Below are 56604 nucleotides of genomic sequence, written 5' to 3'. Positions count from 1 at the left end.
GCTTCGTGGCCGGTTCGACATCCGCCCCGGCGATCGCGTCGTCTTGTGTGCGCGCAATCAACCCGACTACTTGGTTGCGATGCTCGCCGTGTGGTGGGCAGGTGCCGTGGTGGTGCCGGTCAACGTCAAGCTCCACCACCGTGAGATCGCCAGCGTTGCCGCGGACTTCGAGGCTGCGCTGCTACTGGTCGACGAGGACTTCCCGGCAGGGGAGGTCCGTAACCAGACGTCGGTCGAGCGACTGCGGAATCTCGCCACCGGCGGTGTCGAGACCGTCGACGATGGACCGCAATCACGTGCCGACACCGACCTTGCCTGGGTGTTCTGTACCTCCGGAACCACCGGGCCGCCCAAAGGCGCCATGCTCACCCATGGCAACCTGTGTGCGACATCGATGAGCTATCTTGCCGACGTTTCGAGCGTGGATCCCGACCGGCACTACCTCTACGCTGCGCCGATGTCCCACGGGGCTGGTCTGTACGCACCGGTCCACGTCCTCGCGGGTGCTCGGCATGTCTTCCCGCGCTCGCGCCGGTTCGACAGCGTCGAGGTGCTCAGCCTCGCCGCGAGGCTCGGCAGCATGTCGCTGTTCGCTGCGCCGACCATGGTGCGCCGAATGGTGCGGGCCGCACGCGAGCACCGCGGGCTCGGATCCGGCCTCCACACCGTCGTCTACGGTGGCGGACCGATGTACCTCAGCGATATCCACCAGGCGCTGCGGACCTTTGGACCCTGCCTCGTTCAGATATATGGCCAGGGTGAGAGCCCGATGACAATCTGTGCGCTACGCAAGGAGCAGCACGTCCACTCTGACCAGCAGACGCTGGATGTCCGGTTGTCCTCGGTCGGTACGCCACATGCCGTCGTGTCGGTGCGCGTCGTCGACGAGGCGGGTCGTCCATTGGCGACCGGACAGACTGGAGAGATCGAGGTTTGCGGCCCGACCGTGATGGCGGGCTACTGGAACGACCCTCAGTCCACCGAACGCGCGCTGCGCGACGGTTGGCTGCGCACGGGTGATCTCGGCTCCTTCGACGATGCTGGCTACCTGACTCTGCGAGGGCGATCGAAGGAGGTCATCATCACCGGCGGTTCCAACGTCTATCCCCGCGAGGTCGAGGATGTGCTGCTGCGGCACCCGGGGGTGGACGAGGCTGCTGTAGTGGGATTGCCCGACGACGAATGGGGTGAGGTTGTCGTCGCTGTCGTGACGGCGACCGAGGGATCGGGGGTCGAGCCTGCGGAGCTCGACGCCCACTGCCTCGGGGAGCTTGCGCGCTTCAAACGTCCACGGCGCTACGTGCTGCGGTCCGATCTCCCCAAGAACGCCTACGGGAAGGTCCTCAAGACGGCCTTGGTGGAAGAGCTGACCGCATCTCCAACTGACTGATCGGAGAAATCCCATGACCTACGAAGACATCTGTTACGACGTTGACCAACGCGTCGCAACTATCACTTTCAACCGGCCGCACCGGCTCAACGCATTCACGGCACAGACCTACCTCGAGGTGACCGACGCCGTAAACCGCGCGGCATGGGACCGCGAGATCGGAGTGATCGTCCTGACCGGGGCCGGTAACCGCGCGTTTGGCGTCGGCGGGGATTCCGCTGTCAGCAAGGGCGACCGCGTCGGCACCGGCGTCGGCATCGTCGGCAACGGCGTGGAGTTCCTGCAGACGGCCATCCGGGATGCCCCGAAGCCGGTCATCGCCAAGGTGCGGGGGTACGCGATCGGCAGCGCGAACGTGCTGGTGACCTTGTGCGACCTTGCTATCGCCAGCGAGACCGCCGTTTTCGGGCAGGCCGGGCCGAAAATGGGGTCGGTCGACCCGGGTTTCGGTACCGCACTCCTAGCACGAGTCGTCGGCGAGAAAAAGGCGCGCGAGATCTGGTACCTGTGCCGCAAGTACTCCGCTCGCGAGGCCCTCGAGATGGGCCTGGTCAACGCGGTCGTTTCCGACGACGAGCTGGACGAGGAGGTGCGCATCTGGTGCGCGGAGATCAACGCCAAAAGTCCTACCGCACTCGCGCTCGCTAAGCGTTCATTCAATGCCGACACCGAGCACATCCGTGGTATCGGGCAGCTCGCCTTCCAGGGGTTGGCGCTGTATTTGCGTACCGACGAGTCCCGGGAGGGCGGCAACGCGCTGCGTGAAAAGCGCACTCCGGATTTCCGGGCGGCCATGCCGTGAACCACACGTCGACCCGGGACGTAGTCAGTTTCATCGACAACGACCACGTGCTCAATCTCGCCATGGCCCTGCTCCAAGGCCGCGACGCCACAACCGTTAGGGCATTCGAGGACTTCCTTCGCCCCGAGCGGCTCGACGTTGACCTGGTCTTCGACACCCCGCCCCTTGACGGCGTCGACCTGGTGGGCCCACCGACGACCTACGGCGATGTCGGAAACCCGCCGCCGAATACCACAGTCCTGGTGGTACGGCGAACACCGGTGACGGCCGAGCTGATGGCGGGGCTACCGCTGCTGCGCCACGTGCAGAAGCTGGGCGATCAGGCCGACACAGTGGACCTGGCGTGGGCGGCGGCGAACGGCGTCACCGTCGAGTGCGTTCCGCGACCATCGTTGGAGGCGACCGCCGAGCATACGGTGCTACTGATGCTCGCGCTCGTGCATGGTCTGCGCGCCGCCGATCGGGCGGCGCGGACACCGAGCGATACAGGGGGTACCGAGCCAGGCTACAACTGGGCGGGGCTTGCGGATTTGGGCACGCTGCAGGGGCGGACGGTCGGCCTGATCGGGCTCGGCGAGGTCGGCGTTCGCGTCGCTCGCCGACTCTGCGCCCTCGGCGTGCACGTCCACTACTGGTCACGTGCCCGGCGCAGCCCGGAAGTGGAGAGGCAGCTCGGCGTCACCTGGCGCGACCGAAATCAGCTGTTGGCCGAATCGGACCTGATCTCGCTCCATGTACCGGGTACGCCGGCGAACAGGGCACTGGTCGACGGCGACTTCCTTCGTCGCATGCGCCCTGACGCGTTTCTTGTGAACGTAGCGCGCGGGTCGCTGATCGACGAGGCCGCCCTGATCCGCGCGCTCCGCGAACGTCACATACGGGGAGCGGCCCTCGACGTCCACGCGAAGGAACCGCGCCCACCGGCCGACCCGATGCTCGCGATGGAGGATGTCATCCTCACCCCCCACATTGCGGGCGGTCTGCGGTCCCACGCACTCGCCGAGGTCCGGACTGTCGCGCAGGGCGTTATACGGTCACTCAATAGCGTCCGAGAAGGCCGCCCATGAGCGTTGATGACCGTCTCCCATACGCCTCCGAGATCGACCTCACCAACTGGATCCGAAAAGGGGACCTCGTGGCTTGGAGCCAGGGTGCCGCCGAACCGGTCTCGCTCGTAGAGCGGCTTCTCGAGCAGCGTCACGCCATTGGTGAGTTTCGCGTGCTGCTCGGGACCAGCTACGCGGGCCTGGTGACTCCGGCCCACGCCGACGTCATCAGCTTCATAGGCTTCGGTGCCGTTGGTGGTAGCACCCAGCAGCTGGCTGCGCAGCGCCGGCTCGGAGTGATACCCGTGAATCTCTCGGAGGTACCGCGACTATTGCGCAACGGCAGAGTTCGCGTCGATGTCCTGGTGCTGCAGGTAAGCAACAACGGCGGCAAGGAGTACAGGCTCGGCGCCGTCAATGGCTATGTGCACGAAGCGATCGCGCAGGCACGAACAGTTATTGCGGAGGTCAACACCAACGCACCATGGCCCACCTCGTCCACCGTGCTGCCGGCCGACGCGTTCTCTCTCATGGTGCAGTCGAACCGGCCGCTCGTCGAGGTCCGTGAGCGGGAACCGACGCCGGAGGACCGCGAGATCGCCCGCCGTGTCGCGCAGCACATCGGTGACGGCGCCACCCTGCAACTCGGTATCGGCGGCGTACCGGCTGCAGTGGCGACGCTTCTCACAGACCGAAAGCACCTCGGCTTGCACTCCGGCGTGATAGGCGACAGTGTGCTGGCGCTGCTGCGTAGCGGTGCCATCGACAACAGTCGAAAGACCCGGGACCACGGCGTCAGCGTCACCGGTCTGCTTGCCGGAACCTCCGACCTGTACGATTTCGCCGACCACAATCCGGCGCTGCGGATCGAGCCCGTCACCTACACGCACGATCCCGCGGTGCTGGCATCGATGCCGTCGTTCACGGCGATCAACTCCGCCCTCGAGGTCGACCTCACCGGGCAGGTGGGCGCCGAAGTCGCCCACGGCAGCTACATTGGAACGATCGGCGGGCAGGCCGACTTCGCTCGCGGCGCGCTCGCCAGTCCCGGCGGCTGCTCGATTATCGGCCTACCGGCGAGGACGCGCCGTACCCAGGAGCCGAGGATCGTGCCATTGCTGCGCTCGGGGATTGTGTCCACACCACGGTCGGAGGCAGACGTGGTGGTGACCGAGTACGGGGCCGCTCATCTTCGGGGAGCAACCCTCGAACAACGGGTCGAGCGGATGATCGCAATCGCACATCCGGAGGACCGGTCGCGGCTACGCGAGGAGGCAACGCGGTTGGTCGGCACCCACTAACAGACGCTCAGGGCAGCATCCGGCCGATCGCCCGGACATTGCGCGCGAGTTTGGCCGCGATGTCGGAGTCCGGCGCGAGGATCGACTGGGGCTCCGGACACGAGATACCGATAGCGGCGACCGGTTTCCCGCCCGGAGCCACGATCGCCGCTGCGAGTCCCACCACGCCCGGAATCGCTTCACTGCGGCTGATGGCGACGCCGTCGTTGGCCTTGGTCTCGGCGAGGATCTCCTTGACGGACGCGTGGCGGTCGGTGCCGATCGCGGCGTCCACCTCACTCTCGTCGAGGACGGCCAGGATGCTGCGACCGGTGGCAGTGCGCTCGAGGGGGAACAAATCGCCGGAACTAATGACTAGGTCCAGTGGCGCCGTGGGCGTCCAGATCCGCTCGACCACGGCCGAGACGTCACCGACCGCAATCGAGAGGTTCACCGTGATCGGCGAGTCCACGAGCTCCCTCATCTGCAAGTCCAACATGTACGGTAGCGCCAGGCGGCGTACCAACAGCGACTCGGTGTAGCGGGTCGCCATCAACACCGTTTGCGGACCAAGTCGATAGCTTCCGTTGCTCTCCACCACCGCGTTGTGGCACTTGAGCGTTTTGAGGAGGCGGTGGGCGACAGTGCGATCGAGGCCGCCGCGCTTTGCCACTTCCTGCACGGTCAAAGGCTCCGACGAGTGGCCCAGGACATCGAGTACCGCGAAGGCCCGGTCGACCGACTGCACACCGGAGCGGCGGGTCTGCTGTCGGTTCTCGTCATTGTCGATGGTCGTCATGACCTACCTCCCAGATCGTAAGCACAATACGTGCGCAATACGCACATTATATCTATGCTCGCGCCATGATCCTTCACATTCTCGACGGTGGAACCATTGACATTCGAGACTGGTCGGCGTTCGACCCGTCGGCGCCGCCTGGTCGCTCACGCTCGCTCTCCGATCCCTGCTTCCTGATCGTGCATGAGAACGGCGTACTGCTGTGGGACACAGGCCTCCCGGACTCCGCGCGCAGCAGACCGGACGGCATGCCGGTCGGTGACCGTGCGGTCTTCCATGTCGAGCGTGCGCTAAGGGACGAGCTCGCCGATCTGGGATTCACACCTGACGATGTGGATTTGGTCGGGCTCTCGCACCTGCACCGCGACCACGTGGGCAATCTTGCGCTGTTCGGTAACGCCACGTTGCTGGTGCAAGACGACGAGCTGGAAGTGGCGACGGGCCCGCGCGCCAACGCGATGGGCTACGACCCGCAGGCATGCATCGCGGCCGTGGCGATGAAGAAGGTGCAGTTGCACGGAGACCATGACGTGTTCGGTGACGGCAGCGTGGTGGTGTTGCGGTTTCCGGGACACACGATAGGCAGCCAAGCCCTCCTGGTGCGTCTGTCGGAGACCGGGCCCGTCCTGCTCTCGGGCGACCTGGCGCACTCGCGGGCGAATTGGCGGTCACGGGCGGTTCCGGCGCTCAATATGGACGCTGAACGGACCGTGGCGAGCCTTGAGGCGGCCGATCGACTCGCGGTGTCCGAGGGTGCCCAGATCTGGGTCCAGCACGACCGCGCGCAGATGGAGGCGCTGCGCAGGACGGCCCCATTTCGTTGAACCACTTGACAGTGACATGCATCACGGATGACGATAGGCGGGTGAATAGAGCACAAAATGTGCGTAATGCGCACGATTGAAGGATGAAATGTGATTGAGTACGACAACGTCTCGAAGGTCTTCTTCAAGGGCGACACCAGAGTCCATGCGCTGCAGGACGTCACATTGTCGATTGGGGCCGGGGAGCTCATCGCGATCGTCGGCCCGAGCGGTTGCGGCAAGTCGACTCTGCTCAACCTGACCGCTGGTCTGATGGAACCTGGGCTGGGTGAGGTCCGCTACGAGGCAGAGACAGTGACCGGCGTGAATACCAAGGTCAGCTATGTCACCCAGAAGGACAATCTGCTGCCATGGAGGACCGTCGAAGGCAACATCCGGCTGCCGCTGGAGTTGCGCCGCGGCGCACCGCTCGGCAGGTCGGAGATCCGCGAACGCATCGCGGCCTCGCTGAAGCTGGTCGGACTCGAAGGGTTCGAGCGCCACTATCCCTCCGAACTATCCGGTGGGATGCGAAAGCGGGCGCAATTGGCTCAGGCGCTCGTCTGCGAGCCGGAGACACTGTTGATGGATGAACCGTTCGGCGCGCTCGATGCGCAACTGAAGTTGGTACTCCAAGCAGAGCTGCTCAAGGCGTGGGAGGGGTCGGGCAAGACCCTTGTATTCGTCACCCATGACCTGGCTGAAGCGATCTCCATCGCCGACCGGGTGGTGGTGATGTCAGCTCGGCCTGGCCGGATCAAGACGCTGCAGCAGATAGACATCCCCCGCCCGCGGGACGTCTTCTCGATCCGGTTCACCGCCGATTTCGGGCGGTATTTCGAGTCCCTGTGGGACGCACTCCGCGACGATGTCGTGCAACTGGAACGAGGCTGACTGAAATGACCACGACCGAGACTGCCGTCGAGGCGGCGAAATCTGCCTCCGACAACCTTTTTGTCGTCGATCCGAGCATCCGCCGTCGACGCCGCGAGAACCTTGTGGTCGCCGGATCGCGAGTGGTGATCATCATTCTGACTCTCGGGCTCTGGGAACTCTGCAGTGGCCGGATAATCGACAAGTTCTGGATTTCCAGCCCGTCCGCCATCGCCGCCGCCGTGCAGAAATTCTGGGACGACGGCCTGCTTTGGCCTGCCATTGTCGCGACTCTTTCCGAGACCGCACTCGGCTTCGGCCTAGGCGCCATCACCGGCATCCTGGTCGGCTTAGTGTTCGGTGTCAGCCCACTTATCGCGCGAATACTGGACCCGTTTCTTGTTGGTGTCAACTCGATCCCGCGGGTTGCGCTGATCCCGCTGTTCATCCTCTGGTTCGGGATCGGGTTCGAGACCAAAGTGCTCTTCGCTGCGGCTCTGGTGTTCTTCCCGGTCTTCATAAATACCTTCGCCGGCGCGCGCGACGTCGACAGGGACCTCATCGATGTCATCAGGGTGATGGGGGCATCGCACAGGGAAGCTGTACGCAAGGTGCTGGTGCCGTCGGCGCTCGTGTGGGTCTTCGCAGGGCTGAAGATGTCAATCCCGTTCGCATTGATCGGCGCTGTCATCGCCGAGATGTTCGCCGGGGACGACGGCTTGGGTTACCTCATCTCGGTCTCGGCCAACCAATACGACACCGCCGGTTCGTTCGGCGCGATCTTCGTGACGACGCTACTGGGTCTCGGGCTTACGTACTTGGTCTCGCTCATCGAAGCGAAAACATTGCGCTGGCGCCACGTCGACCACTGAATCATCCGTACTACCCCTCAACGCACTCAAGGAATCGCTGTGCAACCCACCGCTCAACCCACGACGTTCAATCCTACTAGACGGTCCTTCCTCGGCATGCTCGGCATTACCGGCATGGCCGTTGCCGCCTCACCACTCATCGCGGCGTGTAGCAACGATGGCGGAGGCTCGGGCAGCGGACGGTACCGGATCGTCCAGCCGTCCAAGGACCCGCTAGTTGTCTGGGCGGTCTCCTACTTTGCTGAGGACGAAGGGTACTACAAGGATGAGGGCCTCGAGGTAGAGCGAGTTCTGCTGCTCGGAGGACCTGCGGCCTTGACCGGCCTGCTCTCCGGCGCGGGGGACGCGCTGAGCGCGACTCCCGGCGAGACGATCTCGGCATTCGCCAAGGGGCGGGACCTCAAGATCGTGATGGGACACTCCAACAACATGCCGAGCTCACTGGTGATCTCCGCGTCCGCCGCGGACCGTGCCGGCGTTACCGAGTCGAGCCCGCTCGACCAGCGAAAAACTGCTCTGGCCAGGATCGGCAATCTCCGCCTCGGTATCACCGCACCTGGCAGTCAGACCGACGCCTACAGCCGAATGGCCCTTCGCCAGGCCGGTATCGACGGCGGCGCCAAGATCGTCCCGCTCCAAACCGCATCCAATTGCCTCGCGGCACTGGGGAATGGTGACATCGACGGCTACGTAGGTGTTCCACCAGCGGGAGAGACAGCCATGGTGGCAAGCGGCGCGGTGCTCCTACTCACTGCACAGGCCGGCGAGATCGCAAAAGCTGACGAACTGCAAGGAATGACGCTGGTCGTCAGAGGGGAGGACCTCGAGAAGAGGCGCGACACCTACGCCGCGGCTACACGAGCAGAGGTAAAGGCCATGCGGGCTCTTAACGACGACTTCGCCGCCGCGGGAAAGCTGTTGCGACGTACTCGATTCGGTTCGCTCGATGACGTTGTATGGGACCACGCCTGGAGTCGGCTCCGCCCATCGTTCCAATCTCCGATCGTCACCGAGCAGGCGCTCGGCGCCTGGGTCCGCAACGGCCTCGTCGATGGCGGCAAGGTCGGCGAAGGCGACGTCGCCTACGGCGCCCTGATCGACATGCAGCTCACGAACGACGCAATGAAAGACATGGGATTCGTCACCGCCCGCTGACTCCTCGTGCACCTACTGACACGCGGCAAGCCTGGCACGCACCGAACGAAGGACCACATGTCTTCAGATACCCAGATATACATCCTCGACGGCGGAACCATCGAGATACTCGACTGGTCGATCTACGACCCCGCCGCTTCACCGCACAGTCGCCGGACGCTGTCGGTTCCGGTCTATCTCGTCGTCCATGACGGTCGCACCCTCGTGTGGGACACCGGTCTTGGCGACAGATTGGCCGGCGCAGACCCGATTCTCGTCGCCAACCACGCCCTCTTCACTGTCGCGGAGCCTCTCGCGAAGCAGCTCCGGGCCGCCGGGCATCCAGCGGACGAGATCGAACTGCTAGCACTGTCCCACTTCCATCCCGACCACGTCGGCAACGTCGACCTTTTCACCCGATCGACGCTCGTGTCGCAGTGCGACGAGTACTATGCCGCGTTCGGCCCCAATGCGAGGGACCATGGCTATGTCCCCGACGACTACGCCGTAATCGGTGACCTGCCCACCAAGCTCCTGGACGGCGACGAAGACGTGTTCGGCGACGGCGCAGTCGTGATCAAGCGGCTACCCGGTCACACCGTCGGCAGCCAGTCGCTGCTGGTGCGGTTACCCGAGCGCGGATCCGTGTTGATCTCTGGCGACCTCGTGCACACGATGGAGAACTGGGAGAATCGGGTGGTACCGCCGGTGCTGAACCATCTCCCCGAAGAATCAGCACGCAGTCTGGAAGCGGCGGCGGCCCTGCTGCGTGAGGAGAGGGCCGAACTCTGGGTGCAGCACGACCACCCGCAATATCTGGCTCTGCGAGCCGAATCGAGGATCTTCCAATGAGTGCGGAACTCGGAGTAGCCGTCGTTGGCGTAGGCGCCGATCAGTGGAGCGGCGCGGCACACCTTCCTGCGCTGGCGGCGACAGAGGGCGTGCGCCTGGCCAGATTGGTCACCTCGTCGCCCGAGTCGGCGGCGCGCGCGGAGGAGGCATACGGTGTCCCTGCTTCAGCGTCACTCGACGACGCGCTTGCCGATCCGGCCGTGCAACTGGTGACGGTTACCGTCCGGGTCTCGAAGCACCGCGAGATCGCAGAGACCGCGATCCGTGCCGGAAAACATCTCTACTGCGAGTGGCCGCTTGGCGCCGACGTTGCGGAAACTCAGGCGCTTGCCGATCTCTCAGCTCAGCACCCGGAACAGATCCACGTGGTGGGACTGCAGGGCCGCTTGGCACCCGAAATCTGTGCGGCCTCCTCCGCTATCACCGCCGGCCGAATAGGGCAGCCGCTCCGGGCGAACTTGCAGGTCTTCCTGCCACAGGGCCTCGTGCCCCGGCCCAAGCACCGCGCGCACCTCCGGCACCGGTCCGCCGCGGCGAATGTTCTCAGCATTCAAGGCGGACACAGCCTCGACATGATGGTGGCGCTGCTCGGTGAGCCGGGACCAGTCCACCACGCCGTGCTGTGGTCCGCCGTCGACTACTTCACTGTGCTCGAGACGGGCGAGCGGCTGGCGCGCGACGCACCAGACAATCTTGTGGCGCAGCTCGAGATCGGTGGTATCCCAGTGACCGTACAGCTGTCGCAAACCTCGACCAGGCCGGGATCCAGCATCGAAATCCTCGGAACACAAGCGTCCCTGCTCGTGACCGCACGAGATCAACCGCAGTTCAGCGCTCTCCGCGCCGTTATCACCGACATCGACGGCAGTAGTCAGGAGCTACAGCCCCTCGACGCTGCCGCTGGCGTCGAATTGCCTCGCGATCATGCGGGCTTCAACGTCGCGATCGCCTACCGCAACATCCTCGGCGCCATTGCGGGCCGAATACCCCGTGATGCCGTACCCACACTCACCCGGGCCGTCACCATGCAGCAACTCCTCGACTCGATTGAAGAGCTTGCCGAACGTGCGGCGACGCCATCGGCACGATCGTCCGAACCGAATTCAGCCGCCCTCGCTCTGTGACGTGTAAGCGGCTGACTCGAATCGAGGCGGCAGGCGGAAAGACCGCCACACCTACAACGATTCAACGGCGGACCGCGTACCGCAGGCCCAAAGTTACGGATTACCGCTGAAGAACAACGGTTACCGTGATTCTTTGGCCGACTGGAATCCATGGCCTGCACATGGTTATCACGGTACACCGTCGCGTAGAGACCTGCCGGCGCGATCCGCGCCCGGCGTCGGGCGCACTCGGCACGCCCAACCTCCATGAGATAGCCGAGAGGAAAGAAAACAGAGATGAGGAAAATCGTAACGGTGGCGGCGGGCCTGGTCGTCGCACTCAGTATCGCGTCCGGCTCGGCCGGCGCGCAGGCCGATGGTAACGATGGCGCGGTCGGCTTCACGGCCAGCGCCACCGACAGCCAGTCTATCGTCCAAATCGATGCCGGTTCAATGGTCGTCGAAGACGGCATCTTCAAGATCAAGTCCGGCGATGGCACCACGCTCGCAGGTATGCCACTGACGTTTCGGGTCGACGACTTCGAATTCCCGATCGTCGCCGATATCGCCAGTCGCACGGCGACGCTGACCCCGCAGTTCGACATGGCGCACGCGGTCTACAAGCCGGTCGCGCTGCCGTTCGAGGACAAGGCGCCGTGGAAGACCGAGTACGACCGCGAGCAGGCCGCCTGGACCCGGATGACCAGCACCATTGCCATGGGTGCCACGCTTGGCACCCTGATCGGCGGCCTCGGCGGCGCCGCCGTCGGCTGTGTCCTGGGTGGCATCGCCGGCGCGACCGTCGCAGCGGCCGCGATCGTCGGCCTGTTCGGCGCCTTCATTCCGGCCGCGGCAATCGGCTGCTTGGGTGGCATTATTGCGGTCGGCGCGGTCGGGACCGTCGCGGGCCAGCTGCTGGTGGCCGCCCCGGTTGCGATCGGTGCGGTTATTCAGTATTTCGCCACCATCTCCGAACCGCCGATAGCACCGGCGAAGTAGGTAGTGGGGACGATCTCGGCGGAGTTCGTTGGGAGACACCCGACCCGTTCGGCCCTCGGGCCGGGCGGGGTCGGCCGGGTTCGGCGGTCGGAATCCTCGGCGCCGCCGCGAGGACCTGCTCGTTCGCCGACATGGTGACCATGTTCCGTGTCTGTGCGTAGCCTGTGCAACGCAGGACGGGCAGTTATATTCTGGTTGCTGTGCACTAACGGGTGTACCGCGAGTAGCTGATGGTCGAGAGCGATTCTTTCAAGACACAGCGCGATGTCGGCATTGATGCCGTCATGGAGTTGAGTGCGGCCGGGTTCGAGGACGCCGAGGAGATCGGGCGGGGTGGGTTCGGTGTTGTATATCGCTGTACCCAGCTCGGTTTGGATCGCACCGTGGCAGTGAAGGTGCTGACCGGTGAACTGGAGGAGAATCGGGAGCGGTTCTTTCGCGAGCAGCGGGCGATGGGTCGGTTGACGGGACACCCGAATATCGTTGGTGTCCTCGAGGTGGGCGAAACCGAGACCGGTCGGCTCTATCTGGTGATGCCCTACCACCGGCAGGGTTCCCTCGACGCCCGGATCCGCGGTGGCGGTCCGCTGTCGGTGGAGGAAGTACTGCGTCTGGGGGTGAAATTGACTGGGGCGCTGGAAGCAGCACATCGGGCCGGAGTTTTGCACCGGGACATCAAACCAGCGAATATCCTGCTCACCGACTACGACGAGCCGGCGCTGACCGACTTCGGTATCGCCCACATCGCCGATGCGTTCGAGACCGCGACCGGCGCGGTCACCGGTTCACCGGCGTTCACCGCCCCCGAGGTGCTCGGGGGGGATCGAGCGAGCCGTGCCGCGGACGTGTACGGACTCGGTGCCACGTTGTTTTGCGCGCTTACCGGGCATGCGGCGTTCGAACGCCGCAGTGGTGAGCAGGTGATAGCGCAGTTCTTGCGGATCACCACACAGCCGGTTCCGGACCTGCGCGAGAGCGGACTCCCCGAGGACTTGAGCGCGGTGATCGAGGCGGCGATGTCTCGCGACCCGCATGAGCGTCCCACGGCTGCGGTGTTGGGCGAGCAGTTGCAGCGAGTGCAGCTCGCTCACGGGTTCGGGGTCGAGCAGATGGCTCTGCCAAGGGAATTTGCTGCTGAACAGAAGGCGGATCGTGTGACCGTCCAGGTCGGACGCCGCGGTCGTAGTCGGCTCTCCGATTCAGTGAGTGGAAAGGCGGTGGGAAACCTGCCGCTCGAGTTGACCAGCTTCGTTGGGCGGCGCACCGAGGTGTTGGAGGTGAAAAATGTGCTGGCGGGGTCGCGTCTAATGACATTGACCGGAATTGGGGGGGTGGGTAAGACACGACTCGCACTGCAGGCCGCAGGCAAATTACAGCACGGTTTCCCTGACGGGGCATGGCTGGTCGATTTGGGTAAGTTGCGTGATGCAACCTTGCTGGCCGATGTTGTGGGCAACGCTCTTGGTCTGCGGAACCAGGCTGGCAGGCCGATGCTCGAGGTGCTGGCGGAGTTCTTGTCCGCACGCGATCTGTTGCTGGTGTTGGACAACTGTGAGCAGGTGGTGGATGCGGCAGCGAAGTTGGTCGAGGCCCTGTTGCAGGCATGCCCGGAGTTGCGGGTTCTGGCGACCAGCCGGGAGGCGTTGGGTATCGGCGGGGAGTCGGTATATCCGGTGTCGCCGCTGGAGGTTCCGGACCCCGAAAGCGATCCGTCGCTGCGGAGTTTGGCCCGTTACGACGCGGTGACGTTGTTCGCCGAGCGGGCCGCTGCCGCGGTGCCGGGCTTCGAGTTGACCGAGGGCAACCGGCTCGATGTTGCCAGGATCTGTGCTCGGCTGGATGGGTTGCCGTTAGCGATCGAGTTGGCGGCGGCGCGGCTGCGGGCGATGTCGGTGCAACAGATTCTTGCACGGCTCGACGATCGGTATGCGTTGTTGACCCGTGGCAGTCGGGGTGCACCGACACGCCAGCAGACGTTGCGGTGGTGCATCGGCTGGAGTTATGACCTGTGCACACCGGTCGAACAGCGGTTGTGGGAGCGGTTGTCGGTGTTCGCGAGCAGTTTCGAGTTCGACGCCGCCGAGAAGGTGTGCAGTAATGGCACGTCCGAGCCGGAGTTGCTCGATGCGTTGTCCGCCCTGGTGGACAAGTCGATCGTGATCCGGGAGGAAGCCGACGGAGCTGCCCGCTTCCGAATGCTCGATACCGTGCAGGAATACGGCAGAGATCGGCTCGAGGCGGCTGGCGAGTATCCGGAGCTGTGTCGTCGGCATCGGGACTGGTATGAGTGGTTGGCACTCGAGGCGGATGCGCAGTGGATCGGCCCACGCCAGCTCGAGTGGATCGCCCGGCTCGAGCAAGAGCTGCCTAATCTCCGGAAGGCGCTGGAATTCAGCCGGTCCCATGGCGACGAAAGTGGGTTGCGGATCGCCGCTGCTCTGTACTCGTTCTGGATCCTGCGTGGGCGGCTCGCCGAGGGCCGCCGCTGGTGCGACCGTGTGCTGGGCGATTCGTCCCGTGGGCCGAGTGCGGACAGAGCCAAGGCGCTCTATACGGCCAGCCTCCTGGCCGCGATACAAGGTGACCTTGCGGGCGCAACCGGCCGAGTTGCAGAGCTTCGAACCCTGGTTGAGCAGACGCCCGACCCTATGAGCATCGCCCTGCTAGCCAACGCCGACGGGTACCTCGCTCTCGTGAGCGGTGATCTGCCTCGCGCGAGCAACCGTATCGCCGAGGCCGTCGAAATATTCGATGCCTGGGGTCAGCTCTCGGTGCACAGACTCACGGTGCACATGCGAGCGCTGATCACCCTCGGATGGGCTCACGAGTTACAAGGGGATACAGCGCGGGGCCTCGCCTGCCTCGAGAAGGCCCTCACCGTCTCCGAGTCTCGGGGGGACACTGTGTTTCGGTCGTATGTATTGTGGGCTACAGGGCTCGGCGTTTGGCAGCACGGTGAATACGACCGCGCTGCGTACATGCTGGAAAAGGCTGTTCGGCTGTCCCGAATAGTGGCCGATCCGCTCGTCGCAGCGGGCTGTTCTGAGATGCTTGCCTGGGTCGCAGCCAAGGAGCGGGATGTGCGGCGCGCGGCCGTGTTATTGGGTACCGCCGAGGGGTTGGGCCGTATGGCTGGCGGCTCGAGCATCCTGTTTCGCAGTTTGCTTGTCTACCATGAGGATTGCGAGCAAGGCGTTCGCGAGGCACTCGGCGTGCAAGCATACCGGGCGGCCCGTCAAGAGGGCACCGCGATGAGTTTCGATGCTGCGGTCCGTTTCGCATTGGGCGAGCAACCTCGAGCCGACGCACCAGCTGATCGCTTGTCATCGAGCCTCACGAAGCGTGAGCGCGAAGTGGCCGACCTTGTCGCTGAAGGGCTGACCAACAAGGCGATCGCCGCCCGGTTGGTGATTTCTCCCCGCACGGTGGACGGACATGTGGAACACATCCTCGCCAAATTGGGATTTACCTCGCGAACACAGATCGCGGCCTGGGCGGTAGAGCAGAGACATGACGAGCGCGAATGACCGATGGTTCGGGCATCGCGGGAGTGCTGACAGCGCCCGCCGAAGAAGAAGCGTTGGACGCTCAGTGCGGTGTGCGGCAAGACCCGGCCGGCCACCCGCCTGTGGGAGGGAAAACCGTGCTGCTTCAGCTGCTATCAGCACGCCCGTGCTCAGCCGTGTGCGCGATGTGGCCACGTGCGCTCGATCGACGAAGAAAGCGCCCCCTTCGCCGCCGCCCGCCGCCTCCACGTCTCCCGCAACACCGTCGCCTACCGCGTCAAACGCGCCGGTGAACTCCTCGGCTACGATATCTCCACCCGCCGGTACCAACTCCACACCACCGACCCATCTCCAAAACATTGCGAAGTTGAACCCCAGGCGAATTCAGTCAGCTTTGCGAGACGCCAGGGGCAGTCTGCGGCCCCCGACTGGTACGGCCTAAAGACCCGGAGAGGCGGGCGAACCTACGGCGTGGTGAGCGACTTGACGACGGCGGAGCCGAAGCCGAGGTCGTTGGAGATGGCCAGGCGGGTGTAGCTGCCGCCGGTCTGCTGCGCGAGCGCCTGGAGGGTCTGGGTGCCGTTGCCGCCGAGCACGATCACGTCGATGCGGACCGGGTGGGCCGGGTCGATCGCGGCGGTGATGCTCGAGGCCAGCTGGGGGCCGGTGACGGTGGAGTCGTCGTCGGGTCCGTCGGTGATCAGCAGCACCGAATTGGTGCGGCCCGGCGCGTAACCGGAGACGGCGCTCTTGTACGCGGCGATCAGGGAGGGATAGGCCTCGTCGGAACGGGTTTCGCCGGGACGCAGAGTGCTCAGCGCGGTAGCGATCTTCGTGCGCTGGTCGTCGGTGAGCGCGGCGGTGGCCGCCGCCACCTGGTACGGATCGGTGCCGTCGAGGTTCTTGCCGAACGCCCAGACGCCGAGGCCGAAGTCGGGCGGCATGACCGTCATCGTGGAGTTGAGGGCGGCGACGACGTTCGCCAGTCGCGTCTTGGCCCCCTCGGTGGTGCCCATCGACGCCGACACGTCGACCAGGACCGTGGCCTGCACGCCCAGAACCGGGTTCGCGAGCGTGGCGCGCACTTTGTCGAGCGCCGCGCGTGATGGTGAACTGTTCGGCGCCTGCGGCGCGCTGGCGAAACCGGCCGCGACGAAGATCTGCGCTTGCTCCGGCTTGCGCAGATAGTCGGTGAACCGCCCGGCGATGAGATTCTGCGTCTTGTCCACCCAGGCTCCGGACATCAGCGCGGCTGGATAGTCTGCTGTCGGCGCCGACCCAGCGGGCCGGAACGCGGCGAGCCCCGGCTGCGCTTTCAGTTGCTGCTCAGTAGCCGCAACCGCGTGCACCGCCCCGTTCTGTGCCGCGACCGTCGCCACCGCGGACGTGGTGTCGGTGGCCTGCGGGGCGTCGACGGCGAGCCCGGAGATCGCGGCGACCACTTGACCGGACCGCGCGGCATCCTCGGTGAGCGGATCGGCGCCCGACACAGCGGAGCCGACCGCGGTGGCCACGGCCAGCGTCGCGTCACCGGACGGCACGGCCATGCGGAGGCCGCCCCAGCCGGACAGGCCGAGCTCACCCAGCGACCCCTGTTGCAGGCGCGGCAGGTCCGCCCAGGAAATCTCGGCCTGCTCCAGCGCGCCGCGCAGTTCCTCCGGCACCGCGAGGACGATCGGGCTGGCGGCCACCGGCACGGGCGTGCCCTCGATCAGACCGGGCACCCGCATGGACTCGATCGAGCGGGTCGAATCGGCGATCCACAGCGCGGGCTGCGGACCGAGCGCCTGATCCCACGGTTTACCGCTGGTGAACGCGGCGACGACGGCGGAGGATGGCTGCGCGGTCACCGCCACACGCGCGCAGTGGTCACGCACCTTCGGCTGGGTCGCGTTGTAGCTGTCCGCGACGGCCCGCACCTGTGCCGCGATGCTCGGATCGGCGGTCACGTGCAGCGTCGCCGGCCCCTCCACGCACTCGGCCGCCGCCGCAGTGTCCTGGTCGGCCGCGCGATCACGCAGCTGGAACCAGCCGACGACGATCGCGGCCAGCAACGCAACGGCAACCAACACGATAACCGGACCTTTGCTGACGCCTCGGGATCTGGTTCCGCTGCGATGAGTGCCCACGCGGTCAGTGTATGGTCACCCGCACCGAGCGGACTCGGTGAGGTTCTTTCGGCACCGCAAGTGCCCGGCGAGATCCTTGGGAGGAGCCGCCGCGCCCGACGGCGCGACGGCGGACCTCATCGGCGGATGACGCGGCCGCGGTCGAACTCGTGCCCGCCCCAGACACCGGACTGTCCAGTGCGGGCGGCGAAATCGGCGCACGCGTCCCGGATCGGGCAGCCCGCGCAGACTTCCCGCGCGTAGTCGAAGTCCTGTGACGGGTACGGGAACCATGCTTCGTGGTTCGGGTCGCCACGGCAGGCCGCCCGGTGCCACCCTCGGGAGTCCGAGAGCGGGAGCAGGTCGGCCAGGGTCAATTCCGTGACGACGGTGGTCGCGGTGCGCGTCATCGCGATCTTCTCCTTTCTCGGGTCGTGGTCAGGTGGTGGCGAGTTGCTTCCAGATCCGCCGCTGCTGCCTGACCCGGTGGGTGGGTGCCTTCGGTTCCCAGAGCAGACGCATGCCCGCCTCCTCCGGGGTGCGGTCGGCCTTGGCGGTATTGCATGGAGCGCAGCAGGCCACCAGGTTGCTCCAGGTGTTCGGGCCGCCCCGGGACCGCGGCCGGATGTGGTCCACGGTGCGCGCCCAGCCCGCGCAGTAGCCGCACCGGTGGTTGTCACGGCGCAGCACGCCCGCCAACGTGGCCTTGCTCTCGTCGTCGGCCAGCGTGCTGTGGGTCAGGTAGACGTAGCGCAGCAGCCGAATCGTCTGCGGCAGAGCTAGTTCCACGTGCCGCGACCGGATCGGGAAGTGCGGTTCGCGGTCGGCGATCGACTCCGCGGCACCCGCGACGAGCAGCACCACGGCCCGGTCGGCCTTGATCTCGTCCAGCGCCTCGTAGGAGGCGTTCAGGACGAGGACTCCGGTGTGTATCCAGTTGTCGGCGGTCATCACCGCCGGATCGACGGCACGGCGGAACGTCATGGGAATCACCATGTTTCGTGGGAATCGAGCGAAGGATGAGAGGGATGCGGCGGTCAGCCGATGGCCTGGAGGCGGCTGTCGTCCGGTTCGCCGTGCCGCGCACTGGGAGCTTCGCCGAACGCGTCGCCCGCGGTCGACAACCGCCTCATCTCGACATCCATTCGCTTGGCCGTCTCCGGAATCACTGCCGCCCCTCCTCTCACTGCTCAGTGACCACCCTCGATGCGGTGGTCATCGTCGAAACACATGGTGGCACAGCGCACCCGCCGTTGTCGGGTCATTTTCGGCGGTGCGGTGCCGCGAGCGCGTCATCGATCAGCGGTGCCCCGGATGGATGGGAGCTGCCTCGCTGACGTGCCGATGGCGTGCCGCACGGCCCTTCGGGTGGTGTGCGGGCGGGCACTGCCGATCGTGCGCCTGACCGCCAGGTCGATCAGGCTGGACGCAGCTCGGCCGCGCCGAAGGAGACGTTGAACCGGTCGCACCAGATGGCGACGCTGGTCAGCTGGGTGAGGTCCGCGTCGGCGGGGACGGTGTAGTTCTGACTGCCCTGGTTGCCCTTCAGCTTGCCCAAGTCGGTGTGCACGCCGTCGTCGAAGACGAACCATCCGTCGCGCCCCTCGCGTACCGGCGCGTCGGTGAGCCAGACGTGCAGGTCGGGCCCGTCGGAGGTGTCGAGGTCTTCCAACCGCAGCACCCTGCCGCCGTCGGGCAGTTGCAAGACCACGACCGTACCCGCCGTCGCGTGCTCATGCGAGACGAACGTGCCGTGGGCGATGGCGCGGGGCTGCGGTACCTCGGCACCGGGTGCCGGTACGGTGGAGACCGACGGCGCCGCCTCCTGGACGGTGGTGTCGGTGAACAACCGCCACGGCTGGAACAGGGCCAGGCCGACGCCGAGCCCGGCCACGACCAGCACGGCGACGATCCAGGTGATCGGCGAACGGGTGATCCTGCGTGCGGACACCATGGCATCTCCTCGGACGTGGCCTGACAGTTCATTCTGCCTGGAGGCCGGCGCCTCCACCGGACAATGGTGCGGGTAGCGGCATGTCCGTGGTCCGGTCCACGCGGGTCGGAGATTCCCGACGATGTGTTCGAGGCGCTGGGACACGAGTTCGCCCGCCTTCTCCCGCGTCCCGGGCCGGTATCCGCCACGGGTACACCGGGTCGCCGGGCGCGTAGTCCTTCAGGAACTTCTTCGCCAGCGTGATCTTGTGCACCTCGGTGGGTCCTCACAGCTGGCCATCACCTCCACGGCAAAATCAGCGTTTCGGATGTCGGGCGGCGTCGGTCACCACGCCGTCGAGCAGGGTGGTCGCGAGGATGTCGGCGATCTCGCCGGGGGAGCGGTCGCCGTGCGGGCGGTACCAGAACGTCACCATGTTCAGCATGCCGAGCACGCTGTTGGTGACCACGTGGTCGTCGGTGTGCACCAGCCCCTCGGCGTGGCCCGCGTCGATGACCCGCTGCCAGCAGCGCTGGACCCGGTCGCGCAGCTCCTGGAGTTCGGCGGCCCGCTCGCCGGTCAGCGCGCCGACATCGCGCAACTGGATCGCCACCTCACGCTGATGGCGAATGATCAACCGGACGTGACTGTGGATCAACTTGCGCAGCTTGGCGATCGGGTCGTCCGGGCCCGCGGCGATCTGTTCGGCGTCGACGAGCATCAGCTGGATGTAGTCGCGCAGGATCTGCCACAGCAGCTCTTCCTTCGAGCCGATGTGGTAGTACAGCGCGCCGCGCTGCACGTCGGCGCGCTCGCCGATCTCGGCCACGCCGGTGCCGTGGAATCCCTTCTCGGCGAACAGGTCGATCGCCGCGCGCATGATCCGGTCCCTGGTGTCGCTCGCCGTCGATTCGGTGGCGGGCGGGCGGCCGCGGCGGCGCGACGGCGCGGTCATCGGGCCGGGTCCAGCACGACCTTGCCCACACCGTCGGTGCGATCGGCGAACATGCGGTAGGCGGCGGGTCCGTCGGACATCGGAAGCTGGTGGGTGACCACGGCTTCGGGCCGAATCCTGCCGCCCGCGGTGAGTTTCAGCAGGGCGGGCAGTTCGTATTGGACCGAGCACAGTCCGATGTGGAACTCGAGCTCCTTCACCTGCGCCGCCATCATGTGGAACGGATAGGCGCGGTTCTGGCTCACGCCGACCACGCTGACCCGGCCGCGGTGCCCGACCGCGCTGATCGCGAGCTTGATGGTGGCGTCGGCGCCCACCGCCTCGATCGCCACGTCCGCGCCGCCGCCGAGCGTTTCCCGGATCGCCTGCTTCGGATCGTCCGACTCGACCGGCTCGGCGCCGAGGTCGGCGGCGCGCTTGCGGCGTTCGGCGAGCAGGTCGACGCCGAGCACCCGCGCCGCGCCCATCGCGAACGCGGACTGGACCGCCATGAGCCCGACCGGACCGAGCCCGATCACCACGACCGTGTCGCCCGGGGCGATCCGGGCGCGGCGGGCGCCGTACCAGGCGGTGGGCGCGTTGTCGGTGAGCACGACGGCGGCCGCGTCGCTCACCTCGTCGGGCAGCTTCGCCAGGTTTCCCGCGGGGTGCGGGACGGCGAGCAGCTGGGCCTGGCAGCCCGGCAGCGAGCCGCCGAGACCGTAGCAGGCCTCGACCGGCAGCGGGTGCCGAGCGCACGCGGCGACTATCCCGGCGCGGCACTGGGAGCAGCTGTCGCAGCCCACGGAAGCGGGCACCAGCACGCGGTCCCCGACCGAGAAACCGCGGATCTGCGGCCCGAGTTCGACGATCTCGCCGACCGCCTCGTGCCCGACGCAGTAGCCGGTGGTGGACACGAAACCGTGTCCGCCGTAGATGTGCAGGTCGCTGCCGCAGATCCCGGTGGCGGTTACGCGGACGATCGCGCCGTCGGGTCCGGGCAGCGCGGGGTCGGGACGATCGGAGTACGAAATCTGTTCGGGGCCTTCGTAAGTCAGTGCTTTCATCGCCGGCATCCGTCCACGGCGAGCGTCGCTCCGGTGCAGAACGTCGAAGCATCGGTTGCGAAGAACAATGCGGAGCCGACGACCTCGTCCGGCTCGCCGACCCTGCGCAGCGCGTTGTGCTCGGTGAGTTCGGTGCGCAGCTCGTCCGGCCACGCGGTGGCGATGTCGGCGACGGCGGCGCTTCCGTCCAGCTTGCGGCTGGCGATCACCACGTCCGCGCCCGCTTCGGCGAACGCGAGCACCATCTGCTTGCCCAAGCCCCGGCTCGCCCCGGTGAGGACGGCGACCCTGTCGGTGAGTGACACCTGAACTCCTGCTGTGTCGGTAAATGTTCCGATCAGTACATTAAATCGGCCCCACGATACGATCAAGGGGCTGTGCGGCCGACCGCCGACGGCCGCAAGACCCGCCGGGTGACGAACCTGTTCACCACGGCGTGGCGGAATGGATGGGGCAGAGGCCGGATGACCCGGCGCGCGGTGGTACCACTACCCGCGGGTAACATGACCCTGTTTCCCACTTGGCTTTCTCGGAAGTGAGGCAGTAGATGACAGAGCGGATTCAGGTCGGCGGGCTCCAGGTGGCCGGCGTTCTCCACGAATTCGTCGAGAACGAGGCGCTTCCCGGTACCGGCGTCGATTCCGCCGCGTTCTGGGCCGGCGCCGAACAGGTCATCAACGATCTCGCTCCGCGCAACCGCGCCCTGCTGGCCGAACGCGACGAGATCCAGGGCAAGGTCGACGCCTGGCACGCCGAGCACCCCGGCGCGAACTACGACAAGGCCGCCTACAAGAACTTCCTGACCGAGATCGGGTATCTGCGGCCCGAGCCCGCCGATTTCCAGATCGCCACCAAGAACGTCGACGACGAGATCGCCGTTACCGCGGGCCCGCAGCTGGTGGTGCCGGTGATGAACGCCCGCTTCGCGATCAACGCCGCGAACGCGCGCTGGGGCTCGCTGTACGACGCGCTCTACGGCACCGACGCCATCTCCGAGGCGGGCGGCGCGGAGAAGGGCACCGGCTACAACAAGGTGCGCGGCGACAAGGTCATCGAGTGGGCGCGCAACTTCCTCGACGACGCGGTCACCCTGATCACCGGTTCGCACATCGGTTCGGCCTATTACAAGATCGTCGACGGCGAGCTGGAGGTCGGCTTGGAGGACGGCACCAGCATCGGTCTGGCCGACGCCTCCCAGCTGGTCGGCTACCTGGGTGATCCCCAGGCGCCGAGCTCGGTGCTGCTGAAGCACAACGGCCTGCACATCGAGATCCAGATCGACCCGCAGTCGCCGATCGGCAGCACCGACACCGCGGGCGTCAAGGACGTCGTGCTGGAGTCCGCGGTCACCACCATCATGGACTTCGAGGACTCGGTCGCCGCCGTGGACGCCGAGGACAAGGTGCTGTGCTACCGCAACTGGCTCGGCCTGATGAAGGGCGACCTCGCCGAGAAGGTCACCAAGGGCGACAAGACCTTCACGCGCACCATGAACCCCGACCGCGTGTACACCGCGCTGGAGGGCGGTGAGCTGGTGCTGCACGGCCGTTCGCTGCTGTTCGTGCGCAACGTCGGTCACCTGATGACCTCCGACGCGATTCTCGACGCCGAGGGCAACGAGGTGCCCGAGGGCATCATGGACGGGCTGATCACCTCGCTGATCGCCAAGCACAGCCTGGCCGGTGACGCGAAGCTGACCAACAGCCGCACCGGCTCGGTCTACATCGTGAAGCCGAAGATGCACGGCCCCGACGAGGTCGCGTTCACCAACGAGCTGTTCGGCCGGGTCGAGGACGTCCTCGGCCTGGAGCGCAACACCCTCAAGGTCGGCATCATGGACGAGGAGCGCCGCACCACGGTGAACCTGAAGGCGTGCATCCAGGCCGCCGCCGAGCGCGTCGTGTTCATCAACACCGGATTCCTCGACCGCACTGGCGACGAGATCCACACCTCCATGGAGGCCGGGCCGATGGTCCGCAAGGCCGACATGAAGTCCCAGCAGTGGATCCTGTCCTACGAGGACTGGAACGTCGACACAGGTCTCAGCGCAGGTTTGCCGGGGCGTGCGCAGATCGGCAAGGGCATGTGGGCCATGCCGGACCTGATGGCCGACATGCTCACGCAGAAGATCGGTCACCCGCGCGCGGGCGCCAACACCGCGTGGGTGCCCTCGCCCACCGCCGCCACCCTGCACGCGACCCACTACCACCTGGTCGACGTGTTCAAGCGGCAGCAGGAGATCGCCAAGGGCGGCGGCCGCGCCACCGTCGACGAGATCCTCCAGATCCCGCTGGCCGCCGCGCCGAACTGGACCGACGAGGAGAAGCGCCAGGAGCTGGACAACAACTCGCAGTCCATCCTCGGCTACGTGGTGCGCTGGATCGACCAGGGCGTCGGCTGCTCCAAGGTGCCCGACATCAAGGACGTCGCGCTCATGGAAGACCGTGCGACCCTGCGTATTTCCAGCCAGCTGATGGCGAACTGGCTGCGCCACGGCGTGGTCACCGCCGACGAGGTGGTGGCCAGCCTGGAGCGGATGGCCCCCGTCGTGGACCGGCAGAACGCCGGTGACCCGAACTACCGGCCCATGGCGCCGGACTTCGCGGGCAGCATTGCCTTCCAGGCGGCGAAGGAACTGATCCTGGAGGGCACGAAGCAGCCCAACGGATACACCGAGCCGATCCTGCACCGCCGTCGTCGCGAGGCGAAGGCCCTGGCCTGCGTCTAATCTCTGCAGCGCGCGAATCCCTCGGCCGCGACTCGGTCGGGGGATTCGCGCTTTTCGGGAAGATCGCGACTTTCGATCCTGTTATCAGTCCGTTACCCTGGGTGCCGCCGCAGGACTTGCGGTGACAGCCTGTGGAGACCTCGGCGATGGCCGGTCTGTGAAGCAGGAACCTCTGGCTGTCGCGTAGAACAGCCAGAAATCCCCGGCCTCACTCAGGTCGGGGAGGACGTCAATTGTGAGGAAGATTCATGGGAAGCGTTGTGCTCGACATCGTGGCAATGGTCGTCAACCGCGCGGCGATGTTCTGGAATTGGATGGCCACCGGATCGGCGGGCTTCCCGCCGCTGTGAGCCTGCGGGTGCGCTAGTCGCCTCGAGCATCGGATCCCCTGGTCAGGGCGCTGGCCGGGGGATCTTCCTTTCTCTGCCGGATTCAAAAACCATCCGGAATGTTTGTTTGCACCCGCCGGTAGCGAGCCGACCGACCAGCTGGCGCGGGCGCGTGAACACAGTTCGGTGGGCAACACCCGTTCCCGAAGTCGCGCCCTTGGAGGCGATGATCAGAACAGCGGCAGGCCGAGCGCTTCGGGCAGGCTGAGCGGCTAGCCCATCGCGTCGGCGATGAAGTGCCTGCCCGGCGTAATTCATGCCTGGATCCATTGCGTCTCATGGCTCCCGAGGATGTCGACCCGGTATACGTCGGTCCGGCCGGTCAGTTTATTGGCGAGGTATAACGCGCGGTGCAGATTCCCCGCACGGATGCACTCGGACTGATACGCCTGCCCATCGGCAGTGCGGTAGTGCACCCGGAATCCGTATCTCTCGACTTCTTTCATCGTCCTCGAAATCCTGCTCCAGGAGACATCCCATCTGGATCGTGCTGGTCATCGTCGATCCCGGAACCACCGCCGTGGGGGGCGACTCGGGAACGAAATACACCTCGACGTGTCATGCCGGCAATTCCATGAGGTGCGCATTGCCGCGGGCTGCGAGGAAATCCAGCAGGCAAATTCGCGACATCGCCATCCCGGACAGATGGCCCGCGAGCGTGACGACCATATGGGCGCCCGAGCGACGGCACGCGTGCACGAGCTCGGCGAACGCCTGCGGAACCGACCAGCTCTGTGGTGGCGACTCGTGGAACACCGCCGCGAACTCGTAGCCGTGTTCCCTGGCGAACGTTTCCAGCTGGGCATGGCACTGGGAGAGTTCCGAACCGCTCAGCAAGTCCAAGCGAAGGTATCCGTACACCAGCGGCCGGAACCTCGCGTCGGGCGGGCACTTGACGTCCCCTGTGTTGCTGTTCCCTATACTCATGGTGCGTCTCGTATCGATGGTGGATGATGAAGAGCGAGTATCCTTTTCAGCCCCGGAAAAGTGCTTCGTTGCAGCTTCGCTGCTCGATGAGTGACGGCGTCATTGCCCCCTTCTCGGGATCGGGATAAAAATATTTCCGCGTGCGGGCCGTTTGGGCCGCATGCACATAAATTATTGCGGCAAGTATGACGTGGGTCACTTTTGGTGCATAACGTTCAGTGGAGGTCAGCTCGTGCGACGTCGTCGCTTCCCGGACGCCGCAGGGTCCAACCCGAGCGCTCGCGGCGAGAGGATGGCCGCGCGGCCCGCGGCTCTCCCTCGCTGGTCGTGTAACTCGTGGTGCTCGCGCTGATGATCGCCATCGGTGGCGGTCGCGGTGATCGACGCACGGCACACCAGCGACGTGACCACCGAACACGAGGTCACCGACGTGGCGGTGAGCCTGGCGCGGGCTCCGTCCACGCGCGCGGCGGTGCTCTCCGCCAACTCCACCGCGCAGCTGTAACCCGTGACTCCGATTCCACGCGGGAAACCGTTGCCGCTCGTATCTTGAACAGGTGAACTCCGCAGGTCCCGTGCGCAAGCGCACTCCCCGTTGGTTCGTGCTGTGGATGGGACTGCTGACCGCCTGTGTCGCGGTGTGCTGTGCAGCTCTGTTCTGGCAGCTGGCCGCCCAGGGAACTTTCCCGACACTTGTCGTGCTGTGGGTGGTGCTCGGCGTGCTCGGCGGGATCGCTACCCTGTTCGGACTGCTCGGGCTGCTTCGCTACCGCGCGTACTTCTACAGCCTCGCGTCACCCGTCCTCATCGCGGTCCTGGTCGGGCTGACGTTGTACGGCGTGCCGCAGAGCACCGGCTGGAAACTCACTCGCGCCATCCTCGAAGACCAAGCCGCCGATTGCGTCAACCCAGGTCACCGCACCCGCCTTGGCCTCTACACCATCACTTTCATCACACCCCGCGACGGTGGCTGCCTGTTCTATACCCAAGCGGGCGAATCGAACTCGGAAGGATTCGCCTACTTCCGCGACCCGGCGACCCCACCCCACCTCGGCCCGCCCGCCATCGACGGCATCGAGTACGCCGCGTTCGACCGGCAGTGGTACCGGTTCGTGGACGATCACTGAACCCGGTCGTCGAAGACCTCTTCGAGGGTGTCAGCCGTGACGGCGCGGGTGATCCAGGCGGTGAGACGAGCCGTATCGGTGCAGGCTGTGATCTGGGCGGCGAGCGTCGCCGGGACGTCGAATCCGCGAGTAGCGAGCACGGTCAGCAACGATTTGGCTTCGCCGATGGCTTCGCCTTCGGCGACGCCGTCGGCGTGCAGCTGATTGAAGAACTCGCTGTAGTAGGGGGACGTGTCGGTTTTCATCAGCATCTCCAGGAAGTGTCGGGCCGCTGCTTTCGGCAGTGCAGCCAGTACCAGGTCAATGTACCTTTTGCCGTCCGCGGAGTGGTGCGCAGTCGCAGCGAGGGCGGTGAGAATCGAGTCGCGTTCGGGGTCGTTGCGGTGGGCGATGGCCGAGAGGGCGGCCAGGTCGGGGCGATACTCGGTCGGTTCGATATCCGGTAGGTCGCCGGAGTCCACGCGCGCGTGATCGTACTCGGGAAGTGTCAGTCCGAGTGTGGAAGTCAGGAGCTCGGCAACCAAAGTTGGTCTGCGGCGGACCAATTCGATAAGTACTTCGTGAACTGACGACGGCATGGCGGGCACGGTACCGATAGCCACCGACAGGTAGGGTGGCGCGTATCACCACTCGATCGGCACTGCCTGGCGGGGTTCGATCCAGAGGGCTTCGGCGAGGGCGCAGAGGGTTCCGTCGGCGCGGGCCAGGGCCACGCCGACCGTGTATTTCCGGCCGTCTCGGGAGATCGGCCAGCCGTAGGAGATATAGGGCTCGCCGGCACGGACGGGCTCGAATTGGGTGGCGGTGAGGGCTGCGGTGACCGCGCCGGGGCGCAGGTCGCGCAGCGCCATCGCGGACCAGCCGCCTGGACAATCCACAGCGGCCCAGACATTTTCGGTGGAAAGCAGGCCATCGGGTCCACCGAGGGATGGGTCGGGTGTCCAAGCGGTGACGACCATGTCGTGTGCGGGAACGGCCCACGGCGACAGCCGCAGCCCGCGGCCGGGCGGGCAGGCGGCGCCGCATCCGTAGCAGTGGCTCATCTTGCGCAGCACCTGCGCGGTGGCGGTGGCTGCCTGGATCTGCGCCCAGGTGGGCACGGGTGGTGGGTTGACCGTGACCACTGACGCCGACGCTTCGGCCAGCACGGCGCCGTCCTGATCGGTCAGCGTCGCACCGCCGGAGCTGTCGGCGGACAGCACAATCGGGGTGTCAACGGTGACCGCGCGCCGGAAGTCCACGCGCACTTCCGCAGCGCTGCTCGCGGAGGCGAGCAGTCCCGCCACGTACCCGCCGAACGCCACGCCCGGATAGCCACGCACGTGTCCCGGCACAGTGAACGCATCGGTGCGAATCATCGGTACCCCAACCTCTCCCGGCCGACGGTCATGACCCGGCCACATCAGACGATACCGCCGCACCGTGTACGATCTCGCGCCGCGGTGCGGAACTTCGATCACGCAGCCAACCGACCGCCATCACAACGGGACACTCAGTCCCGACATCCGCGCGGAGCAGCAGAAACTGCTCTGGGCAGACACCGTTCTCCTGCATTTCCCGCTGTGGTGGTTCGGTCTGCCCGCCATCCTGAAAGACTGGGTGGATCGGGTCCTCACGTGCGGCTTCGCCTACAGGGCCGGAGGCAAGGCGGTGCCGAGGTACGGAGCGGGCGACGCGGTCAGGGCAGCGGGACGGCCCCACGCTGGGTCAGCAGCATTCCTATCACCCCGGCTTCCTGACCCTGCCCGTGGATCATCGCGCGGGCGAGCTCCTTGACCGGACCGGAGTGCAACAAGCTGTCGGCGGCTTCGGCCATCGCGATGCCGCCTTGATGGTGTCGAAACATCAACTGCAGGAACAAGATTTCGGCCTCGCGGCCGCGCGCCGCCGCCAAGGCGTCGAGCTCGGCGGTGGTCGCCATCCCCGGCATGGCTCCCGGGCTCACGGCTGACGCGGCGGGAAGGGTAGCCGGATGCCGATGCGCGTCAGGCATCCACGTCATCGGACGCGCGGCGGTCGGGGCCGCCTCTGCCAGGCGTAACCAGCCGAGCATGGTCCCGATCTCCAGGCGCTGCGTGCGGTCGAGTTGCTCGGCCAATCGGGCGACCGCCGGATCGGCGGCGCGGTCGAGCCGCTGCACCATGAGCAGTGCTTGCTGGTGGTGGGCGGTCATGTCCTGCGCGAAACCGATTTCCACCGCGGCGAGAACGTTTGTCGCCGAAGGTGTTTCCGGAAAGACCAGCGGTCGTAGCGCGGCGCCGAGCACGAGCAGCGCGAGGGCCGCGCAAGCCGCGGCCGCGGTCCGGGTCCACGATGACATCGTCACGACCCCACTATCGACTTCTGGTCCGGCGGCGGCGAATACACGTCGTCATCCAGCTGCAACACCATGAATCCGTTGTCCGAGCAGGAGACGTAGAGTTGCGAGCCGCGCCATTCCGGCGGCGAGAAACACCAGTCCGTGGACACGTCGCCGAAGGCGAGACGGCCGGTGCGGGGCGTGGTGGCGTCGTGCGGGTTGAACTGTCCTTCCAGCACGGCGCGCACCGCAGGCGGCGTGCTCATCAAGGGCACGCCGATGATCGAGGCCAGCGCGTGCGGCGAGTTCCACAGGCTCAGGTTCTGGCCGGTGCGGGCGGGCGGGTTGTAGTAGGCGATCTCGCGGATGGCGAACGGATCACGGATGTCGAAGACCCGGATGCCGGAGGAGATCCACCCGCAGGCCAGCGCGGTCGGATTGTCCTGGCGGTCGGCGGCGCAGTAGTGCGATTCGTACGCGAACGCGGATCCGCCCATGGACGAGCCGATATTGCTGTCGATGTGCTGCGGCAGGTTGATTTCCAGCTTGATCTTGCCGGCCACCCTGGGAGCGGTCTCGTCGGAGATGTCGATCAGTTTGACGCCGCCGGAACCACCCTCGTCGACGGTGTACAGGTAAGGCTTGCCGTCGTAGCTGACCGGGACGCTGTGCTGAGTGGCCCAGCCGTCCGTCCAGAACACCCGGCCGATATGGTGAACCTGCGGATTCGGATCGCGGCGCTGCACCGCGCTGACGTCCAGGACGGTGAATCCGCCGAGGGCGGAGATGTACATCCGGTTGCCGTCCGGGCTGATGCCGAACCCGTGCGCCTCGATGCCAGTCAACCCCTGCCAGATCACGCGCGGGTTGGCCGGATCGGCGAGGTCGATCGCGCTGACGAAGCCGGGCGCGACCCCCGACGCCCAATAGGTGTTGCCGTCCGGGGAGAAGCCGCCTTCGTGCGTGGTGATCGGCAGCGGCATCAGCATATTCGTGCCCGGACCCGGATTGAGCAGCCGCGGGTACGCGCAATCGGAGACGTCGTACACCGACAGGTAGCCGACACCTTCACCGACCGGTACGCCGGTGCCGACCAGCAGTTTGCGTTCGGCGTTGACCTTGAGGCTCTCCCAGGTGCCCGCGAGCATGGCGGGCTCGGTCAGCGTGACCGTCGGGCGCGGATTCGCGGGATCGGACACGTCCAATACCTGGACGCCGCGTGCCTCGCTGATCAGGTTGCCGGGGAAGAACGAGCCCAGATAGGCGCAGTGCTCGAAGCTGGTGGAGGTGATGCCCGCGCCGCGGCCCGCGTACCCCCCGACGAAGGACATATTGCACCGGTAGCCCTGGGTACTGCGCCCGCTGTCACGGTCGACCGCGGTGACGTCGCCCTGCAGACCGTTCTCCGGCGCGGAGCCGGGTCCGCAGTTCGCGCGGGGGACCGCGGTGCGCCCGACGTCGAAGAATTCGTGGATGGCGTTCTGGATGTCGGATTGCGGATCAGCCGACGCACTCGCGGGCAGCAGCATGGCCGTGACCATGCCGATGGTGAACAGAACCAGCGTTTTGGCGCGGCAGAGTCTGGCCATTGGGCGCATCGTCGCGTCCCCCCAACTTCGTCTTCGGAACTGGGCTGTCCGGGCTGACTGGGACAGTCACCGAACTGACTGAATGGTAGTAATACTCGTTAACTTGACGGAGGGTTTCGGCGAATTCCGGGCCCGATTCGCGAAGTTTTCCACCGAATCGGCGCCTGCGGCGACGTCAGTCCAGGTGGCCGCTGCCGATTCGTTCGTCCAAGGCCAGCAGTGCGTCGCAGACGCCGAGGAAGGTCCGGCGCAACTCGGCCGCTCGCTCGGCCAGCGCGGACTGCGCGCGGACGTACTCCGCACGGCCCGCGGGTGTCTCGATGCGAACCGGCTCGTAGCCGTACCGGGACAGATCGTAGGGGCTGGCGCGCATGTCGAGTTCCCGGGCGGCGCAGGCCATCTCGAAGCAGTCCAGCAGCAGCTCGGAGGAGATCAACGGGACCAGCTTGAACCCCCACTTGTACAAGTCCATGTTCGCGTGCAGGCAGCCCGGCTGTTCACGGCGGAGCTGGTCGGCGCGCGTCAGCGGCTCGGCATTGCGGCCGACGGCTTCCGGGGTGAAGAAGCGGTAGGCGTCGAAATGCGTACAGCGCAAGGACATCGATTCGACCACCGCGTCGGTGCCCGCCGGTCCCAGCCGCAACTGCACCTGCTGGTGGCGGATATCGTCGGTGCGGTACACCATCGCCCACTCGTGCAGGCCGAAACAGGACAGCTGGGCGGGCCGGGACGCGGTGGCGCGCAAGAGATTCGCGACGAACGCGAGGGTGTCGTAGCGCTTGGCCAGATACGCGCGGTCGGCGGTGAAGACGTTGCCGGGCGCGGCATCGCCCGCATCGATCGCCGGACTGTCCATGGTGACGCGGTGATATCCGCGGGCGCCGTCGTACTCGGCCGCGTCGGCGAGCGCGATACCGTACCCCGGATGCCAGCGGCGCAGCTGGGTGGGTTTGTGACCGTAATAGGTGAACAAGAAGTCGATCACCGGATGCGAGGACCCTTGCGCCCGCCGTTCGAGATACGGCCCGACCAGATCATCGAGCCGAGCCCGGTGCGCCGCGGCGGCCGTCCGCCACCGCGCACCAGGCAATACCCGCACGGTCACGCCGGCACCCAGGTGCATCCGCCGCCCGGACGCGCTGCCGGGGCCGTCATTCGATCACCCGGTGCGTGACGTCTCGGACGGTGCCGACGAACTCCTCCACCAAGTCCTCCAAGGCGACGATGCCGGTGGTATTGCCCCGCTCGTCCACCACCCGGCCGAGGTGGCTGTTGGTGCGGCGCAGGCGGGCCAGCGCCTCGTAGAGCGTCGTGCCCATGCCGACGGTCGGCAACGGGCGGATATCGGTGCGCGGGATCGGCGTCGCGGGACCGGCGCTTTCGTCGGCGACCTTGTCGAGCACGTCCTTGACATGCAGGTAGCCGACCAGCGAGCCATCGCTCGCCCGCACCGGGTAGCGGGAGAACCCGGTCTCCGCGACGGCGGACTCGATGTCGCCGAGCGTCGTCCCATTGCCGCGCAGCGGAACCGACCGTGTGGCCTGCAGCGGGACCACGACGTCGGCGACCACGCGTTCGCTGGTGCCGAGCGCCTGGGTGAGGCGCCGGTGCTCTTCCTCGTCGAGCAGGCCCTCCGAGCGTGACTCGCCGATCATCTCGGCGAGCTCGACCATGGACACGGTCGCCTCGAGTTCGTCCTTCGGCTCGATCCGCAGCAGTCGCAGCGACAGGTTGGCGGACAGGTTGTAGAGGGCGATGAGCGGCCGGGCCAGCCGCAGCCACACCAAGTGCACCGGAACCAGCAGCAGCGCACTGCGTTCCGGACCGGCCAGCGCGATGTTCTTCGGGATCATCTCGCCGAACAGGATGTGCAGGATGACCACGATGGTCAGCGCGATGGCGAACGCCACCGGGTGCAGCACCTGCTCGGGCAGGCCGATCAGCTCGAACGGGCCCTCCAGCAGATGCGCGACGGCGGGCTCGCCGACCCGCCCGAGCAGGATCGAGCAGATGGTGATGCCCAGCTGCGCGGCCGCGAGCATCATCGAGAGATTCTCGCCCGCCCTGATCACCGTGTTCGCGTTGCGTTTGCCCTGTGCCGCCAGCGCTTCCAACCGGTCGCGCCGGGCGGAGATGAGCGCGAACTCGGCGGCGACGAAGAAGGCGTTGCCGCCGAGCAGCACGATCGTGAGCAGCACGCCCAAGATGTCACCCATGGCTGTGCTCCCTCGTGGCGAGAGTGCCGGCGGTGACCGGGATCAGGCGCACCCGGTCGATGCGCCGTCCGTCCATCCGTTCCACCCGGGCGATCCAGCCGCCCGCCTCGGGATCCTCCACCGCGCTCCACTGCTGCGAGCGGGGATTCGGCAGCACGACTTCGTCGCCCGCCAGCGGGATGCGGCCAAGCCTGGTCAGAACCAGGCCGCCGAGGGTCTCGTACTCGCCTTCCGGGGCGTCGTATCCGGTCGCCCGGGACACCTCGTCGATGCGCAGCAGGCCCGAGCAGTCCCAGCCGTCCGAGACGCGCCGCACGTCGCGTTCCTCCTCGTCGTGCTCGTCGCGGACGTCGCCGAGGATCTCCTCGATGATGTCCTCCATGGTGACCAGGCCCGCGGTGCCGCCGTACTCGTCGACGACGAGGGCGACCTGCATGCCGTCGGCGCGGATGCGTTCGAGCACCTCGTCGCCGTCCAGGCTGGCGGGCACGATCGGGACCGGACGGGCGAGCATGTGCAGGGGGAGGGTCCTGCGCTCACCGGCCGGATGCGTGAACGCCTGCTTGATGTGCACGAAGCCGAGGGTGTTGTCGAGGTCGCCGTCGATCACCGGGAACCGGGAGTAGCCGGTGCGGCCGGCCGCGTCGATGAGATCGGCGATGGTGTCGTCCTTGTCCAGCGATTCGATCGTCACCCGTGGTGTCATCAGTTCCTCGGCGCTGCGTTCGCCGAACTGCAGCGAGCGATCCATCACCTGGGCGGTGCGTTGATCGAGGGCTCCGCGCAGGGCCGAGGTACGGACCAGGGAGCCCAGTTCCTGCGGCGAGCGAGCAGAGCGCAACTCCTCGGCGGGTTCCACGCCCAGCCTGCGGACCACCCAGTTGGCGGTGCCGTTGAGGAAATGGATCATCCACTTGAACACCACCGAGAACGTGACCATCGGACCGGCCGTGGCGCGGGCGGTGGCCAGCGGCTTGGCGATGGCGATGTTCTTGGGTACCAGCTCGCCGTAGATCATCGACAGCGAGGTGGCCAGGATCAGAGCCAGCGTGAGTGCGATGCCGTGCCCGGCCGCGTCGCCGAGTCCGATTCCGGTGAACACCGGCTTCAGCAGCTTGGCCAGCACCGGCTCGGCGATATAACCGGTGACCAGCGTGGTGATGGTGATGCCGAGCTGGGCGCCGGACAACTGGAACGACAGCGTGCGGTGCGCCTTGCGGACCATCCTGGCGCGGACGTCACCGGTGCGGGCATGCGCCTCGACGGTGCTGCGTTCCAGCGCGGTGAGGGAGAACTCGGCGGCGACGAACAGGGCGGTGCCGACCGTGAGAGCGATGAACCCGATCAGGCTGAGCGCGGTGAGCGCGACGGACATCGTCAGCACCACCTGAACGGTGCCGGGAAGCGGCCTGTACGGAATGGGACTACTGCGGGGTGGAGGACGCCGGGTTTGTCACCCGGCTCGATAGAGGAGCCCTCCTGTGCGGCGCCCTCGGACGCGGGTGACAACTGGATCCTTTCGCGAAGTCGTGGTGCCGGTATCCGGCAACCACTATGCTACCGGCCCACGCATCGGGTCGCGTGGGCCGGTGCCGCTCTCGTGCGCGTGTCGGGAAACCAGCACACCGCGGCGGTACCCCGAGTGGCTTTGCAGCCGTCGCCGGTGCGGTGGCTCTGCGCTCACCAACCGCTCGGCAGCGGGCGTCCTTCGGCGAATCCGGCGGCCGACTGCACGCCGAGCACGGCCCGGTCGTGGAACTCGGCGAGCGTGCGCGCGCCGGCGTAGGTGCAGGCACTGCGGACGCCGGAGCAGATGTGGTCGATGAGGTCCTCGACGCCGGGCCGCTCGGGATCCAGCCGCATCCGGGAACTGGAGATGCCCTCCTCGAACAAACCCTTACGCGCGCGGTCGAATTCGCTGTCGGAGGCGGTGCGCGCCGCGACGGCCCGCTTGGACGCCATGCCGAAGCTCTCCTTGTAGGCGTTGCCGTCGCGGTCGACGCGCAGGTCGCCCGGGGACTCGTAGGTGCCGGCGAACCAGGAGCCGATCATCACGTTGGACGCGCCCGCGGCCAGGGCGAGCGCGACGTCGCGGGGATGGCGGACGCCACCGTCGGCCCAGACGTGCACGCCGAGTTCCTTGGCCGCGGTGGCGCATTCGGCCACCGCGGAGAACTGCGGACGGCCGACGCCGGTCATCATCCGGGTGGTGCACATGGCACCGGGGCCGACACCGACCTTGACGATGTCCGCACCCGCCTCGGCGAGGTCCCTGGTGCCCTCGGCGGAGACCACGTTGCCCGCCACCAGCGGGACGCCGAGACCCAGATCGCGGACCGCGGCCAGGGTTTCGAGCATCTTGGCCTGATGGCCGTGCGCGGTGTCGATGACGAGCAAGTCGGCGCCGGAGTCGACCAGGGACTTGGCTTTGGCGGCCACGTCGCCGTTGATACCGATCGCGGCCGCGACGCGCAGCTTGCCCGCGGCGTCGACGGCGGGCTGGTAGATGCCGGCGCGCAGCGCGCCGGTGCGGGTCAGCACGCCGGCCAGGGTGCCGTCCTCGGCGGTGAGCACGGCGACGTCGGCGTGCTGGGCGTGCATCAGGTCGAACAGGTCACGCGGGGTGGTGCTGGCCGGTGCCCGCACGAAATCGCTGACCGCGACCTCGCGCAACCGGGCGAAACGATCGACATCGGCGCAAGCCGCTTCGGTGACCACGCCGACCGGACGCCCGCCGTCGACCACGACGACGGCGCCGTGCGCGCGCTTGTGCATGAGTGCGACGGCCTCGGAGACCGAGCGGTCCGGCTCGAGGGTGACCGGGGTGTCGGCGGTCAGCGAGCGGCTCTTGACGAACGCGATGGTGTCGGCGGCCGCGGTGATCGGCAGATCCTGCGGGAGCACGACGAGACCGCCGCGGCGGGCCACGGTCTCGGCCATTCTGCGTCCGGCGACGGCGGTCATATTCGCGACGACGATCGGGATGGTGGTGCCGGACCCGTCGGCGGTCGAGAGATCGACGTCGAAGCGCGACGCGACGTCCGTTCGGTTCGGGACGAGGAAGATGTCGTCGTAGGTCAGGTCGTACGGCGGCTGATGACCGGGGAGAAAGCGCACTTGACCGATCATAACCGGGAGCCGGAACGGCGGCGCCGGGTTCGCCGGACGAGTCAGGCGGCCGCTTGCGAGCGGGAGAGGGTGATCGTGGTGGCGCACATGACGATGACCGCGATACCGGTGACGACGAGACCCACGGTGGTCGTGCGCAACCTTTCCTCCAGCACGGTGATGCCGATGAAGGCGGCGGCCAGCGGCTCGGCGATGGTGACGGCGGGCAGCGAAGCGGCCAGCGGCCCGGCCTGGAAGGCGCGCTGCTGAAGGTAGACGCCGGTGCCGCCCGCCGCGATGAGCGCCCAGGTCTGCCAGCCGCCGAGCACCTGGCCGAGACCGTGCTCGAACAGGTCGGTGACGTAGGCGGTGAGGGCGGCGGCCAGACCGTACAGCGAGCCGCTCGCCGCGCCGAGCAGCAGCGCGCGCCACGCCGGGTCGGCCGCGCCGAGGCCGACCGCGGTCGCGGCGGCGATCAGGCCGAGCAGAACGCCCAGCGGTAGCAGCCAATCCCGCAGTGGCGCATCCGCATTGCCCGCGGCCGGATTACCGACGAGCAGGAAGCAGGCCAGCGCGGCGGTGAGCGCCAGCGCGGCCGCCCAGGTGCGGGATGTGACACGGCGGTCGCTGAGTCGTGCCGACAGCGGCAGCGCGAAGACCAGCGCGCTCACCAGGATCGGCTGCACCAGCAGCACGGCGCCCAGCGCGAGCGCCGCGACCTGCATGGCGTATCCGCCCGTGTCGCCGACGATGCCCGCCCACCAGCGCGGATTGCGCAGCAGGGAGCGGACCAGGGATTCCCCTTCCGGCACGGCGCCCGCCGCCCGCTGCTGCGCTACCGCGGCGACCGCGAACAGCAGCGCGGCGAGCAGTGCGCAGAGGACGGCCGCGGCCGGATGTTCCACGACCGATCAGTGTGCTCCGCGATTGCCACGTGGCGGCGGCTGCTGGGATCGCACGGCGCGTCGCCGTGTTCGCCCTGCCGTGTCCCCGGAGGCCGGACCTGCGGCGGGCCGGGAGAACTCGCCCGCGCCAGAGTTCCGGACGGGTACGGCATCCGCGGTGCGTGCCACGCTTTTGCCCGCCGCGGGCTTTCCGGCTTCGCCGCCGCGCCGAGCTGTCACCGGCCCGCTGACCCGGCCGGCCCCGTAGCGACCCCCGGACTGTGCCGCCGCCTTCGGGCCACGGCCGGTGACCACGGCCGGTTCTTCGCGCTGTCCCGGCTTCCGCCGTGCGGACTTGGGCGTGCCCGTCGCGGGCGTCTTCCTGGAGCGACCCGGCTGTGCCGCCGCACCGGTGCCATGGTTGCCCGCTGCGGCCGGTTCTCCGCGCCGCCCCGGCTTCCTGCGTGCGGGTTTCGGTGTGTCCGTGACAGCCGTCGACGTGGGCGCGGCCGACGGGGCGACCGGGACGCCGGACGGGCGGCGCGCGCCGGTGATCGCGATCAGCGTGCGGTCGCCGGGACGGACTTCGACGCCGTCGACCTCGACCCCGGCCTTGCGTGCCATCGCCTCGACCGCACGGCGCTCGTCGTCCATCACCAGCGTGACGACCACGCCGTCCTCGCCCGCGCGGGCGGTGCGCCCGGCCCGGTGCAGGTAGGCCTTCGGCTCGGCGGGCGGATCGACGTGCACGACGAGGGAGATCCCGTCGACGTGGATGCCGCGCGCGGCGACGTCGGTGGTGACCAGTACCGGCACCGAGCCGTCGGCGAACGCGGCGAGGGTGCGGGTCCGGTTATTCTGCGCCTTGCCGCCGTGCAGCGCGCCCGTGGCGATGCCCGCGCCGCGCAGTTGCTTGGCGAGCCGGTCGGCGCCGTGCTTGGTCCGGACGAACATGATGGTCAGCCCGTCACGCGCGGCGATCTCCGTGGCGACCGCCCGCTTGGCCACCTTGTCGCGGACGTACAGCAGGTGGTGCGACATCGTGGCGACCGACGCCGACGGCGGCGCGGTGGAGTGCGTGACCGGCGCGCGCAGGTAGCGCTTGACCAGCTTGTCCACCTCGCCGTCCAGCGTGGCGGAGAACAGCAGGCGCTGACCGTCGCGCGGCGTGCGGTCCAGCAGCTTGGTCACCTGCGGCAGAAAGCCCATGTCGGCCATGTGGTCGGCCTCGTCCAGCGCGGTGATCGCCACGTCGGACAGGTCGGCGGAGCCTTGCGCGAGCAGGTCGGCGAGCCGTCCCGGCGTGGCGATGAGCAGGTCGACGCCGCGGGCGAGCCGGTCGGCTTGGCGTTTGATCGGTGCGCCGCCGACCACCGAGGCCACGCGCAGGCCGAGCGCGAGCGCCGGTTCGTCGAGCGCCCGCTCGATCTGCGCGGCCAGTTCGCGGGTCGGCACCAGCACTAGTCCGCGCGGCCTGCCCGGCTTGGCCGGAGCGCCCGCCAGGCGGGTCAGCATCGGGAGGCCGAAGGCCAGGGTCTTGCCGGAGCCGGTCGGGCCGCGGCCGAGCACGTCCTTGGCGGCCAAGACGTCCGGCACCGTGGCGGCCTGGATGGGGAACGGCATTTCGATGCCGTCGCGTCGCAGTGCCTGCACGAGCACGGCGGGCAGGCCCAGCTCCGCGAAGGTCACGGTGGGCGCCGCGGCGACCGTGGTCGAGGGGGTCACGAGGTGGGTGTGCCTTTCGTTGCACAGCGAGTTCGAGGGAGAACGCGCTGTTCGATGGGATCGAGAGCGGTGCACGATGCGGTTCACCGCGTTGCGGCTCGAGCGATGACGCGCCAAGAGCCGGGAGAGGTGCGGCCGACCGGAAAGTCGGGCCGAGTGTCCAGGATACGTGGCCGGGCGTCAGCCGTGGAACAGGCGACTCAGCTCCACGAGCCAGGGGACGGCAACGGCCAGCGTCGGCACCACCAGGATAGCGGCGGAGCCTAGATAGGCGGCGGTGGCGATGCGCACGTCGCCGATCCGCTCGCTGAGCCGCTGGATACGGATCAGTGTGGTAGGTCCGCCCGCGGCGAGCGCGCCTTGCGGCGCGGTGGACTTCGCGCACGCGACGAGCGCGCGGGCCAGCGGCTTGGGGCCGGTGACCTTGACGGCGGAATCGTCGGCGAGCAGTTCGATGAGCAGTTTCACCGAGCCGAGCGCCGCCTTGCTGCGCACCACCCGGGGGAACGCCTCGTGCACCGCGGTGAACGCCTCCAGCACCAGATCGTGCCTGGCCCGCAAGTGCGAACGCTCATGGCTGACGATGGCGGTGATCTCGGCGTCGGGCAGCTTGGTCAGGGTGCCCTCGCTGAGCACGACGCGCTGGCGCAGACCGGGCAGGCAGTAGGCGATCGGCTCGGTGGCGGCCAGCACCCGGATGTCGGCCGCGCGCCGCTGCGGACCGCTCTGGTCGAGCAGGTCGACGAGCATCCGGTGACGTGCCCGCCGCCTGCGGGTGTGCACGCCGACCCGGATGATCGCGTAGATGAGCCGCCCGCCGATCAGCAGCGTGAGCGCGAACACGAGCACGTACGCCGACCACAGCGGCAGACCGAGGGCATCGATCTCGCGCGTAGGCGAGGTGGTGGGGCGACCGTCCGGGCCGGGCACGAGCAGCTCGGCGGCGATGGCCAATCCGGAGCCGAACGCGCTGAGCACGGCGGCGAGCGCGATGGCCTGCCAGAGCACGAGCGCTGCGCGGGGCGTCCGGTAGGTCCAGGTCGCCCGGCTGAGCAAGGCCGGGGCAGGCCCCGCGAGAAGCAATGCGAGTCCGGCGAAGACCGGCGCGGTTGCATTCATCGACTCAGCTCACTGCGTTGTGGGGCCAGGGCGCCCGAGGAGTCTACTGCGGCGGCGGTGCCGAGTCCTCCTCGGTTGCTTCGAGCTTAGCGAGTGCTTCGCGTAGTGCGGCAGCCTCGTCCTTGCCGACCTGCTCCACGAAGTGCACCAGCGCGGCGGCGCGACTGCCCGCCTCGTCGGCCTGTTGCAGCGCGTCGAACATCAGACTGGCCACCAGCTCGTCGCGGGTGTGCACCGGTGCGTAGCGGTGCGCGCGATCGTCGCGCCGCTGGACCACGAGGTTCTTCTTCGCCAGGCGTTGCAGCACGGTCATCACCGTGGTGTACGCGAGCTCACGGCGTGCGGCGAGCGCCTCGTGCACCTGCCGGACCGTCTGTGGTTCGTCGGCCGACCACAACTGGTCCATGACCGCTTTCTCGAGTTCACCAAGACCTGCCATCCCACAATCTTAGGTACTCAACGACGAGGATGCGTACTACAGGGTGTCGTAACTATGCAGTAGCTGGTGTGGTATTTCTCATAGCGGCGGATTCCGGCACCGCGGCATCCGGTCCGCCCGCCTTGCCGCGCACATGCCGCGCGCCGATCGGCACGATCATCGGCCGGCCCGACACCGGGTCCTCGAGCACGGCGGCGTCCAGCTCGAAGACCTCGCGCAGCAGCGCGACGGACATCACCTCGGCCGGGGCGCCGCTGGCGACGACGCGTCCGGCGTGCATGACCACCAGCTGGTCGCTGTAGCGGATCGCGAGGTTCAAATCGTGCAGCACCATGACGACGGTGCGGCCCAGATCGGCGTGCAGCCGGTCGACCAGGTCGAGCACCTCGATGGAATGCGCCAGATCCAGGTAGGTGGTCGGCTCGTCGAGCAGGAGGATGTCGGTGCCCTGGGCCAGCGCCATGGAGATCCAGGCGCGCTGGCGCTGCCCGCCGGACAGTTCGTCCAGCGCGCGGTCGGCCAGGTCGGCGATACCGGTTTGCTCCAGCGCGGTCATCACCTCGGTTTCGTCCGCGGCCGACCACTGCCGGAACCAGGATTGGTGCGGGTGGCGTCCGCGTGCGACGAGATCGGCGACGGTGAGTCCTTCCGGGGCGACCGGCGATTGCGGGAGCATACCGATGATGCGGGCCACATCCTTGGTCCGCATCGTCGAAATTGACTTGCCATCCAACACGACTCGTCCTTCCCGTGGCCGCAGCAGGCGGCCGAGCGAACGCAGCAGCGTGGATTTTCCGCAGCCGTTCGGCCCGATCACCGTGGTGACCACACCCGGAGGAATGTCGAGGCTCAGACCGTCGACGATCACCCGTTCGCCGTAGCCGAGGGTCACGCCGTCGGCGCCGAGCCGGTGCTCGGGTGCGTCGGCCTGCGCCGTGGTGTCGGGGGTGATGTCCGCGATCGTCATGACAGCGTCGCCTTCCGGTTCATGCGCACGAGCAGATACAGCAGGAACGGACCCCCGAACGCCGCGGTCACCACACCGACCGGCAGATCGACGGGAAATATCGTGCGCGACGCGACATCCGCGCCGATCACCAGGATCGCGCCGACCAGGGCCGCGCCGACGAGCGGTTCGCCGGGCGTGCGCAGGAGGCGGCGGGCGATCTGCGGCGCGGTGAGGGCGACGAAGCCGACCGGCCCGGCGGCGGCCGTGGCCAGGGACGCGGCGACCACGGCCGCGCCGATCAACACGGCCTGCTGGGTCTGGATTCGCACGCCGAGCGCACGCGTGGTCTCTGCACCGAGGCGCAGGGCGGCGAGCGTGCGAGCCGAGCCGAGCGCCAGGACTGCGACGAGGGCCACCGCGATGGCCGTGGGCGCCGAGTGCGCGGAGTCGGCCGAGTTCAGTGATCCGTTCAGCCACAGCTGCGCGCGCTGGGCGTCGGCAAGACTGGCTCGGGTGAGCAGCCAGCTGATGGCCGCCAGCAGCACTGCGTTCACGCCGACGCCGATCAGCACCAGCCGCAGTCCGGTGGCGCCGTGCGCGCCGGTGGGGCTGCGTCCCCAGGCGAGGAGGTAGACGGCCACGGCGGTGAGCAGGCCGCCCGCCAGCGCGGCCGAGGGCGCGGCCACCGAGGCGGCCAGTCCGGTGCTCGCGCCGCCGGTGACGACCAGCACGCCGACCGCGCCCAGGCTCGCGCCGGAGGTGATACCGAGCATGTCCGGCGCGGCCAGCGGGTTGTGCAGGATGGACTGGGTGATCGCGCCCGCGAGGCCGAGCGCGAGACCGACCACCAGCGCGGTGAGCGCGCGTGGCAGCCGGGATTCCAGCACGATGAACCGCTGCGCCTTGGTGCCGCCTCCGGCCAGCACGTCCAGCACGCGCCCGAGCGGCAGGTGTGACTCGCCGACCGCGATGTCGAGACACAGCAGTCCGAGCGCGATCGCCGCGAGCACCGCGACGGTCAGAACCATCGCCGGCCGCAGCACCATCGACACCGGCCCGACGCGCAGGGCGGGACGTGCGCTGGTTGTTCGTAGCGAAATCGTCACGGCGTCACCAGCTTCGGCAGTGCCAGCGCTACCGGCGCAACCCTGGTGCCAGTGGTTCCCAGCGAAATTGTCACCGTCTCACCGGCTTCCGGAGTACCGACCCGACGCACGAGGCGAGGCCATGCGGTCGTACGCAGCGAAATGGTCATAGGCTCACCAGCTTCCGGTGCCGAACGAATGCGATGAAGAACGGCGCGCCGAGCACGGCGAGCATCACACCGACCTCCAACTCGCCGGGCCGGACCACCATGCGGCCGAGGACGTCGGCGATCAGCAGCAGCAACGCACCGAAGAGACCGGAATACGGAATCAGCCAGCGATAATCCGGCCCGGTGACCGTCCGCGCGAGATGCGGGACGGCCAGGCCGAGGAACGCGATCGGCCCCACCGCCGCCGTCGCCGCGCCCGCCAGTAGCACGACGGCCGCCAGCCCCAGCGCGCGGCTGCGGCCGACGTGCACGCCGAGCCCGCGCGCGACCTCGTCGCCGAGGCCGATCAGATTCAGTCCCGGTGCCGCCACCACCGCGAGCAGCATTCCAGCTCCCAGAAACGGAAGCACCTGCCAGAACACCGCGGCGTCGCGGCCCGCGACCGTGCCGACCACCCAGAACCGGTAGGTGTCCAGGGCGGCGGCGTCGAACAGCACGACGGCATTCGTCATCGCCTGCAGGAACGCGGTCACCGCCGCGCCCGCGAGCACCAGGCTCAGCGGGCTCGCCTTCCCACCGCCCACGGCAGAGGTTCCGAACACCACCAGCCCCGCGAGCAGCGCTCCGGCGAACGCGAACCAGATGTACTGCTCCGGTGCGCTGAACGAGAACAGGTACACGCTCAGGGCGGCGAGGAACGCCGCGCCCGCGTTCAGGCCGAGCAACCCGGCGTCGGCGAGCGGGTTGCGGGTGTAGCCCTGGATGAGTGCGCCCGCGATGCCCAGCGCCGCGCCGCAGACCAGCGCGAGCGCGGTCCGAGGAAGACGCAGACCGCGCACGATCTGTTCTTCGGTCGAACCGGCCGCGCAGGTGAAAGGCCCGCCTGGGCAGGTGAGCGCATGGTGCACGGCGTCGTACACGGTTCCCGGCGCGAGTGAGCGGGCGCCTACCGCGATACCGGCCACCACGGCGAGCAGCAGCAGTGCCGTGACGGCGAGGAGCCCGGAAAGACGACGCCGCCTCACGGTGGCAAGGGAGGTCACGGCGACGAACTGCTCCTCAGTCGGCGGTACGGTTGCTAAGTCTGGTAAGCCTAACCTATCTTTCGCTATCGACGGCGCACGGCCGAATGTCCGTGGCGGCGGAGCCGATCCCCGAGGAGGTTCGAATGACCGAGCTCATCACCATGCCCCATCGATCCACGATGGCGTTCGGACGCGCCTGTGCCCGGCTCCGCGCATTGCAACCGGAGCATCCGCGGGTCTACGCCGTGGCCGCGATGGCGGAGCAGGGCAAGCGGCGCTGGTGGCGGCTGTCGGACGGCGTGCGCGAGGGTCGCGTCGAACTCATGTACCGGCGTCACGCGGCGGAGATGATCAGCGCCGACATCGCCGCGGAAGTGGTTGCCACGGCGTTGATCCACGCGATCGCCGGGCGGGTTGTCGCGCTGCTCGTGGCGGAGGGGCGGGCATGGGACCCTGGCCTGGAGAACCTCTGGATGCACACCGACAACGATGGCGGCATCGACTGGGCGGGTTTGTCGGACACCACTATTCGCGTGCTCGACGGCGATCCGCTCGCGGTTGAGCCGGGTGTGGTCGTCCTGCCCTGCGCGGAGGCGATGTACGTCTGGCTCGCGCACCGCTGCGCGTCCGCGCTGACGATCGTCGAGGAGGACATGGCGCGCTGCTCCGGGTTGAGCCGCCGCCGGTTCTGGTCGCTCGTCGTCGAATCCATCGCGGGCGCTTCGACTTACGTACCGGATCTCGCGCGGACGGATTCCACCGCCGGCGCGCGGCGCGGTCAGGGCTTGCTGGCGGCTATGGCCGAGCGCGGACTGCCGGTGCGCCGATCCGGAACTTGCTTAGTTAGGTAAGCCTGACCTACAATGGTTTCGGCGTATGGATCGTGAGAGAGTCCCGAGGGCTGCGGTGACCCCCGATCCCTTGCCCGCGACGGGCTCCACCATCGGTGGGGCCCGTCGCTCTGCTTCCGTGTGAACTATGTCGCGGCGCCGTACTCTGGCGTGCCGTCACGCCCCGGGTCTACGCTGTCGCCGACACGAACGTGAAACCCGCCGAGCGCCAGGGTATTCGACGTCCGGGCAGGCGTCGGCGGTCCATCGTCGCGCCCGTGTCGCGATCATCGATGCGCAGCGCCGCGCACCGCATCCGAGTCGTCGACGAGGCCATGCACGTGGTCGGGCAGGCCTTCGCGGTGGCTCACCGAATAGTCCGAGGGGTGTGCCGGTTTGCCCAGCGTCAGAGGGTCCCGTTTTCGTTCGATCGCGGCCGTGGCGGCCACAGCGGCAGTGCTCGCTTTCCTCGCCTGCGGGCGTGGCGAGCAGCCGGAACCACACAGCGGTGCGGGCATTCCCGGCAGCGCGCCCGCCCATGTGGCATCGCACTGGGGCTACGACGCGGACGGCCCCGACCATTGGGCCGACCTCGACCGGGACTATCTGACCTGCAAGAGCGGTCACCAGCAGTCACCGATCGACCTGCCGAGTCATGCGCGACTCGAGCCGTCCGAGCACATCACCATCGACTACCACTCGGTGCGCGGGCTGACCCTGCTGAACACCGGGCACACCGTGCAGGCAAACCTTCCGGCGGGCAATGGAAATCGCATCGTGGTCGACGGCGTGCCGTTCGACTTGGCGCAGTTCCATTTCCATCTGCCCAGCGAGCACACGCTGGACGGCGCGGGCACGACGATGGAAGTGCACTTCGTGCACAAGAGCGCGGCCGGCAGGGTGGCCGTACTCGGTGTGCTCATGCAAGCCACGCCGGACCCTTCGCCGTTCGACCCGATCCTCACCCTCGCCCCGGAGGCCGTGGACGCGGAGATCACCGTCGCGGGTCCGGTCGACCTGCGCGCGCTACTGCCCGGTGTCCTCGACCAGTTCCGGTATCAGGGTTCGCTCACCACGCCACCGTGCAGCGAGGGCGTGTCCTGGACGGTGCTCGGCACTCCGGTCCCGGTGGCAGCGGCCGACGCGGACCGATACCGGACGATGTTCGCGCACAGCAACCGGCCGACCCAGCCGTTGAACGGGCGGACGGTCACGCTGGCAGGCGGATGAGGCCGCTGCGACCGGCGCTGCCCGCTATGCGACAGTGAACGCATGACACAGCAGGAGACTCAGCGGTTCGGCTCGCTGGCGGGCGTCACGGTCGAGCAGATGCACGAATACAGCGAAGGCACCTTCGCCGACCTGATCGGCCTGCGCTACACCGAGCTGACTCCCGACCGCGTGCGCGGTGAGTGGGTCGTCGAACCGCACCTCTACCAGCCCGCTGGTATCCAGAACGGTGGCGTGTACTGCACCGTCATCGAAACGCTCGCCAGCATCGCTGCGGGTATCTGGTTCGGCGACCAGGGCACGGTAGTCGGCGTCAACAACAACACCGACTTCCTGCGCGCGGTGCGCGAAGGCACGCTGACCGGCGAGGCCACCCCGCTGCACCGCGGCAGGCTCCAGCAGCTGTGGCAGGTCGTCATCACCGACGAGCAGGACCGCGCCGTCGCCCGCGGCCAAGTGCGGTTGCAGAATCTGCCGCACCGTTCCTGAGCGCGCTCGTCCGGCGACGGCGGAACGGGCGTGCCAGAATGTCCGTCACCCCGCCACTGCGACCCGGTGAGGAGCCAGGATGCGACTGTCACCGCATGAGCAGGAGCGCCTGCTGCTCAGCTACGCCGCCGAGCTGGCCCGGCGCAGGCAGGCACGCGGACTGAAGCTGAACCATCCGGAGGCGGTCGCGCTGATCACCGACCACGTGCTCGAGGGCGCGCGGGACGGCCGCACCGTCGCCGAACTGATGTCCTCCGGGCGCACGGTGCTCACCCGCGACGACGTGATGGAAGGCGTGCCGGAGATGATTCCCGACGTCCAGGTCGAGGCGACCTTCCCGGACGGCACCAAGCTCGTCACCGTCCACCACCCGATCGGCTAGGAGGGCGACATGCGCCACCAGCGTCCCGAGGCGCGGCATGATCCCCGGTGAGTATTTCTGCGCCGAGGGCGTCATCGAACTGAACTCCGGGGCGGACCGGATCGAGCTCGATGTGGTCAACACCGGCGACCGGCCGGTGCAGGTCGGCAGCCACGTGCACTTCCCGCAGGCGAACCAGGCGCTGGAGTTCGACCGCGACGCCGCGCACGGCCGTCGGCTCGACATCCCGGCCGGGACCGCGGTGCGCTTCGAACCGGGACTCGGGCAACGCGTTCGGCTGGTGCCGCTCGGCGGCGCCCGCGAGGTCCACGGGATCACCCTGACTCCGCCCGGCCGTCTCGATGATTAGCCGGGACGTTGCAGTGCTCGCAGATATTCGGTCCTGGAGGTGGGACGCAATGAGTGTGCTCAGCGGGGTGGTATGCCGAGTTGTTCGCACCGACGATCGGAGATCGCGCAATGAGTGTGCTCAGCGGGGTGGTATGCCGAGTTGTTCGCACCGACGATCGGAGATCGCGCGATGAGTGAGCTGAGCCGGGCACGGTATGCCGAGCTGTTCGGGCCGACAACGGGGGACCGGATCCGGCTGGCCGACACCGATCTGCTGATCGAGATCACCGAGGACCGCAGCGGCGGTCCGGGGCGCGCCGGTGACGAGGCGGTGTTCGGCGGCGGGAAAGTGCTGCGTGAATCCATGGGCCAGTCCCGCGCGACCCGCGCCGAGGGCGCCCCCGACACGGTGATCACCGGCGTGGTGATCATCGATCACTGGGGAATCATCAAGGCGGACATAGGCATTCGCGACGGGCGGATCAGTGCCATCGGGAAGGCGGGCAACCCCGACACCATGACGGGCGTACACCCGGATCTGGTCGTCGGCCCGTCCACCGAGATCATCGCGGGCAATGGCCGCATTCTCACCGCGGGCGCCATCGACTGTCACGTGCACTTCATCTGCCCGCAGCTGATGGACGAGGCGCTCGGCGGCGGCATCACCACGCTGATCGGCGGCGGTACTGGACCGGCCGAGGGCAGCAAGGCCACCACGGTGACACCCGGCGCATGGCATCTGGCGCGGATGCTGGAGGCCACCGACGGCTGGCCGCTGAACATCGTGCTGCTCGGCAAAGGCAACACCGTCAGCGCCGAGGCCATGTGGGAGCAATTGCGCGGCGGCGCATCGGGTTTCAAGCTGCACGAGGACTGGGGTTCGACGCCTGCCGCGATCGACGCCTGCCTCACCGTCGCCGACGCGGCGGGCGTGCAGGTGGCGTTGCACTCGGACACGTTGAACGAGGCCGGTTTCGTCGAGGACACTCTCGCGGCGATCGCGGGTCGTGGCATCCACGCTTACCACACCGAGGGGGCGGGCGGCGGGCACGCGCCCGACATCATCACCGTCGCTTCGCATCTCAACGTGCTGCCCAGTTCGACCAACCCGACCCGCCCGCACACCGTCAACACCCTCGACGAGCATCTGGACATGCTCATGGTGTGCCATCACCTGAGCCCGTCGATCCCGGAGGATCTCGCGTTCGCCGAAAGCCGCATCCGCCCGTCCACCATCGCGGCGGAGGATCTGCTGCACGACCTCGGCGCCATCTCGATGATCGGCAGCGACTCGCAAGCCATGGGCCGCATCGGCGAGGTCGTGCTGCGCACCTGGCAGACCGCGCATGTGATGAAACGCCGCCGCGGTCCGCTGCCCGGCGACGGCGCGGCCGACAACGCCCGAGTCCAGCGCTACGTCGCGAAGTACACCATCTGCCCGGCTATCGCACACGGCCTCGATCACGAGATCGGCTCGGTCGAGGTGGGTAAACTCGCCGACCTGGTGTTGTGGGAGCCCGCGTTCTTCGGCGTCCGCCCGCATGCCGTGCTCAAGGGCGGCGCGATCGCGTGGGCCGCGATGGGCGACGCGAACGCCTCCATTCCCACACCGCAGCCCGTGCTGCCGCGCCCGATGTTCGGCGCCGCCCCCGGCCCCGCCGCGGCCACCTCCTTGCACTTCGTCTCCGAGCAGGCGATCGAGGACGGACTCGCCGACCGCCTGCGCGTCCAGCGTGAACTGGTGCCGGTCCGCAACGTCCGCCGCGTCACGAAGACGGACATGCCGCACAACGACGCCATGCCCCGCATCGAAGTGGACCCGGACACCTTCACCGTCCGCATCGACGGCGAGGTCTGGCGCGAACAGCCCGCCACCGAACTCCCCATGGCCCAGCGCTACTTCCTCTTCTGACCCGCCGACGAGTGGCACATGGCGGTGGCGAAACACGGAAAGGGTGCTCGCTGGTGTGCCACTCGCGCACGAATCGAGGGGGTGGTCAGGCGGGGGCGAAGGTCACTACCAGGACGTCGCGGTAGGCGGGGCGGGTCGGGTCCAGCGGACGGACCGGCGATACGCCGTGCAGGGTGCGACGGTCATCGCCGATCAGCAGGTCGCCGGGCTCGCAGAGGGTGGTGGTCAGTAGTTGTCGTCCGTCCTGGTCGAGCACGGAGCTTTCACCGCCGGCGGCGTTGTGCCGCCAGACCAGGAGTGAAGAGACCAGGGTGACACCGTCGCGGTGCATGCCCTCTGGTGTGGGCAACCCCTCCGTGTCCGCCGATGCGATGACACGAAAAGGATGCACCTTCGCATTCCACTCCGGTGGGTTGTCCAGCGCCGTCGCCAACCGTCCGAGCAACCGCAACACCGCGCGGAAGACGGGGTCGGCCACGAACGACTCGGTCAGGGGCTCGAAGGTGCGGTCCACGCCGATATAGAGCGGGTTGCTGTTCTCCGGCTGAACGAAGGAGACCTGCGGCAGCAGCCCGATCTGCCCCGTCGCTGCGGTGCGAGAGAACCATCCATATCGGCGTAGCCTGCGCGTGCCCCTTTCGGAGGCGTACTTGTCCGTGCCCAGCGCTTCCCAGTGGGTACCGAAGCGGTCCCAGGCCCCCTCTTCGAGGCCGAGACACGATGTGGTGACAGCAGCTGGCATCACGTGGGTGCCATCGGAGACCAAAGCCTTGCGGGCGACCTCTACCAGCTCGTCCGCCGACCGCCCTTCGATGGACGGAGCAGCCTTGGAAACGTTCCGCGAATCGTAAGAGTCTTTCTGCACGATGGGTCCTGCCTTCCTTGGCCTATGCCGTGAGAATTCCCCACAGAGGCTGGGCAAACAGGATGAATCGCCGTACACCCGGGCCGTCAGGTTTGCATGCGGGTCACCTCGCTCGGGCGGCGGGCGCGGCACCACTGCGCCGGGGCGAGCCCGGCTACAGTTCCAAACTCGACCGCGACAATGACGGGATTGCCTGCGAATAACCTTTGGTCCGACCGAATTTCGTATGTTGCCGACCTGCGGGTCGGTCGCCGGTTGCTCGCGGGCTCACTTCTGTTGGTGGCCGTCGCGCATTCTGTCCAAGCCGTCGAGGATCAAGTCGAGTCCGAATTCGAACTCGGTTTGATCGTCGCACCAACCCAATGTCGAGTCGGGGTCGTCATGTGCGATCTCCGATAGCATTCCGACGATATTCGGCAACTGCTCGGCCATCGCGGCGAGCTCGGCTTCGGTCCGGGATTCGGCACCGGTGTCCTTGGGATCGAACAATTCCTGGGTGAATCCCAATGCCCGGCTGCCCAGCGCGTGCATCGCGTGGTGGGCCAGGTCGTAGGAGAATCCCCCCGCGAGCATCAGGCCGAGCAGCGCGTCGTAGTAGCGCAGCACCTCCAGGCTGACGTTGGTCCGTGTTTCGAACAAACCCGGTGCCCATCGGTGGCGCAACAGCACCTCGCGTGCGGTGAGAATGCGCTGCCGCACGGATGTCTTCCAGTCGGCTGCCGAGGGCGCTATATCGATCTGTTCAACGGCATCGTTGATCTCTCGAGCGACGAGATCGACGATGCCGTCGAGGAGGTCGTCCTTTTTGGCCACGTGGTAGTAGAGCGACATCGCCTCGGCGCCGAGTTCGTCGCCGATCCGGCGCATGGTCACCGACTGGATTCCGTGCTCATCGGCGATCCGGATCGCGGCCCGCAGCACGCGCTCTCTGCTGAGCCGCACACGGGGCTCGGGTTCCGGATCGACTCGCGCGGCCACTGGCGTCCTCCCTTCGTCGCCGAGATCGTACAACGTAAGGCCGGAGCATTGACGGCTGCCGTGCGCACCGCTACCTTACGAAGTAAGACTTACAAGGTAAGACTGGAGATATCGCATGCAGGCCTTTGTCACGTGTCCATATGGTTCGTCCGAACTCGGGCAGCTTCAGGAGATCGATCGGCCTGCGCCCGCCGCCGACGAAGTCCTGGTCAGGGTGCGGGCCACGTCCATCAATCCCTACGATTGGCACCACCTCACGGGCGAGCCGCGAATCGCCCGCTCGATGCCGGGCGGCCTCGGGCTGCGTCATCCGCGCTACCGCGTGCTGGGCTGCGATATGGCGGGAACCGTCGAGGCGGTCGGCGTCGGCGTGTCGCGATTCCGGCCCGGCGACGACGTCTTCGCATTGCTCTCGCACGGCGGTTTCGCCGAGTACGTGACCGTTCGCGAAGACATGCTGGCGGCCAAGCCGGACAGTCTGTCCTACGAAGAGGCTGCCGCCGTTCCGATGGCGGCGATTACAGCGCTGCTCGCCCTGCGGGACAAGGTCGAACCCGGACAGCGGGTTCTCGTCAACGGGGCGTCGGGCGGTGTCGGCACCTTCGCCGTGCAGATCGCGCGCGCGTTCGGCGCGCACGTCGTCGGCGTGTGCGGCAAGCGCAACATCGATCTGGTCCGCTCGATCGGCGCCGACGATGTCGTCGACTACCGCAGCGAGGATTTCACGCGGCAGGAGCGACAGTACGATCTCTTGCTCGACATCGCCGGAGGCCGTTCCCTCGCGGCGTGCCGAAAGGCATTGGCGCCCAAGGGGACTTTCGTCGTCGTCGGCGGACCGGCCGGACGTTGGCTACAACCGGCCTGGCACGCGTTCGGCGTTCTGCTGACAGCGCCGTTGCTCGGTCGGCGAGCGGTACTGGCGGACACGGTGCACCACGGCAAGCAACAAGACCTGGTGACGCTGACCGAGTTGATCGAGGCAGGCAAGGTGACCCCGGTGATCGACCGGTGCTATCCCTTCGACGAGATCCCAGCGGCAATCGAGTACCAAGAAGCGGGCCACGCCAGCGGCAAGGTAGTTGTCACGGTGTAAGTCCCGCCCACGGCAAGGCGGTACAGGTGTGTATCGGGGGCTACGTGGCCCGTCGCAGCTCAATGCGAACGGGTCGCGTAGCCCAATCGGTCCGAGGCGTTACTGCTGTAGAACGGACATGACATTGCCCGCGGGGTCGGTGAACCAGGCGATCAGGGGACCGCCTCCGCGGTGGATGCCTTTCTCGTCCTGCTCGGCGAAGTCATAGCGTTCGAAACGCACATCGCGGCGCACGAGCTCGTCGACGGCCGCCTCGATGTCGGGCACCGGAAAGTTCAATATCGTGAATGTCGCGGGGGTGTGGTCTGATTTCGGGTACACCAGGACCGTGCCTCCGCCGCCGAGATGAAGGTTGAGCATCCCGTTTTCCTCGGAGACCCGTACGCCCAATGTCTCGGCGTAGAACTTCCCGGCTGCCTCGATGTCGTCCACCGAGAACCCACTGAACGCGTTACTGTCGGCAAGCATCACTCTGTCCTCTCGGTCATCGCGGCCCGATGCTGCGGGCTCAGTTGAATGAGTTGAACGTAGTTTCCATCCGGATCGATCGCGGTCGCGAACAGGCTGCCGTCGCGGTCTTCGAGTTCGGCCAGCCACCGGCCGCCCAGATCATCGATCCTATCGACTACCCCGCGGGCGTCCTCCACGTCGACGTTCAGGATCACCCGACCCGGCTCGGGGTTGATGTCCCCGACGTCGTCGCGGCTGTCGATCAGTACGTAGCAGCCGCCGAAGTCCAGGACGTCGTAGCCGGGCTCGCCAGGCGTGCGATCGACCTTCAGCGCGAATGCCGTCGCATACCAGTCACGCAGGCGCGTCGGGTTGGTGCTGGACAACAACAGACTGCCGATTGTGGATGTAGTCATACCGGTAAGACGACACGAGGGCGGCAAACTCATCGGTGCGGCAGCGTGCCGATGGTTTTTTCAGTCATACCGCATCATCGCAGTAGGCGGCACACGACGGCTTGGAGCGCAGCGGAATTCGTTAGACTGGATCCGGTGACCCGAGAGTTTGTCGCGCTGCCAGCCGATGCGATACGGCGTCCTGACGAAGTTCGGCACTACCTTCTAGCTCAGCGCTCTCGCCCGGCCACCGAGGACGACCATGTCCTCTCCTTGAACGCAGCGCTCGAGGGGTGGAACAAGGCGGTTGCCGGCAAACGGCGGCCGGATCATCTGGTGCGATGGGCCGTCACTGGCGATACCGTCCAGGTGTGGATGCCGGATCATGTGGTCGCCGGATTACTCGAGATCGTCAAGGACGTGATCCGGCCGGACGCGGCGCTGTACGACGCCGACAACGACCAGCTGACCTTCCTGGGTGAGCGCCACCTGGTCGAGGTGGACATCGGCGGCGTGCACAAACGTTCCTCCGTGGTCCTCGAAGAGCTGCACGACTGGGTACCCCGGCTGCACCAGCTGGCCTCGACGCCATTCCTGATCGTCGGCAGACGCGACGATCCCGCCAGGTTCGTCCAGACCTACCGTGGTTCCCCGCTCGACCCCGACTGCGAGACACCCACTTACACAGTGCAATTCGCCGATGGATCACCGGATCGGCTGTACACGACCGAAGTAGCCGATCCCGCATGGGTAGCCGACCTCATCTGGGACTGGATCGAAGACCGGTGGGACCGCCTGCACCGGCTTTCCTGGCAGCGGTACGGCAGCCGTGGAATGGTGCCGGTGCCGTCCTTGCGGGACGAGCTGGACCACGCGTGACGGCCGGTGAGCCCGGACCGTCCTGCGAACGCACTCGACGAACGCTCTATCCGAGGCGGACCGAGATCGGCCTGCGTTCAAGTGGAACCAGTCGAGTAGCTCTCAGCCCCGGCGGTGGAGCGTGGTAGCGATGATCTCCGAGCTATCGGCGTGCAGAGCCTGTGCCGCGGTCTGTCCTGTCGCTGTCAGGTAGGCGTCGACCAGCCTGTTGCCGACGGCGTATCCGGCGCCGGTGGGCAAGCCGACCGGGGCAACGCCGAAGCGTTCCGCGGTGGCGTCGCCGTGCACCCAGGCCGTGAAGTTCTGCATGCCGGTCACGCCGAGTCCCGACACCACCTTGGCGAAGACCGCCTCTTCGCGCAGGTGTGGCACGCCGATTCGGGCGTAGCCGAGTTGGTCGCCGTAGAGCTGGCGGGCGAATGCGTCGGCCAGGCCTTCCGAGACCACGTGCTCGCCGACCGTGACGGTCATCGGATTCCACACGACTCCGCCCGGGCTGTAGCGCAGGTTGTGGTTGAGCTCGTGGACGGCGGTGGCCTCCAGCCGCTCCACGTTCTCGGGGTAGGGCCACAACGTGATGACGATGTAGCCCGAGATTCCGCCATTCCCGGTGATGCCGAGGCTGGGACCCATGAAGTGGGCGTCGCCGGGGTCGCCGAGCACGAACAGCACGGTGATGTCCGGGACCTGAAGTCCAGGCGTCGCCGGCGACTGCACGGCGAGCGCGTCGTCCAGAGCGTGCTGCATTCGTTCCCAGGCCCTGGCCGCCGCCAGCGTCTCGAGTGCGTCGAGACAACGGTCCTCGTCGCGGTCGAGGGGGAATCCGGATGCTGCCCGGTGCATTTCGACCAGGTCGACGTCCCCTGGGAAGTAGCGGTACATGCCGCTGACGGGCTCGAGCATCGAGTGCAGCATGGCAACACGGTCCGCGGCCGAAGCCCGCAGGATTTGCCGCATAGCCGAGTAGGTATCGAGAACGGTGATCGTCATGACCGCCGACACTAAACACTGACCCACGGTCGAGGTCAACCGAATAAGTGGTCTACCGAACCGGCGGATCGGCACCCTCTTCTCGGCGGAAGCCAGTGGCGGTTTCGGCAATGCGTTACCTCGTGCGCCACCGAATCTCTCGGCGCACGAGGTCGTCGAGCCGAACCGGCACGTCGATCACACGGTCGTGAAACGTTCCCGGAGAATCGATCGGGGGTTCGGCCTCAGTAGGCGATGAAGAGGATTTCGTCCCGTGTGTAGTCGTGGCCGGGGTGGTTCGCGGCGAGGTGGGCTTTCGTCTTCTCGACGAGGTCGTCCTCGTCGGTGCCGGTGATGTATTCGCCGCAGGGGCAGCTGAGCTTGGTCTTCATGAAATCATCTTCCACTGGCGCTGAAGCCTAGACAATTCGGACACCCAACCGACCCGCACTCGGCATCGGCTCGAGGCACGGAATGCCCGGTCGACCAGCGCATCCAGGAGAGTGCTGAGGCCGCGTTGTGGCGCCAGGGATAATGACGTGTCCCCGTGCGAAGAAGCGGCAGGTCAGCGGGTGCGGAATAGATCGCGGAGCCACGGGGACCGGCGATGGTGGGGGCGGTCCCGGTCGGCCCAGAGGGGATTGGATTCGTCGCGGCGATAGACCGCGAGCTGGCCCGCGATGGTGAAGTGCAGGCGGGTGGCTTTGCCGATCACCTCGCCATCGGTGGCCAGCGCCTCCGGAGTGGGTAGGTGCACATACAGTTCGGGGAGTTGGCGCTCGCCGTAGACCTTGCTGTGGCCGATCGCGGCCAGCAGGAGCGCCAGCACGGCACGGGAGCGCGACCAGCGCAGGTCGGCGCGCAGCCAGCGTAGGTCGAGCAGTCCGGCGTCGAGCCGGTCGCGGAAGGCCGGTACGGCGCCGTGCGGGTGGTAGGGGCCGTTGCCGACGAACAGGAACCACACCCGCTGCCAGCGTCCGTCGAGGTAGATCTCGATCGGTTCGGCTCGGCGCAGGGTGACCACGAGCGCGGCGGCGAAGGCGGGCCATTTGCCCCAGCGCGGCTGCCATTTCTCCCGCAGCTGCACCAGGTCCGGGTAGGTGCCCAGGCTTGCGGTGTTGATCAGATATCGGGTGCGCGGCCCGGTCTCGTCGTCGTATTCGACGCTGGCGATATCGACCGTGACCGCTTCGCCGACACCAGTGGCGTCGATCACCTCGCGCAGGTCGTAGACGCCGAGGTCGCGGGCGAAGTGGTTGAGCGTGCCGGTGGGTATGACAACCAGTGGCAATTGGTGGCGCAGCGCGACCGCGGCTACGGCGGCCACCGTGCCGTCGCCACCGGCGACGCCGACGGCCAGGACCGGCTCGACGTGCTCGGCGATGGCCTGTTCGAGTTGGTCGGCACAGTCGAGATCGCGTTCGGTGCGCAGTACGGTGGCGGCGGGCAGAGCCGCGATGACATCGGCAGTGGGATCGTAATTCGGGGCGCCGGACACCGGATTCACCATCACCACGAGCCCTTTGCCTTCCACGAGTGTGGGTGCCTCGCGGGCCGGGCGCGCCTGTGCCTCATCGGATTCGCGCACCGGCCACCAGCGCTGGGTGGCCAGGGCGACACCGGAACCGACGGCCGCCCCGACGAGCACATCAGAGCTCCAGTGCACGCCGGTGTGCACCCGGGAGTAGGCGACAGCGGCGGCCAGCGGGGCGACCACCAGTGCGGTGCGCGGACTTTCCAGCGCGACGGCCGTGGCGAACGCCGCCGCGCAGGCGGCGTGCCCCGAGGGGAAGGACGAGGACGTCGGAGCAGGGGACAATCGCCGGTACCCGGGCAGCAGCTCGGCGGCCGGCCGACGCCGCGCGATGAGGGTCTTGAGCCCGGCGTTGACGGTGAGACTCGCGCCCGCGACAGAGACGACACCGCGCAGCGCCGCCCGCCGCGTCGCGCCCTTGCGGGTGGCCAGCACCGCCGCGAAGATCAGCCACAGGCCACTGAAATCAGCGCTGTTGGTCAGCCGCAACAGACCGTGGTCGACCGCCGAGGCGGGCAACTCGGCGACCGCGCCGCCGACCGCCCGATCGAATCGCCCGACTCCATGGAACTTCCGGCGCACCCAGCTACTCACGCGCCCGAGATTACCGATCACCGCTCGACTGTTCGCAAACCAGGCGGCGCAGGCGTTCGGCACGATCCGACGCGCGGCTTGCGTCAGGCTGTGCAGAGCACAGTGACGTCGCGGGACGGTGTCCGATCGCCGCGCCGGTGGTCCGTCGAAAATTGTTGTCGCTCAGGTTGTTCAGCGGCCCAACGCCGGAAGATTTCCGGCGAGTGGCGCGCTGTCGAATACTTGGTCAACTGATTGACGTACCCCGGTCGGGGGTTTCTAATGATGGATGGCGCAATTCGTGCGTCGATCGACCGACGGAACGAGGTGAGCGGCAGATGCCGGATGACAGTATCGATGTCTACCGCCGTGCCGTCGTCGCGGAACTGGTTGTGCCGGTGCGTCGTTGATCTGT

56 protein-coding genes and 2 pseudogenes (1 of these 58 running past the window's edge) are annotated in these 56604 nt (G+C 67.4%); 26 read left to right on the top strand and 32 right to left on the bottom strand.

Annotated elements, in window-relative coordinates:
• The 4 genes in view from AB0M45_RS06555 to AB0M45_RS06540 are tightly spaced (at most 13 nt apart) and all read left to right on the top strand, a layout consistent with a single transcriptional unit that may run on beyond the window.
• Positions 1-1390, top strand: the 3' portion of a protein-coding gene (locus tag AB0M45_RS06555; RefSeq protein ID WP_364323594.1) for an AMP-binding protein. 128 nt of this gene lie to the left of the window's left edge; the window shows 1390 of its 1518 coding nt (coding positions 129-1518); its start codon lies off the left edge, out of view; the stop codon is at positions 1388-1390.
• Positions 1391-1403: 13 nt separating this feature from the next.
• Positions 1404-2192, top strand: coding sequence for an enoyl-CoA hydratase-related protein (locus tag AB0M45_RS06550; RefSeq protein WP_364323592.1), 789 nt, complete (start codon positions 1404-1406; stop codon positions 2190-2192).
• The gene (locus AB0M45_RS06545; protein WP_364323590.1) at positions 2189-3259 is read left to right on the top strand and encodes an NAD(P)-dependent oxidoreductase; all 1071 of its coding nucleotides are present in this window, start codon (positions 2189-2191) and stop codon (positions 3257-3259) included. Before AB0M45_RS06550 ends, AB0M45_RS06545 begins: the two co-directional genes overlap by 4 nt.
• On the top strand, positions 3256-4539 hold the full coding sequence (locus AB0M45_RS06540; RefSeq protein ID WP_364323588.1) for an acetyl-CoA hydrolase/transferase C-terminal domain-containing protein: 1284 nt from the start codon (positions 3256-3258) through the stop codon (positions 4537-4539). The genes AB0M45_RS06545 and AB0M45_RS06540 overlap by 4 nt, the downstream gene beginning before the upstream one ends.
• Positions 4540-4546: 7 nt before the next feature.
• Here AB0M45_RS06540 and AB0M45_RS06535 read toward each other — a convergent pair whose 3' ends face one another.
• The gene (locus AB0M45_RS06535; protein WP_364323586.1) at positions 4547-5317 is read right to left on the bottom strand and encodes an IclR family transcriptional regulator; all 771 of its coding nucleotides are present in this window, start codon (positions 5315-5317) and stop codon (positions 4547-4549) included.
• Positions 5318-5382: 65 nt separating this feature from the next.
• Between AB0M45_RS06535 and AB0M45_RS06530 the strand changes: the two genes are divergently transcribed.
• From AB0M45_RS06530 to AB0M45_RS06490, 9 genes are all read left to right on the top strand, one after another.
• Positions 5383-6141 carry an N-acyl homoserine lactonase family protein gene (locus tag AB0M45_RS06530; protein WP_364323584.1) on the top strand — a complete coding sequence of 253 codons (759 nt, stop codon included), beginning with the start codon at positions 5383-5385 and terminating at the stop codon, positions 6139-6141.
• A gap of 90 nt (positions 6142-6231) precedes the next feature.
• Entirely contained in the window at positions 6232-7014 is a 783-nt protein-coding gene (locus AB0M45_RS06525; protein ID WP_364323582.1) for an ABC transporter ATP-binding protein, read from the top strand.
• 5 nt (positions 7015-7019) lie between these two features.
• Complete coding sequence (locus tag AB0M45_RS06520) at positions 7020-7865, top strand: ABC transporter permease (protein WP_364323580.1); 846 nt, start codon at positions 7020-7022, stop codon at positions 7863-7865.
• A 39-nt stretch (positions 7866-7904) separates the two neighbouring features.
• Positions 7905-9020 (top strand): ABC transporter substrate-binding protein, encoded by a 1116-nt coding sequence (locus tag AB0M45_RS06515; RefSeq protein WP_364323579.1) that lies wholly within the window; start codon positions 7905-7907, stop codon positions 9018-9020.
• Between the two features lie 57 nt (positions 9021-9077).
• Positions 9078-9851, top strand: a complete 774-nt coding sequence (locus AB0M45_RS06510) for an N-acyl homoserine lactonase family protein (protein WP_364323577.1) — start codon at positions 9078-9080, stop codon at positions 9849-9851.
• Complete coding sequence (locus AB0M45_RS06505) at positions 9848-10975, top strand: Gfo/Idh/MocA family oxidoreductase (RefSeq protein ID WP_364323575.1); 1128 nt, start codon at positions 9848-9850, stop codon at positions 10973-10975. The genes AB0M45_RS06510 and AB0M45_RS06505 overlap by 4 nt, the downstream gene beginning before the upstream one ends.
• A 276-nt stretch (positions 10976-11251) precedes the next feature.
• Positions 11252-11953, top strand: coding sequence for a hypothetical protein (locus AB0M45_RS06500; RefSeq protein WP_364323573.1), 702 nt, complete (start codon positions 11252-11254; stop codon positions 11951-11953).
• Positions 11954-12183: 230 nt separating this feature from the next.
• A complete protein-coding gene (locus AB0M45_RS06495; RefSeq protein WP_364323571.1) occupies positions 12184-15480 on the top strand; it encodes a protein kinase in 3297 nt (1098 codons plus the stop codon).
• Between the two features lie 69 nt (positions 15481-15549).
• Positions 15550-15996: a helix-turn-helix domain-containing protein gene (locus AB0M45_RS06490; protein ID WP_364323570.1), complete on the top strand. Its 447-nt coding sequence runs from the start codon at positions 15550-15552 to the stop codon at positions 15994-15996.
• On the opposite strand, the gene AB0M45_RS06485 is transcribed toward AB0M45_RS06490, so the two are convergent.
• The 8 genes from AB0M45_RS06485 to AB0M45_RS06450 form a co-directional block, all read right to left on the bottom strand.
• Positions 15924-17531 (bottom strand): substrate-binding and VWA domain-containing protein, encoded by a 1608-nt coding sequence (locus AB0M45_RS06485; protein ID WP_364323568.1) that lies wholly within the window; start codon positions 17529-17531, stop codon positions 15924-15926. The genes AB0M45_RS06490 and AB0M45_RS06485 overlap by 73 nt on opposite strands.
• A 173-nt stretch (positions 17532-17704) precedes the next feature.
• On the bottom strand, positions 17705-17977 hold the full coding sequence (locus tag AB0M45_RS06480) for a WhiB family transcriptional regulator (RefSeq protein WP_364323566.1): 273 nt from the start codon (positions 17975-17977) through the stop codon (positions 17705-17707).
• 28 nt (positions 17978-18005) lie between these two features.
• On the bottom strand, positions 18006-18518 hold the full coding sequence (locus AB0M45_RS06475) for an HNH endonuclease (RefSeq protein ID WP_364323683.1): 513 nt from the start codon (positions 18516-18518) through the stop codon (positions 18006-18008).
• 86 nt (positions 18519-18604) lie between these two features.
• Entirely contained in the window at positions 18605-18736 is a 132-nt protein-coding gene (locus AB0M45_RS06470; protein ID WP_364323564.1) for a hypothetical protein, read from the bottom strand.
• 248 nt (positions 18737-18984) lie between these two features.
• Positions 18985-19521: a DM13 domain-containing protein gene (locus tag AB0M45_RS06465; protein WP_364323562.1), complete on the bottom strand. Its 537-nt coding sequence runs from the start codon at positions 19519-19521 to the stop codon at positions 18985-18987.
• A 295-nt stretch (positions 19522-19816) separates the two neighbouring features.
• A complete protein-coding gene (locus AB0M45_RS06460) occupies positions 19817-20455 on the bottom strand; it encodes a TetR/AcrR family transcriptional regulator (RefSeq protein WP_364323560.1) in 639 nt (212 codons plus the stop codon).
• Positions 20452-21501: an alcohol dehydrogenase catalytic domain-containing protein gene (locus tag AB0M45_RS06455; RefSeq protein ID WP_364323558.1), complete on the bottom strand. Its 1050-nt coding sequence runs from the start codon at positions 21499-21501 to the stop codon at positions 20452-20454. Before AB0M45_RS06455 ends, AB0M45_RS06460 begins: the two co-directional genes overlap by 4 nt.
• Positions 21498-21806, bottom strand: coding sequence for an SDR family oxidoreductase (locus AB0M45_RS06450; protein WP_364323557.1), 309 nt, complete (start codon positions 21804-21806; stop codon positions 21498-21500). The genes AB0M45_RS06455 and AB0M45_RS06450 overlap by 4 nt, the downstream gene beginning before the upstream one ends.
• Before the next feature lie 242 nt (positions 21807-22048).
• Here AB0M45_RS06450 and AB0M45_RS06445 point away from each other — a divergent pair, with 242 nt between their 5' ends.
• Positions 22049-24229 carry a malate synthase G gene (locus tag AB0M45_RS06445; RefSeq protein ID WP_364323556.1) on the top strand — a complete coding sequence of 727 codons (2181 nt, stop codon included), beginning with the start codon at positions 22049-22051 and terminating at the stop codon, positions 24227-24229.
• A gap of 947 nt (positions 24230-25176) precedes the next feature.
• On the opposite strand, the gene AB0M45_RS06440 is transcribed toward AB0M45_RS06445, so the two are convergent.
• Positions 25177-25545 (bottom strand): hypothetical protein, encoded by a 369-nt coding sequence (locus AB0M45_RS06440; protein ID WP_364323554.1) that lies wholly within the window; start codon positions 25543-25545, stop codon positions 25177-25179.
• 364 nt (positions 25546-25909) lie between these two features.
• Between AB0M45_RS06440 and AB0M45_RS06435 the strand changes: the two genes are divergently transcribed.
• On the top strand, positions 25910-26050 hold the full coding sequence (locus AB0M45_RS06435; protein ID WP_364323552.1) for a hypothetical protein: 141 nt from the start codon (positions 25910-25912) through the stop codon (positions 26048-26050).
• A 52-nt stretch (positions 26051-26102) separates the two neighbouring features.
• The gene (locus AB0M45_RS06430) at positions 26103-26672 is read left to right on the top strand and encodes a hypothetical protein (protein WP_364323551.1); all 570 of its coding nucleotides are present in this window, start codon (positions 26103-26105) and stop codon (positions 26670-26672) included.
• On the opposite strand, the gene AB0M45_RS06425 is transcribed toward AB0M45_RS06430, so the two are convergent.
• Together AB0M45_RS06425 and AB0M45_RS06420 are read right to left on the bottom strand one after the other, a co-directional pair.
• Positions 26666-27133, bottom strand: a complete 468-nt coding sequence (locus tag AB0M45_RS06425; RefSeq protein WP_364323549.1) for a hypothetical protein — start codon at positions 27131-27133, stop codon at positions 26666-26668. The genes AB0M45_RS06430 and AB0M45_RS06425 overlap by 7 nt on opposite strands.
• Before the next feature lie 162 nt (positions 27134-27295).
• Positions 27296-28030: a hypothetical protein gene (locus AB0M45_RS06420; RefSeq protein ID WP_364323547.1), complete on the bottom strand. Its 735-nt coding sequence runs from the start codon at positions 28028-28030 to the stop codon at positions 27296-27298.
• A gap of 127 nt (positions 28031-28157) precedes the next feature.
• Between AB0M45_RS06420 and AB0M45_RS06415 the strand changes: the two are divergent.
• Positions 28158-28304: pseudogene (locus tag AB0M45_RS06415) on the top strand (NAD(P)H-dependent oxidoreductase); the annotation flags it as partial.
• 46 nt (positions 28305-28350) lie between these two features.
• On the opposite strand, the gene AB0M45_RS06410 reads toward AB0M45_RS06415, so the two are convergent.
• From AB0M45_RS06410 to AB0M45_RS06350, 13 genes are all read right to left on the bottom strand, one after another.
• On the bottom strand, positions 28351-28992 hold the full coding sequence (locus AB0M45_RS06410; protein WP_364323681.1) for a DUF305 domain-containing protein: 642 nt from the start codon (positions 28990-28992) through the stop codon (positions 28351-28353).
• A gap of 2 nt (positions 28993-28994) precedes the next feature.
• On the bottom strand, positions 28995-30569 hold the full coding sequence (locus AB0M45_RS06405) for a hypothetical protein (protein ID WP_364323546.1): 1575 nt from the start codon (positions 30567-30569) through the stop codon (positions 28995-28997).
• Positions 30570-30735: 166 nt separating this feature from the next.
• Positions 30736-31659 (bottom strand): 3-methyladenine DNA glycosylase, encoded by a 924-nt coding sequence (locus tag AB0M45_RS06400; protein ID WP_364323679.1) that lies wholly within the window; start codon positions 31657-31659, stop codon positions 30736-30738.
• A 52-nt stretch (positions 31660-31711) separates the two neighbouring features.
• A complete protein-coding gene (locus AB0M45_RS06395; protein ID WP_364323544.1) occupies positions 31712-32776 on the bottom strand; it encodes a hemolysin family protein in 1065 nt (354 codons plus the stop codon).
• Complete coding sequence (locus AB0M45_RS06390; RefSeq protein ID WP_364323677.1) at positions 32769-34151, bottom strand: hemolysin family protein; 1383 nt, start codon at positions 34149-34151, stop codon at positions 32769-32771. The genes AB0M45_RS06395 and AB0M45_RS06390 overlap by 8 nt, the downstream gene beginning before the upstream one ends.
• A 305-nt stretch (positions 34152-34456) precedes the next feature.
• Complete coding sequence (locus AB0M45_RS06385) at positions 34457-35893, bottom strand: GuaB1 family IMP dehydrogenase-related protein (protein WP_364323542.1); 1437 nt, start codon at positions 35891-35893, stop codon at positions 34457-34459.
• A gap of 53 nt (positions 35894-35946) precedes the next feature.
• The gene (locus AB0M45_RS06380) at positions 35947-36789 is read right to left on the bottom strand and encodes a DMT family transporter (protein ID WP_364323540.1); all 843 of its coding nucleotides are present in this window, start codon (positions 36787-36789) and stop codon (positions 35947-35949) included.
• A 6-nt stretch (positions 36790-36795) separates the two neighbouring features.
• The gene (locus tag AB0M45_RS06375; RefSeq protein WP_364323538.1) at positions 36796-38493 is read right to left on the bottom strand and encodes a DEAD/DEAH box helicase; all 1698 of its coding nucleotides are present in this window, start codon (positions 38491-38493) and stop codon (positions 36796-36798) included.
• Positions 38494-38673: 180 nt separating this feature from the next.
• Positions 38674-39612: a M56 family metallopeptidase gene (locus tag AB0M45_RS06370; RefSeq protein WP_364323536.1), complete on the bottom strand. Its 939-nt coding sequence runs from the start codon at positions 39610-39612 to the stop codon at positions 38674-38676.
• Between the two features lie 43 nt (positions 39613-39655).
• On the bottom strand, positions 39656-40051 hold the full coding sequence (locus AB0M45_RS06365) for a BlaI/MecI/CopY family transcriptional regulator (RefSeq protein WP_364323534.1): 396 nt from the start codon (positions 40049-40051) through the stop codon (positions 39656-39658).
• Between the two features lie 52 nt (positions 40052-40103).
• A complete protein-coding gene (locus AB0M45_RS06360; RefSeq protein WP_364323533.1) occupies positions 40104-41018 on the bottom strand; it encodes an ABC transporter ATP-binding protein in 915 nt (304 codons plus the stop codon).
• Positions 41015-42106 carry an iron chelate uptake ABC transporter family permease subunit gene (locus tag AB0M45_RS06355; RefSeq protein ID WP_364323531.1) on the bottom strand — a complete coding sequence of 364 codons (1092 nt, stop codon included), beginning with the start codon at positions 42104-42106 and terminating at the stop codon, positions 41015-41017. The genes AB0M45_RS06360 and AB0M45_RS06355 overlap by 4 nt, the downstream gene beginning before the upstream one ends.
• 145 nt (positions 42107-42251) lie before the next feature.
• Positions 42252-43298 (bottom strand): iron ABC transporter permease, encoded by a 1047-nt coding sequence (locus tag AB0M45_RS06350; RefSeq protein ID WP_364323529.1) that lies wholly within the window; start codon positions 43296-43298, stop codon positions 42252-42254.
• Between the two features lie 125 nt (positions 43299-43423).
• Here AB0M45_RS06350 and AB0M45_RS06345 point away from each other — a divergent pair, with 125 nt between their 5' ends.
• The 6 genes from AB0M45_RS06345 to AB0M45_RS06320 all read left to right on the top strand — a co-directional run bounded on the left by AB0M45_RS06345 (position 43424) and on the right by AB0M45_RS06320 (position 48453).
• Positions 43424-44131 carry a hypothetical protein gene (locus AB0M45_RS06345; RefSeq protein ID WP_364323527.1) on the top strand — a complete coding sequence of 236 codons (708 nt, stop codon included), beginning with the start codon at positions 43424-43426 and terminating at the stop codon, positions 44129-44131.
• Between the two features lie 417 nt (positions 44132-44548).
• Positions 44549-45340: a carbonic anhydrase family protein gene (locus AB0M45_RS06340; protein ID WP_364323525.1), complete on the top strand. Its 792-nt coding sequence runs from the start codon at positions 44549-44551 to the stop codon at positions 45338-45340.
• Between the two features lie 99 nt (positions 45341-45439).
• Positions 45440-45829, top strand: a complete 390-nt coding sequence (locus AB0M45_RS06335) for a PaaI family thioesterase (RefSeq protein WP_364323675.1) — start codon at positions 45440-45442, stop codon at positions 45827-45829.
• A gap of 79 nt (positions 45830-45908) precedes the next feature.
• Positions 45909-46211, top strand: coding sequence for an urease subunit gamma (locus tag AB0M45_RS06330; protein ID WP_062967452.1), 303 nt, complete (start codon positions 45909-45911; stop codon positions 46209-46211).
• A gap of 37 nt (positions 46212-46248) precedes the next feature.
• A complete protein-coding gene (locus AB0M45_RS06325) occupies positions 46249-46560 on the top strand; it encodes an urease subunit beta (RefSeq protein ID WP_364323524.1) in 312 nt (103 codons plus the stop codon).
• Between the two features lie 171 nt (positions 46561-46731).
• On the top strand, positions 46732-48453 hold the full coding sequence (locus AB0M45_RS06320; RefSeq protein WP_364323522.1) for an urease subunit alpha: 1722 nt from the start codon (positions 46732-46734) through the stop codon (positions 48451-48453).
• An 85-nt stretch (positions 48454-48538) separates the two neighbouring features.
• Here AB0M45_RS06320 and AB0M45_RS06315 read toward each other — a convergent pair whose 3' ends face one another.
• On the bottom strand, positions 48539-49195 hold the full coding sequence (locus AB0M45_RS06315; RefSeq protein ID WP_364323673.1) for a 2OG-Fe dioxygenase family protein: 657 nt from the start codon (positions 49193-49195) through the stop codon (positions 48539-48541).
• A gap of 233 nt (positions 49196-49428) precedes the next feature.
• On the opposite strand from AB0M45_RS06315, the pseudogene AB0M45_RS06310 reads away from it, so the two are divergent.
• A pseudogene (locus AB0M45_RS06310) lies at positions 49429-49521 on the top strand (excalibur calcium-binding domain-containing protein); the annotation flags it as partial.
• 64 nt (positions 49522-49585) lie between these two features.
• On the opposite strand, the gene AB0M45_RS06305 reads toward AB0M45_RS06310, so the two are convergent.
• Positions 49586-50296 (bottom strand): TetR/AcrR family transcriptional regulator C-terminal domain-containing protein, encoded by a 711-nt coding sequence (locus AB0M45_RS06305; protein WP_364323521.1) that lies wholly within the window; start codon positions 50294-50296, stop codon positions 49586-49588.
• Positions 50297-50411: 115 nt separating this feature from the next.
• On the opposite strand from AB0M45_RS06305, the gene AB0M45_RS06300 reads away from it, so the two are divergent.
• A complete protein-coding gene (locus AB0M45_RS06300) occupies positions 50412-51389 on the top strand; it encodes an NAD(P)-dependent alcohol dehydrogenase (RefSeq protein ID WP_364323520.1) in 978 nt (325 codons plus the stop codon).
• A gap of 99 nt (positions 51390-51488) precedes the next feature.
• On the opposite strand, the gene AB0M45_RS06295 is transcribed toward AB0M45_RS06300, so the two are convergent.
• Positions 51489-51857 (bottom strand): VOC family protein, encoded by a 369-nt coding sequence (locus tag AB0M45_RS06295; protein WP_364323518.1) that lies wholly within the window; start codon positions 51855-51857, stop codon positions 51489-51491.
• Positions 51857-52255, bottom strand: coding sequence for a VOC family protein (locus tag AB0M45_RS06290; protein ID WP_364323516.1), 399 nt, complete (start codon positions 52253-52255; stop codon positions 51857-51859). The genes AB0M45_RS06295 and AB0M45_RS06290 overlap by 1 nt, the downstream gene beginning before the upstream one ends.
• Before the next feature lie 135 nt (positions 52256-52390).
• On the opposite strand from AB0M45_RS06290, the gene AB0M45_RS06285 reads away from it, so the two are divergent.
• On the top strand, positions 52391-53113 hold the full coding sequence (locus AB0M45_RS06285; RefSeq protein ID WP_364323514.1) for a hypothetical protein: 723 nt from the start codon (positions 52391-52393) through the stop codon (positions 53111-53113).
• Positions 53114-53215: 102 nt separating this feature from the next.
• Here the strand turns inward: AB0M45_RS06285 and AB0M45_RS06280 are convergent, their stop codons facing one another.
• The 3 genes from AB0M45_RS06280 to AB0M45_RS06270 all read right to left on the bottom strand — a co-directional run bounded on the left by AB0M45_RS06280 (position 53216) and on the right by AB0M45_RS06270 (position 56210).
• Positions 53216-54103 (bottom strand): DUF2268 domain-containing putative Zn-dependent protease, encoded by an 888-nt coding sequence (locus AB0M45_RS06280; RefSeq protein WP_364323512.1) that lies wholly within the window; start codon positions 54101-54103, stop codon positions 53216-53218.
• A 224-nt stretch (positions 54104-54327) separates the two neighbouring features.
• Entirely contained in the window at positions 54328-54474 is a 147-nt protein-coding gene (locus tag AB0M45_RS06275; protein ID WP_364323510.1) for a DUF1059 domain-containing protein, read from the bottom strand.
• Between the two features lie 173 nt (positions 54475-54647).
• Entirely contained in the window at positions 54648-56210 is a 1563-nt protein-coding gene (locus AB0M45_RS06270; protein ID WP_364323508.1) for a phosphatase PAP2 family protein, read from the bottom strand.
• Positions 56211-56604: the final 394 nt, after the last annotated feature.

The sequence above is a fragment of the Nocardia sp. NPDC051787 genome (genome assembly GCF_040681325.1).
In the GTDB taxonomy this organism is placed as follows: Bacteria; Actinomycetota; Actinomycetes; order Mycobacteriales; family Mycobacteriaceae; genus Nocardia.
Note: the sequence above shows the minus strand (reverse complement) of the source record. Positions and strands in the feature narration are given on the sequence as shown.

Excerpts from the sequence above, each read along its gene's own strand:
- AB0M45_RS06500 (WP_364323573.1), top strand. The coding sequence starts at position 11,252 with ATGAGGAAAATCGTAACGGTGGCGGCGGGCCTGGTCGTCGCACTCAGT.
- AB0M45_RS06315 (WP_364323673.1), bottom strand. The coding sequence starts at position 49,195 with ATGCCAGCTGCTGTCACCACATCGTGTCTCGGCCTCGAAGAGGGGGCC.
- AB0M45_RS06330 (WP_062967452.1), top strand. The coding sequence starts at position 45,909 with ATGCGACTGTCACCGCATGAGCAGGAGCGCCTGCTGCTCAGCTACGCC.
- AB0M45_RS06510 (WP_364323577.1), top strand. The coding sequence starts at position 9,078 with ATGTCTTCAGATACCCAGATATACATCCTCGACGGCGGAACCATCGAG.
- AB0M45_RS06520 (WP_364323580.1), top strand. The coding sequence starts at position 7,020 with ATGACCACGACCGAGACTGCCGTCGAGGCGGCGAAATCTGCCTCCGAC.
- AB0M45_RS06290 (WP_364323516.1), bottom strand. The coding sequence starts at position 52,255 with ATGACTACATCCACAATCGGCAGTCTGTTGTTGTCCAGCACCAACCCG.
- AB0M45_RS06540 (WP_364323588.1), top strand. The coding sequence starts at position 3,256 with ATGAGCGTTGATGACCGTCTCCCATACGCCTCCGAGATCGACCTCACC.
- AB0M45_RS06505 (WP_364323575.1), top strand. The coding sequence starts at position 9,848 with ATGAGTGCGGAACTCGGAGTAGCCGTCGTTGGCGTAGGCGCCGATCAG.
- AB0M45_RS06360 (WP_364323533.1), bottom strand. The coding sequence starts at position 41,018 with ATGACGATCGCGGACATCACCCCCGACACCACGGCGCAGGCCGACGCA.
- AB0M45_RS06320 (WP_364323522.1), top strand. The coding sequence starts at position 46,732 with ATGAGTGAGCTGAGCCGGGCACGGTATGCCGAGCTGTTCGGGCCGACA.
- AB0M45_RS06445 (WP_364323556.1), top strand. The coding sequence starts at position 22,049 with ATGACAGAGCGGATTCAGGTCGGCGGGCTCCAGGTGGCCGGCGTTCTC.
- AB0M45_RS06410 (WP_364323681.1), bottom strand. The coding sequence starts at position 28,992 with ATGTCATCGTGGACCCGGACCGCGGCCGCGGCTTGCGCGGCCCTCGCG.
- AB0M45_RS06480 (WP_364323566.1), bottom strand. The coding sequence starts at position 17,977 with ATGACGCGCACCGCGACCACCGTCGTCACGGAATTGACCCTGGCCGAC.
- AB0M45_RS06405 (WP_364323546.1), bottom strand. The coding sequence starts at position 30,569 with ATGCGCCCAATGGCCAGACTCTGCCGCGCCAAAACGCTGGTTCTGTTC.
- AB0M45_RS06390 (WP_364323677.1), bottom strand. The coding sequence starts at position 34,151 with ATGTCCGTCGCGCTCACCGCGCTCAGCCTGATCGGGTTCATCGCTCTC.
- AB0M45_RS06440 (WP_364323554.1), bottom strand. The coding sequence starts at position 25,545 with ATGAGTATAGGGAACAGCAACACAGGGGACGTCAAGTGCCCGCCCGAC.
- AB0M45_RS06420 (WP_364323547.1), bottom strand. The coding sequence starts at position 28,030 with ATGATTCGCACCGATGCGTTCACTGTGCCGGGACACGTGCGTGGCTAT.
- AB0M45_RS06550 (WP_364323592.1), top strand. The coding sequence starts at position 1,404 with ATGACCTACGAAGACATCTGTTACGACGTTGACCAACGCGTCGCAACT.
- AB0M45_RS06460 (WP_364323560.1), bottom strand. The coding sequence starts at position 20,455 with ATGACCGCGCCGTCGCGCCGCCGCGGCCGCCCGCCCGCCACCGAATCG.
- AB0M45_RS06495 (WP_364323571.1), top strand. The coding sequence starts at position 12,184 with ATGGTCGAGAGCGATTCTTTCAAGACACAGCGCGATGTCGGCATTGAT.
- AB0M45_RS06280 (WP_364323512.1), bottom strand. The coding sequence starts at position 54,103 with ATGACGATCACCGTTCTCGATACCTACTCGGCTATGCGGCAAATCCTG.
- AB0M45_RS06455 (WP_364323558.1), bottom strand. The coding sequence starts at position 21,501 with ATGAAAGCACTGACTTACGAAGGCCCCGAACAGATTTCGTACTCCGAT.
- AB0M45_RS06345 (WP_364323527.1), top strand. The coding sequence starts at position 43,424 with ATGACCGAGCTCATCACCATGCCCCATCGATCCACGATGGCGTTCGGA.
- AB0M45_RS06370 (WP_364323536.1), bottom strand. The coding sequence starts at position 39,612 with ATGAATGCAACCGCGCCGGTCTTCGCCGGACTCGCATTGCTTCTCGCG.
- AB0M45_RS06335 (WP_364323675.1), top strand. The coding sequence starts at position 45,440 with ATGCACGAATACAGCGAAGGCACCTTCGCCGACCTGATCGGCCTGCGC.
- AB0M45_RS06300 (WP_364323520.1), top strand. The coding sequence starts at position 50,412 with ATGCAGGCCTTTGTCACGTGTCCATATGGTTCGTCCGAACTCGGGCAG.
- AB0M45_RS06535 (WP_364323586.1), bottom strand. The coding sequence starts at position 5,317 with ATGACGACCATCGACAATGACGAGAACCGACAGCAGACCCGCCGCTCC.
- AB0M45_RS06465 (WP_364323562.1), bottom strand. The coding sequence starts at position 19,521 with ATGGTGTCCGCACGCAGGATCACCCGTTCGCCGATCACCTGGATCGTC.
- AB0M45_RS06365 (WP_364323534.1), bottom strand. The coding sequence starts at position 40,051 with ATGGCAGGTCTTGGTGAACTCGAGAAAGCGGTCATGGACCAGTTGTGG.
- AB0M45_RS06475 (WP_364323683.1), bottom strand. The coding sequence starts at position 18,518 with ATGACCGCCGACAACTGGATACACACCGGAGTCCTCGTCCTGAACGCC.
- AB0M45_RS06275 (WP_364323510.1), bottom strand. The coding sequence starts at position 54,474 with ATGAAGACCAAGCTCAGCTGCCCCTGCGGCGAATACATCACCGGCACC.
- AB0M45_RS06530 (WP_364323584.1), top strand. The coding sequence starts at position 5,383 with ATGATCCTTCACATTCTCGACGGTGGAACCATTGACATTCGAGACTGG.
- AB0M45_RS06295 (WP_364323518.1), bottom strand. The coding sequence starts at position 51,857 with ATGCTTGCCGACAGTAACGCGTTCAGTGGGTTCTCGGTGGACGACATC.
- AB0M45_RS06325 (WP_364323524.1), top strand. The coding sequence starts at position 46,249 with ATGATCCCCGGTGAGTATTTCTGCGCCGAGGGCGTCATCGAACTGAAC.
- AB0M45_RS06395 (WP_364323544.1), bottom strand. The coding sequence starts at position 32,776 with ATGGGTGACATCTTGGGCGTGCTGCTCACGATCGTGCTGCTCGGCGGC.